We start from the raw sequence: 55,563 nt of genomic DNA, 5'->3' as shown, positions 1-55,563 counted from the left end.
CCGACACAGCATCCCTGCCTTCCTGCGTTCCGCTGTCCCGTCCCTGCCCGCTTTGCGGCTTCTCCAACACGTTTGCGACCGCCCTGAGAGCTTCCGCCATCATTGCGCGGGCCGGCGGCGAGGTGAGCGTTGTCTCAAGGCTCGAGAGCCAAGCCATCGGGTTCAGCAGGCCGCCCTGCGAGCGGGAAACGGAGCGAGATTGCGTGGTCGAGCGCGACCTCGTTGCACCGGAGGTCGAGCGCGCTGCTGTGCGCGATCCTGCGGAGGAACGGCCCTTCGCCGGAATCGCCTGGGACTTCGTCGCGGATCGGGAGCCAGCCATTGCCTTGGGCTGCGCCCGCTTGGAGGCGCCAGTCTCTTTCTTAGTGGCAGACCTGGAGCCGGACTTGGACGCTGATTTCTGCGTCGCCTTCCGGCCTCTGCTGGGTTGTGAAGATTCATCCTTCTTGTTTGTAGCCATGACCATTCCTTCGTCTGCTGAGGCCGCAAGCTGCCTGTGCCGAGGAATAATTTTCCTCACCCATGATAATGACAGCGTGGCCGTTTAGTTCGTACGCATAAGAAGGCGACGATGGGCGATCCTGCCGGACGTGTGCGTGGATTCTGATCACGCATGGGGCTCTCGATAGCGTTCGGGCATCTGCGGGTTGTTTGCAGGATTGGTGTCATGCCGCGAGATCCGCAGGATGGCTGTACCATCCACCACAGGCAGCAAGTCAGCCTCAAGAGCGTCTGCTTCCTGCTTTGAATACACTGCCTCCCCTCCGACGTGGAGGGCGAATGACCGGAGGTGCTTTGCCCTCTTTGCGCGATCTTCGATCGTCGTCTTCGTCCACTCATAGAGTGGATAGCCCGCGATCCCATGGGTCTCGGCTTCCGCCACATAATCTGCAAAGGCGTCGAGCTGGCATTTCATAGTCGCGCTGTGCTTCTCCAGCACGCGGGGCAAGAGTCCGAGCGCTGGGGCGGCGGGGTCACGGCGGGCCACCTCAGCAAGCTCATCAGCCAGATAGATCCGCAATTGGTGCTGCCACTGATCACTCATGCTTCAGCTCCATCGGAAATGTCAGACGAAACCACACCACACAGAATTATAGACAGAATTCTAGCACCGTTCTCCCAACCAGTCTGGGCCTAGTCAGCCTTGGTTAATGCGTGACGTAGGGCAGCGGCCTGTGAAGGTCCGCATAGCGAGCAAATGCAGACGTTCGACCAACTTCCGGAACGTGCCATAAGCGGTCCTTGCCACCTGCTTCGCCAGCGACGGATGCTCTTCAGCGTCCCAAAACCGATGCGCCTGTTTTCAGCCGCGGTAGCGCAGGGCATCGACGAGCAGGGCAAAGGCTGGCGCAGGTTGCCGGCGGCTCGGGTAATAAAGGTGGTAGCCCGCGAACGGCGGACACCAGTCGGCAAGCACCCGGACGAGACGTCCTTCGTCGAGGTATTCCTGGACCCTATCCTCCAGCAGGTATGCCAGGCCGAACCCGGCCAGTGCCGCCTCTAACGCCATGTTCGTGTTGTTGAACACAAGCCGTCCCTCGACCCGCACCTTCAGCTCGCGCCCACCCTTCTCGAACTCCCACGGCAGGAGGCCGCCCGCCGTCTGCATGCGCAGGTTGATGCAGGAATGGTCGACTAGGTCCTGTGGCTTTTTCGGACGTGGCCGCTTCTCGAAGTAGGACGGCGCTCCGACGACCGTCATGCGCAGCTCCGGCCCGATGCGCACCGCGATCATGTCCCGTGCGAGGTTCTCGCCCAGTCGTACGCCCGCATCGTACCGCCCGGCCACGATGTCGGTCAGGCCGTTGTCGACGTCGAGCTCCACCTGGATGTCGGGATAGTCGGGGAGCAGCCGCTCCAGGGCAGGCCAGAGGATCGTCTGGGCCGCATGTTCGCTCGTATTGATGCGAACCGTGCCTGCGGGCTTCTCCCGCAGCTCACCCAGCATGGCCAGCTCGTTGTCGATCATGCCGAAGGCCGGACCGAGGGCGTTCAGCAGGCGGTCGCCGGCTTGGGTCGGTGCCAGACTACGGGTGGTGCGGGTCAACAGCCGGATACCAAGCCGCTCCTCGAGCCGACGGACCGTGTAGCTGAGCGCGGACTGCGAGGTGCCGAGCTTCGCCGCCGCCCGGGTGAAGCTCCGCTCCTCCGCCACGACAAGGAAGGCCATCAGGTCGCCTAGCTCGTCGCGCTGCATTCATGAACTCCAAGTATAAGATCATACAGGTTCTAGCACCTAATCGTATGGGAGCGCACGGCTTAAATCATGGCTTGTCCCCATGAGCGGCCCATCATGCCCAGCCGCCGAGAACGAGATCGTCTCCATGTCCGACATTGCCTACGCTTCCCACGGCACCGTCAGTGGCCCCAAACACTGGCGCACCCTTGTCATCCTCAGCGCTCTGATGGCCTTCGGTGCGCTTGCGACGGACATGTACCTCCCAGCCCTGCCCTCGATGAGCCTGGCCCTGCACGCGGAGCCCGGATCCATCGAGCTGACGATCTCCGGTTACGTGGTCGGGTTCAGCCTGGGCCAGCTCCTGTGGGGGCCTATCGGCGATTGATACGGCCGCCGGCTTCCGGTCGCGTTCGGGCTGGTCCTGTTCATCATCGGCTCGGGCGGCTGCGCCCTGTCCGACACGGCGTGGCAGATGATGGGCTGGCGGGTCGTTCAGGCGCTCGGCGCAAGTGCCGGCCCGGTGCTGGCCCGCGCCATGGTCCGCGACCTCTATGCCCGCGAGCGCTCGGCGCAGATGCTGTCGACGCTGATGACGATCATGGCCATCGCCCCGCTGGTCGCCCCGCTCCTTGGTGCCCAGATCCTGACGCTCTGGTCATGGCAGGGCATCTTCTGGACCGCCGGCGGCTTCGCCCTGCTGGCGCTTGCGGGCCTGCTGACCCTGCCCGAGACGCTTCCGGCCGACCGCCGCAATCCGCAGCCGCTCGGCCAGGCATTGGTCGGCTATCTCGAGCTCGCACGCAGCCCCAGGCTGATCGGCTACGCCCTGGCAGGCGGCTTCTTCTACGGCGGGATCTTCGCCTACATTGCCGGGACGCCGTTCGCCTACATCGACTACTATCACGTGCCGCCCCAGGCATACGGCCTACTGTTCGGGCTTGCCATCATCGGCATCATGGGGGCGAACCTGCTCAACACCCGGCTGGTGACGCGCTTCGGCAGCGACCGGGTCTTCCGGTTCGGGACAGGTCTGGCGGCGCTCGCCGGCATAACCGCTGCGCTCGATGCCCGGTTCGGCTGGGGTGGCCTGATCGGACTGGTTGCGTCGCTTCTCCTCTACACGTCCATGTCCGGGCTGATCGTCGCCAACTCCGTCGCAGGCGCCCTGGCGGCGTTCCCCGACAAGGCTGGGGCGGCCTCGGCCCTTGTCGGCGCCATGCACTACGGAATGGGCGTGCTGGGTGCGGCCCTGATTGGATGGTTCGCCGACGGAACGCCCTGGACCATGGGCTGGATCATCGGGCTGGGCGGCATCGGCACCTTCGTGGCTGCCAGGCTGCTGGTGCGCTCCCCTCACCGGGACGATCACTCCATCACCGGCGGCCGCAGCACGTGAGGCACCAGGCCCGGCATCGCGCATTCATGAATGACCGATATAGGCTCATGCGGATTTATCCATCTAATCGGCAATAGGCGCAGGGGCTAGATTACCACTCATCGGCTTTGTCGCCGGAGTCGTCCACCGACACCCCAGCGAGGGATGAGCAGTTGGCCAACGGCGATCCTCGCTGCATGGGCCGAATTTCGACCCCGGTCCTGCCACGGATTTCAGCGGGGCAATCAACATAACACGCACAAGGGCGGCTGTGCTCCGGCCCAAATCGAACGAGGAGAAGCAGAATGGCTAGGGATGTTGTTGTGGTGATCGGAGCCGGCGGTATCGGGCTTGCGATCGCGCGCCGGCAGGGCTTCGGCAAGACACTGCTGCTCGCCGACTTCAATGAAAAGACGTTGCAGTCCGCGGCGGAGGAGTTGCGCGGCGTTAGCTACTCGGTCGAGACACAGGTCGTCGACGTGTCCTCTCGCCCATCGGTCAAGGCGCTGGCCGAAGCCGCCGCGGCGCTGGGCAACGTGGTCCAGGTCGTCAACACGGCAGGTCTTTCCCCGAACATGGCCCCGGTCGACCGGGTGCTGGAGGTCGACCTGTACGGTTCGGCCGTCGTGTTTGAGGAATTCGAGGCTGTCATCGCGCCCGGCGGCGCAGGGCTGATCATCTCCAGCATGGCGGGCCACATGATGCCGGCGCTGCCCCTGGAGCAGGACCATGCGCTAGCTTACACCCCGGCTGACGAGCTGCTCGACCTGCCGTTCCTGAAAGGGGATGCGATCTCCAACACCCTCGTCGCCTACATGATGGCGAAGCGCGCCAACATGCTTCGGGTGCAGGCCGCGGCGATGGGCTGGGGTGCACGAGGCGCGCGGGTCAACTCGATCAGCCCCGGCATCATCGTAACGCCGCTGGCCCGGCATGAGCTGGAGTCTGAGATCGGCGACATCTACCGTGCCATGGTGGAAGCATCGGCACTCAAGCGGATGGCCCCGCCCGACGAGATCGCAGTCGCAGCGTCGTTCCTGCTCAGTCCGGACGCCGGCTTCATCACCGGCAGTGACCTCCTGATTGACGGCGGCGTCATCGCCGCCATGCGCGCCGGCAAGTTGCCCACCCCGGGCTAAAGCACAGGTGGGGCGTGTGCATTCACGCCCCTCGCACCTGATCCCCTAGACATTGCGGCTTCCATGCCGCCGACCTCACAGGAATTTCTATGCAGTCGCGTCATCTGGGCTCCCTAGCCGTATCCGAAATTGGCTACGGCACAATGAGCTTCGCCTCAATGTACGGCCCATCCCCTGAGCGTTCGGAAGCAATCCGTGTCATTCGCGGTGCCTACGAGCGCGGTGTCACGTTCTTCGACACGGCCGAGGCCTACGGTCCCTTCACCAACGAGGAGTTGGTCGGCGAGGCGCTAGCGCCCTTCCGGGACCAGGTGGTGATCGCCACCAAGTTCGGCTGGAACATCGATCTCGACACGGGTGAGCGGCATCCCGGACTGAACAGCAAGCCCGACCATGTCCGGCGGGCCGTGGACGGGATGCTGAAGCGCCTGAAGGTCGAGACCATCGACCTTCTCTATCAGCACCGGGTCGACCCCGACGTGCCGATCGAGGATGTCGCTGGAACGGTGAAGAGCCTCGTCGAGGCAGGCAAGGTGAAGCATTTCGGCCTGCCCGAGGCAGCCGCAAACACCATCCGCCGCGCGCATGCCGTCCAGCCCGTCACCGCTATCCAGAGCGAGTACTCGCTGTGGACGCGCGATCCTGAGCCGGAGGTACTGCCGCTGTGCGAGGAACTCGGCATCGGCTTCGTGCCGTGGAGCCCGCTCGGTGCTGGCTACCTGACCGGCAAGATCGATGCCTCCACGGAAATCGCCCCAACCGATTTCCGCGCCAACTCTCCCCGCTTCACGGCCGAGGCCCGCGAGGCGAACAAGGGATTGGTGGATTTGCTGGGCCGCATTGCGACGATGAAGGCCGCCACTCCTGCGCAGATCGCGCTGGCCTGGCTCCTCGCCCGCAAGCCCTTCATCGTGCCGATCCCTGGTACCCGTCGGTTGGAGCGGGTTGAGGAAAACGTGGGCGCTGCGCACGTCGCCCTGACCGGCGCCGACCTGGCCGAAATCGAGGCCGAGGCCGCGAGGATCACCGTGGAGGGCGAGCGCCTTCCGGCAGCGGTACTACAGTATTCCTACCGCTGAGCGCCTGACATGAGCGGCATCGCTGTCCCGTCTGCAGCGGGACAGCCTTCGTCCCTACAAGAGCAAGTCCGAACATTGGGACACCACCAGGAGCAAGTATGAAACGAATGCCCATCAATCCGGGTACGAAGCCGCCGCATCCTCGAAGCCGAACCGCCTTCCGGAGGACGCAGGACGGTTCGTTTGCGTGGCTTCCCCGCTGGACAAAGGCTGCGCTGGTTGGCGCAATCATCGCCGCCGGTGCCAATACCGCCAGCGCCAGTACCCACGGTGGCGCGGGTCCCACGGCCCCTCTGCCCAGTGCGGTGGAAGCACCGGCGATAGGGACGCCGATGAGCGCGACCGTGATGCCTCTGCAAGCCAGCGGCTACGTGGAAAGCGAGTACTTCATCCGAGGCCAGGCAAGCCGCTATCGGATCACGGATCCGATGCACGACGCGCAGCAGATCGATTCCGGCAATCCCTACACGACCCGGGTTCTTGTCCGACGGCCCACCGACCTGGCCCGTTTCAACGGCACCGTCGTCGTGGAATGGCTGAACGTCTCGCTGGACCAGGACATCGACTTCGTGTTCGGGGCTACCCGGGAGCTGCTGGTTCGGGACGGTTACGCCTGGATCGGCGTGAGCGCGCAACGCAACGGCCTCGCGGCGATGAAGAGGTGGAACCCAGCGCGATACGACGCGCTCAGCGTTGCCGCCTCCAACGTCGATCCGGCCAACGGCCGTGAGGTCGATCCCGCCGACTCGTCGATCATGGCAGTCGGCGGCGACGTCCTGGCCTGGGACATCTTCTCCCACGTGGGCCGCCTGGCCGCCGCAAGCACGCCCGAGCTATTGGGCGGTCTACGGGTCAAGAGACTCATCGCGGCATCCGAGTCACAGTCCACCCTGAAGGTCTCGACCTACTACAACGCCATCCAACCCTTGCACCGTGTGTACGACGGCTTCCTGTTCTACGACCGCAGCGGGCCCTTGCGCACCGATGTCGATGCCAAGACCATCGCCATCGGCACCGAGATCTTCACCTTTCTTCTCGGCCAGCCGCCTCAGGACGATACCGACCATCAGCGTTGGTGGGAGGTCAACGGAGCATCCCATTTCTCGCTGGACGAGATGCAGAATTACGTCGACCCATTCATCGTGCGTGACGCCACCTTCCGCGGTCCGGACGGCAAGGCACTGGGCGTAACCGATCTTACCATGGGCAAGGGACCGTGCACGCCGGCCTCCCTGTACAGCCGCGTCCCGAACGGCGACATCATGAAGGCGGCATTGAAGTCGCTGAACACATGGATCTCCGGTGGCCCTGCCCCTGCGAACACGGCCCGCTTCGTTGTGGATGACCAGAGCCGGCCTCAATACGTGCGTGATGCCAACGGCGAGATCCTCGGCGGCATCCGGACCGCGGCACGCGATGCCCCGATCGCCACGAACGCCGGCATCGGCAAGGGGCCTGGATTCTGCGGCCCATCCGGACACCACGTCGACTTTACACCAGCCCAGCTTTGCGAGCGCTACGGCAGCCATGACGCCTATGTGGCAAGGGTGCGGGCAATCGTAAACGCGAACGTGCGGGATCGTGTGCTGCTGCCGGAGGAAGCACAGAGGACCGTCGACGAGGCGAAGGCGCTGGATTTCGCCTGCCCCAACTGATCCCAGCCTGAAAATAAGAACCCAATCAAAAGAGGGCAGAGCCCCAGGATGCGCGGCGCGGCCCGTGGGGTCTGCGGCTGGGCCGCCCGCGCAACAATCAGGAGACAATCATGACCAACGTACTGATCCTCGGCGCACATGGGCAGATCGCCCGGGTCGCGACCGACTTGTTCCTCACGGAAACCGACGCTCAACTGACGCTCTACCTGCGCAATGCCAAGCGGCTGAAGAACATGGGCCGCGAGGAGCGTGTGCGGGTGGTCGAAGGCGACGTTCTGGACGTGCGGGCGCTTCAAGCCGCCATGGCTGGGCAGGACGTCGTCTATGCCAACCTGGCGGGTGCCATGGAACAGCAGGCCCGCTGCATTGTGCAGGCGATGGAAGCAACGGGCGTCAGGCGCCTGATCTTCATCAGCTCGATGGGGATCTACGACGAAGTTCCGGGCGAACGCCACGGCAGTATCCTGGACCCGTACCGCAATTCGGCGCGCGTGATCGAGGCTTCCGACCTCGATTACACGATCGTTCGCCCGGCCTGGCTGAACGACCGTAATGAGATCGCCTATGGCATCACCCTCAAGGGCCAGCCGTTCGCGAACCCGAAAGCCTACGTCTCGCGCAAGAGCGTTGCGGACCTCGTCGTGAAGCTCGCGACGACGCGAGGGTTGGAGAGCCGCCAGAGCCTGGGTGTGCACAAAGCCGCGTGATCATCGGAGCGCAGCACGGGAAGCAGCCCCGGGGACCAGCGATGTCCAACTTCACGTTCGATGCCATCGGCACCTCATGGGAGATCGAGACCCCGGTGCCGCTGGGAACGCCCAGGCTGCAACGGATTCTCGAACGGGTCGAGCGGTTCGACGCGACCTACTCACGGTTCCGGCCGGACTCGCTGGTCTCGCGGATCGCGTCGTCACCCAAGGGTGGATGCTTCACGTTCCCGGAGGACGCGATCACGCTGTTCGATCTTTACGATCGACTGCATGCCTCCACCAAGGGTGCCGTTGATCCGCTCGTCGGGCGTGACCTGGAGCTGCTGGGGTACGACCGGGACTATTCGCTGACGCTGGACGTGCCCGGGTTCCGGCGCCATGCGCTGGCGAGACCGATCTGGTCGAAGGACGTGCGACGCGACGGCATATCGCTGGTCACGAGCCGTCCGCTGGTGATCGACGTCGGTGCCACCGGAAAGGGCTACCTCGTCGACATCCTTGCCAGCCTCCTGCGTGAGGAAGGATGCACGAGCTTCGTCATCGACGGCGGCGGGGACCTGCTCCACTCGGGCGGGGATGCCCTCCTGGTCGGGCTGGAGCACCCCTTCGATGCCAGGCTGGCCATCGGCGTGGCACACGTGAGGGACCGGGCCTTGTGCGCCTCTGCCGTGAAACGCCGCGCCTGGGGCGAGGGGTTGCATCACGTGATCGACGGGCGGACAGGAACACCGACCCGTGACGTGGTGGCGACCTGGGCGGTCGCCGGCGATGCCGCCACCGCCGACGGGCTGGCGACGGTCCTCTTCTTCATCCCGGGGGATCAACTCGCTTCCGCTTTCCGGTTCTCCTGGGTCCGGATGTTCGCCGACGGCCGTGCCGAGGCGTCAGCGGACTTCGACGGCGAACTCTTCACCTGAACGAAAGGACAGCAGCATGACGATGGGCAGGATGAGACGGATGGCCATGATCCCGGCGGCCCTGATGCTGGCGGGAGTGTGGAACTCCGAACCGAAGGCGCAAGAGCCCGCGACGGTTCCCCGGGGCGGCACGCCCCCAGCCTCATCCCAGCGGACGCGCTATGCGGACGGCGTCTATACCGCGACCGGGCAATACGGAGACCAACCGTCATTCATCACGGTGAAGGCAACCCTGTCGGACGGCATCATCACTGCGGTGGAGGTCACCCCGCACGCGACGGTTCCCCGTTCGCTCGAACTCCAGCGCCGATTTGCGGAAGCCGTGCCCCAGGTCGTCGTCGGCAAACCGATCGATCAGATCAAGGTCGGCAAGCTCGCAGGGTCCAGCAATACACCCGATGGGTTCAACGCGGCGGTCCAACGGATCAAGGCACAGGCCTCCCGGTAGACGGTCGAGCGCACGGCCCGAATTCATGAATGGCCGATATAGGTCCATGCGGGATTCGTAGGCTAATCGGCCATCCATGTCGCGGTTACCATCGTGGCCGTTCGCTTGGCTGACTCGATCCTGACGAGTGGCAGCACCACTGCGGAAAAGCTCGATGACGCGCCCATCACCCGGAGCCAAACAAGTGCAAGACAGAGACCGACAGGGACAACGAAGCAATGGCTGGCTCAGGCCACAAGCCCGATGTCAGCCGCCGCAAGTTCCTGCTCGCGGCAACGAGTATCGCTGCGGCGCCGATGGTTGCCGGCACCTCCCTTCCGGCGAACGCCCAGCAAGATTCACAAGGAGCCGGCAGCAGCGTTCAGCGCTCCACTTCTACAGCCCTGAGTGATCGCCGCAAGCTCGGACCGCTGGAGGTCTCGAGCCTCGGCCTCGGGGTCCAGAACATGCACCGGACCTACCAGACGACGATTCCCAGCCGACCCGAGATGCTCAACGTCATCCGGACGGCGTTCGACCGCGGCGTGACCTTCTTCGACTGTGCCGAGGCTTACGGCCCGCATGAGTGCGAGCGGATCCTCGGCGAGGCCATCGCGTCATTCCGCGACAAGGTCGTCATCACCTCGAAATTCGGCTGGGATGTCGACCTGGAAACGGGAGAGCGGCGGCCCGGTCTCGTCAGCCGCCCCGAGCGCATCAAGGCAGCCGTCGAAGGCATGCTGCGGCGCCTGCGGACCGATCGCATCGATCTCCTGTACCAGCACCGCGTCGACCCGCAGGTGCCGATCGAGGACGTTGCCGGCGCGATCAAGGATCTGGTGGCGCAAGGCAAGGTATTGCACTGGGGCCTGTCCGAGATGGGTCTCAACACGCTGCGCCGGGCTCATGCGACATTGCCGGTCACCGCCGTCCAGAGCGAGTACTCAATGCTCTGGCGCGGACCGGAGGAGTCGGTCCTTCCGCTGTGCCAGGAACTCGGCATCGGCTTTGTCCCGTGGAGCCCGCTCGGGGTGGGCTTCCTGACCGGGGCCATCGATGCAAGGACCCGGTTTGCGCAAGGTGACATCCGCGGGATAGAGACCCGCTTCTCGCCGGAAAACCTGCCTCACAACCTCGCGCTCGTCGCGCTGTTGAGGAGTTGGGCCGAACGCAAGCAGGCCACCCCGGCGCAGATCGCCCTGGCATGGCTGATGGCGCAGAAGCCATGGGTCGTTCCCATCCCGGGCACGACCCAGATGGCCCACATGCTCGAGAACATCGGCGCGGCCTCAGTGCAGTTCACGCCATCCGAGCTCACCGAACTGAACCAAGCCGTCGCCGCGATCCAGGTCCGGGGCGCACGTCTTCCCGACGCAGTGCTGGTCTTCTCGGGCGTAGAAGCGCCTCCGAAGACCTGATCGACCCCAGACATTGCAGCCACTCCGTGGAGAGGCGTGCCGGAGACGCCGCGCCCCTTTAACTTGCCCCGATACCAACCGATCCGAGGTCCTTGTGAAGCCCCTGAGAAAACGCCTTTCGTGGATTGTCCTGGCCTCTGCCGCCATCATGCTCGTTGGCTGGCAGGCCATCGCCGAGAGCAATCGCGTGACGTTTCCGAGCCTTGAGAAGCTGGTGCACTACACGACCGTCCGGCGCGGCAACGTGACGGAGCACATCATGACCACGCCGGAAGCCATCGAGGCGGTCAAGAACGGGCAACCTGTCCCGTCGGGGACGCACTTCGTACTCGTTGATTACCGCGAGGGTGAGGTCTTCCGCTATTTCGTCATGGAAAAAGGTGCTGGCTGGGGCGGAGAATACGACGAGCGCCGCCGCACCGGCAACTGGCAGTTCCAGTGGTTCAAGCCCGACCGGACCATCAACATGAGCGAGAACACCGCCCGCTGCCAGTCCTGCCACCAGAGCCAGTCAGGAAGCGAGTACCTGTTCACGGGATACCGCATTCCACGGTTCAACGGGACACCGATCGAATGAACGCGGGAGGCGGATCATGAGCTCCATGTTCCTGATGCGGCTGGCGTTCGACCTGATCGCCGCCGGCCTGCTGCTGTTCGGTCTGGCCTACTGGTGGCTGGGCAACACGGCTCACGAATTGGCTGGCACCGGCATGTTCCTGCTCGTCATCGTGCACAACGTCTTCAATCGGCGCTGGTACGGCAGGATCCCTACGGAGAAGCGTCACGGGCGCAGGCTGTTCAACATCGGGATCACGTTTGCTCTGGGCACTGCGATGCTGGCGCTGCTCGTGACCAGCGTCCTGATCTCCAACACGCTATCGGGCTTCATGTCGGCCTATGGCGGCTTCACCGTCCGGCAGATTCATATACTTGCCGGCCACTGGGTGCTCGTCATCGTCTCCATACATCTGGGCCTGCGCTGGCCAATGATCATGGGCCTGGCGCGCAACCTGTTCGGCATCTCGAAGGCGAGCAGCGTGCGGACCCTCGCACTCCGGGTGGCTACCGTGATCATTGCGATCCATGGTGGCTGGAGTTCCTCCGTGCTGGGCCTCGGCACCAAGCTCGCCATGCAGGTCACACTCGACTGGTGGAACTTCGAGGAGTCCGTTTTGGGTTTCTTCGTCCACTGCATCGCGATCGCTGGACTCATCATGTCCCTGACCTACTACGGGATGAAATGGCTCCGGCGCCGGAGGAACATGACCTCATCGATCGGGCGCAGGACGGAGATCCAGCGACGGCTGGAGACAGCCACGCATTCCGACCGTTCGGTAGTGGTCAACGATCAATAGGCTATCGGGTAAAACGCACATGGGCATACTCGCTTTGCCGTCCGCCACCATGGCGCTCTCCCTGTTCCTATTGTCGACCTGCTCGGAGGCCAAAGCGACCGAGGCCGCGTTGGCGCATGACAGGCGCGATGGGAGCAAAGAGCAGCCGACGGGCGGAGCCAAGGCGGTTCTCCTGTCCGCCAACAGCAGCATCCGGGACATCCTGAACCATCCGGCGTTCTCGGGGTTCGGTCGGCGGATACTGCCGTGGGACGACCGTCCCTGCGACGAGAACATGTCGCTGGCCGACATTGGCTCGCTGCTGCCGTACCACACGCACGTCCGTCCCGAGACCGTAGTGGGATCGTTGAACCGCATGATCGACGACGTGGGCAAGGGCAGGACCGTCTTCTACGACTTCTACCCCGAGGCGCAGAAGCGGGCTGATCCGACGAAGGAGCATACCGGATTGTTCTTCTTCCGCGGAAAGCCAGGAGCACCCTTCGCGGTGGTTTCGCCCGGGGGCGGGTTCTCCTATGTCGGATCTGTCCACGAAGGCTTCCCGTACGCCGCCGAGATCAGCGACTAGGGATACAATGCTTTCGTCCTGAAGTACCGGGTCGGACAAGGCGGAGCCGTCGCCGCCCAGGATTTGGCTGCCACGATCTCGTATATCTTCGAGCATGCCGACAAGCTCGAGGTTGGAACGCATGGATATTCCCTGTGGGGCAGCTCCGCAGGTGCAAGGATGGCAGCATCGATCGGATCGCACGGGGTCGCCCGTTTCGGTGGCAGGAACCTACCAAAGCCGTCCGCTGTCGTGATGGCCTACACGGCCCACTCTGACTTCTCATCCGAAGAACCCCCGACCTTCGTGGCCGTCGGTGGTCGGGATGGGATCGCACCCCCGTCCACGATGGAGCCGCGGGTTGCGGAGCTGCGCAAGGCCGGCACGGAAGTGGAGTACCGGAAGTACGAGAACCTCGGTCACGGCTTCGGATCCGGCAACGGCACCAACGCGGAAGGGTGGGTCACCGACGCCGTGCGTTTCTGGGCCAGATTTTCCCGGAAGTGGGACCCGCAGCCGGTCTCGAAAACTTTGAGATCCAACTCCGGGAACAACCAGATTATCGAGTCGTGAATACGAGATCAACGGAGAGAAATCTTATGACAAACGTAATCGTCGTCATCGGGGCCGGATCGATCGGTCAGGCCATCGCGCGTCGGGTCAGCGCAGGCAAGCATGTCCTGCTAGCCAATCTGCGCCAGGACAACGCCGATGCGGCCGCCAAAACCCTGAGCGAGGCCGGCTTTACGGTGAGCACGGCCACCGTGGACGTGTCATCGCGCGGTTCGGTTCACGCCCTCGTCGAGGCCGCCACGGCCCTCGGTGACGTCTCCGGCATCATCCATGCCGCCGGCGTATCCCCGACCCAGGCCTCGCCGGAAACCATCCTCAAGGTCGACCTCTACGGCACCGCGCTCGTGCTGGAGGAATTCGGCAACGTCATCGCGCCCGGGGGTGCCGGCGTCGTCATCGCGTCCCAGTCAGGGCACCGCCTGCCGCCGCTTCCAACCGAGCAGAACGCGGCCCTCGCAACGACTCCGGTCGAGGACCTGCTCAAGCTGCCGATGCTTCAGCCCGATCAGGTGAAGGATCCGCTTCACGCCTACCAGCTTTCGAAGCGGGGCAATTCATTGCGGGTGATGGCCGAGGCCGTTCGTTGGGGCAAGCGCGGTGCGCGGGTCAACACGATCAGCCCCGGGATCATCATCACGCCGCTCGCGAAGGATGAACTGGAGGGACCGCGTGGGCTGGGCTACCGCCGCATGATCGAGTTGTCCGCGGCCGGACGGGCTGGCACGCCGGACGAGGTCGGCACCGTCGGCGCACTCCTCATGGGGCCGGACGGCGCGTTCATCACCGGCAGCGACTTCCTCATGGATGGCGGCGTGACGGCTGCCTACTGGTTCGGCGAACTCGCCCCGAAGTGAGAGGCGTCGAACCAATCCAGCCCGAGGCATGGCATTCATGAATGTCCAATATAGGCGCATGCGGGTTTCGACGGCTAATCGCTCGTGACCTCAGGGACTAGATCAATACCTGTCCACCCGATCGGACGTCGCGAGGTGATGTCCGACCCGTCATCGAAGGAGAGGGACGATGGAGATCAAGCGAAGCGGCTCGCAGCCGTCCGGCAAGGGGCCGGCGGAATGGTTCACCGGAGCGGTCCGGGTCGATCCGCTGTTCAGCCCACCTGACCCTGCCCGGGTTGCCGGGGCCCATGTCACCTTTGAGCCCGGCGCCCGCACGGCTTGGCACACGCACCCGCTCGGCCAGACCCTCATTGTCACCTCAGGCCTTGGTTGGGTGCAACGCGAGGGCGGCCCGGTCGAGGAGATCCGGCCTGGCGATGTGGTGTGGTTCGGGCCGGGCGAGAAGCACTGGCACGGCGCTTCGCCGACCACGGCCATGAGCCACATCGCCATCCAGGAGAAGCTCAACGGCTCGACCGTCGATTGGATGGAACACGTCAGCGACGAGCAATACCAAGCCCGTTGATCACCCTGGCATTTCTGATAGGCGAACAAGCAATGCAAAAGCGTAAACTCGGCAACAGCGGCCTGGAAGTCTCGGCCATCGGCCTCGGCTGCATGGGCCTGAACTTCAGCTATGGCCACTCCCTGGGCAAGGAGGATGCTATCGCCCTCATCCGAGCGGCGGTCGAGCGCGGCGTTACCTTCTTCGACACCGCCGAGATCTACGGTCCCTTCACGAACGAGGAGATCGTCGGCGAGGCGCTTGCCCCCATGCGCGATCAAGTTGTGATCGCGACGAAGTTCGGCTTCCACATCGACCCTGAGACCAACAAGCAATCCGGTCTCAATAGCCGTCCGGAACAGATCCGCAAGGTGGCGGAAGCCTCGCTCAAGCGGCTCAAGTACGATGTCATCGACCTGTTCTACCAGCACCGCGTCGACCCGAATGTCCCGATCGAGGACGTGGCCGGAACCGTCAGGGACCTGATCCAGGAAGGCAAGGTCAAACTTTTCGGCCTGTCGGAACCGAGCGCGCCGACTGTCCGCCGTGCGCATGCGGTGCAGCCCATCTCGGCACTCCAGAACGAGTACTCGCTCTGGACCCGCGGACCGGAGACGAACGGCATCCTCCAGGCGTGCGAGGAACTCGGCATCGGTCTCGTTCCCTACAGCCCGCTCGGCAAGGGCTTCCTGACGGGCGCGATATCGAAGGACACCCCGATCAGCGAGAATGACTTCCGCAGGATCCTGCCGCGGTTCACGCCGGAGGCCATAGAGACGAACCAAGCGTTGGTCGACCTCCTGAAGCGCATTGCGGGCGAGAAGAACGCAACGCCGGCGCAGATCGCGCTCGCCTGGCTGCTTGCCCAGAAGCCCTGGATCGTGCCAATCCCCGGCACTACCAAGCTTCATCGCCTCGAGGAGAACCTCGGTGCCGCTGCCGTCGTGTTGACTGCCGCCGACCTCGCCGAGATCGAAAGCGCCGCGGCTGCGATCCAGATCGAGGGCGAGCGCTACCCCGAGCAGTTGATGAAGACAACAGGTCTCTAAGCCGAAGCGCTTCGCTCAACGGTGGTTGCCCGGGAACGGTCGGCCATCGAACCATTCGACATGCCAATCCAGACCATTGGAACCGACATCATGGCCAGCTTTCGCTACAAGACCTTCGGTTACGCCGCACCATCCGCTGGCGCCCGTCTCCAGCCATACTCCTTCGAACGTCGAGAACTGCGTCCCAACGATGTGGCGATGGAGATCCTTTACTCCGGCGTCTGCCACTCCGACCTGCACTGGGCGCGCAACGATTGGGGCTGGTCGAACTATCCGGTCGTGCCGGGCCACGAGATCGTGGGCCGCGTGATCGAGGTTGGCCCCGAAGTGACCCGCTACAAGGTCGGCGACTACGTGGCGGTGGGCTGCATGGTCGACAGTTGCCAGCACTGCGACCAGTGCCGAGGAGGCGAGGAGCAGCTCTGCCGCGCGGGCAACACCGGGACCTATGGCGGCTTCGACCGCATTACGCAGGAGATGACCCACGGTGGGTATTCCAAGCACATCGTAGTCCGTCAGGAGTTCGTCCTGCGTGTGCCGGACGGCTTGGACCTCTCCCGGGCGGCCCCGCTGCTGTGCGCCGGCATCACGACCTACTCGCCCCTGCGCACCTGGAACGTGGGGCCGGGCAGCCGCGTCGGCGTGATCGGCCTCGGTGGCCTTGGCCACATGGCGGTCAAGCTCGCAGCCGGGCTCGGTGCCCAGGTGACCGTCATGAGCCGTACTCCCGACAAGCAGGCCGATGCGCTGGCGCTCGGGGCTGAACAGCTTCTCGTCTCGACAGATCCGGAAGCAATGGCTGAAGCCGCGAACGGCTTCGATCTCATCATCGACACAGTGCCAAGCAAGCACGATCTCAACCCATATCTGCCGCTGCTCGACGTGGACGGCACACTGGTGATCGTGGGCCAGGTCGGCCCGCTCGATGAGATGTCTTCCGTTCCCCTCCTGCTGGGGCGGCGGCGCGTGGCCGGGTCGCCCATCGGCGGCATCCGGGAGACGCAGGAGCTGCTCGACTTCTGCGCGCGCAAGAACATCCTGCCCGAGACCGAGACGATCCGCATGGACGAGATCAACGAGGCCTTCGAGCGAATGGAGCGGTCGGACGTGCGCTACCGCTTTGTGATCGACATGGCGTCACTCGCGGCCTGACCAGCAGAGTTGCCGACGCGCTGGTAATCCCGGGAGCAGCATGCGCGTCGGCCTTCCACAGTACCTCGAGCGAAAGCACGGCGAAGGAGAACTCATGTTCCAAGGCATCAAGGACAAAGCCGATGGCCTCGGCCGCGAGAAGAAAGGCTTGACCCGAAGGAAGCTGCTCAGAGCCGCGTCATTTGTCGCGCTTGCCAGGTGCGCGCCCGCGCTGCTGGGCCACTCGAATAGGGTGTTGGCGCAGGGCGGGCGACAAGCGAACGAGACCTACACCAACAGCATCGGCATGGAATTCGTGCCGATCCCCGCCGGCAGGTTTCTGATGGGCTCTCCCGACAGCGATCCCGAAGCGCGCGCATTCGAAAAGCCACAGCATGAGGTGACCATCAGCAGGCCCTTCCACCTGGGACGCTATGAGGTGACCCAAGCCCAGTGGGAAGCGGTGATGGGCTCGAACCCCTATACGCTCGATCGCTCGAACCCATACTATAATCCGCCCGGCATGGCCGAACGGATCACGAGACCCGACCATCCGGCCACGGTGTCCTGGAACGACGCGCAGGAATTCATCGCCCGGCTGAACCGACTGGAGGGCGGGAACCGTTACCGCCTGCCGACTGAAGCCGAATGGGAATATGCCGCACGCGCCGGTACGACAACGGCGTATTCCTTCGGCGACAACGATGCCGACCTGGGCCGCCACGCTTGGTTTGGGGAGGACTTTGCCACCGGCGGCACCCATCCCGTGGGGCAGAAGGCGCCCAATCCCTGGGGCCTCCACGACATCCACGGCAATGCCTGGGAATGGGTGCAGGACTGGTTCGACGCAGCCTACTACGCCAGAAGCCCCTCGGTCGATCCCACTGGGCCACGTCAGGGGAGCAAGCACGTCGTGCGCGGCGGAAGCTGGCACGCCACGGCGACAAGCTGGCGGACGGCCTTCCGGCGTGACTACGATCCCGACTACCGTGGCATCAGCATCGGGTTCAGGCTGCTGAGGACGGCGGAATAGGCAAAGCCACTTAATCGACGATACCAGGTCCTCGCCGAAACACGCTGCGGGACGTACATTCGTGCGGCTTTCTAATGGATGCCTACGTGGCTGCTCGCGCCCAAACGGCAAGGTCCCGACTGATGAAGCGAACGGACGATATCTCGCTCTGGCTGGCGAACGAGGCGCCGCATGACACCGTCAAGGAGCTATTCGCCGGCTTCTGCCAGAAGATCGTCCGGTCCGGGATCCCCGTCTGGCGCGCCTCGCTGGGCCTGGAGGTACTGCACCCGGAGGTGAGCGGCTGGCAGCATGTCTGGACGGACGAGAACCAGTTGGTGCGTGCGGCCGACCGTGCCACGGCAGCGACCTCAGAGTCGTATCTGAACAGTCCCACTCGTTTCGTCGACGAAACCGCGCAGCCATTCCGCCGCCGGCTCGTGGCACCTTGCCTTGACATGCCGCTCCTCGAGGAACTGCGCCTGACCGGCGCGTCCGATTACGTGATGTACCCATTGGCCTTCCTGGACCAGACCCGGACAGCCGTGGTCTCGTTCGCGACCCGGGAGGCACAGGGCTTCGACGCGGCATCCCTGGAGAGGCTTGAGATGGCTGCAAGGCTACTCAGCCCGTATCTGGAGCGGCATGTCCTGCGCCGCATCGCCGTCGACCTGCTCGACACCTACGTCGGCCCCCGCACCGGACAGCGCATCATCGAGGGCCGGGTGGACCGCGGCGCCGTCGAGATGATCGAGGCGGCGATCTGGTTCGCCGACCTGCGGGGCTTCACGCTCCTGTCTGAGCAATCACCCATCCCCGAGGTGCTGGCCCACCTGAACGCCTGGTTCGGCACTATCGGGGAGGTGGTGGAGGCCCACGGCGGCGAGGTGCTGAAGTTCATCGGCGATGCCGTGCTGGCGATCTTCCCGACATCGGCCGGGCACGACCGCGTGGCAGCCTGCCGGATGGCACTGGCGGCGGCGCAGGAGTTCGGCCGGCGGACAGACGCCGAGAACGACCTGCGCCGATCGGCGGGTACGGCAGCCTTGGTCCATGGACTGGCGCTGCATGTGGGCGAGGTGGCCTATGGCAATGTCGGAGCCCCGCATCGGCTGGATTTCACGGTCATCGGCCCGGCCGTGAACCGGGCCAGCCGGCTCCTGGACCTGGCCAAGCGGCTCGACCAGCAAGTGCTCGTCTCCCATGCGCTTGCGCGGGAGGTCAGCCAGCCTCTCGTGGATTTGGGGCGCCATCAGTTGCGAGACGTCGAGAGGCCACAGCGGGTCTTTACCTTGCCCAAGTGAGGCGGTGTCCCCTCGCACTGATTGGTAGGCTGAGCCATCTCCATCCGCTCAGGACCGGACGACCTATGCCGATGTTCACTCGCCCCTGGAAGGTCTCCTCCGGGTCAGAGTGTAGCGTTGAGCGAACTATATGAAAGTCCGCTACACCCCAGTCTTGCAGAAATTCGGCTAAGGTCAGCCCCGTGCCAGAAGCGGCCGTACGCCAGATTCCTCTATCGCAACTCTACTTCGTGACCGTGCATGCTCATTTTAAGGTGAGCACCTTTTTCTGTTGTCATAGCGTCAATTCCTCGACCGCGCGTCCTGGTAACGGAGTGCATTGACGACGGCAGTGAATGCAGGTGTCGGCTGGCGACGGCTCGGATAATACAAGTGGTAGCCCGAGAAGGGCTTACAATAATTTTCGAGCAGGGCCGTCAGCCGGCCTTTGTCCAAGTCATCCTTGATCCGGCTTTCCGGGACATAGGCCAGACCGTGCCCGGCGAGCGCCGCCGTGACGATCATACCGACGCTGTTGAACATGAGCTGGCCCTCGACGCGAACGTTCAGCTCTCTGCCGCTCTTCTCAAACTCCCAGGCATACAGGCCGCCATAGGTCGGCAGGCGGAGGTTGATGCAGTTGTGGCTGGTGAGGTCCTGAGGGGTCTGCGGCGCTCCATGGGTTTCCAGATAGCTCGGGGCGCCCACGACGATCATGCGCATATCCGGTCCTATAGGGACGGCAATCATATCCTTGGCGATGACCTCTCCGATCCGGACCCCGGCATCATACTGTTCCGCGACAATGTCGGTGAGGCCGTAATCGACGACGATCTCGACCTTAATGTCGGGAAACTTCGGAAGGAACTTGTCCAGAGCAGGCCAGAGAACATCCTCTGCGGCATGCTGATCGGCGGTGATCCTGACCGTCCCGGAGGGTTTTTCTTTCAGGCCACTCAAGGCGGCTATCCCGGCATCGATCCCGTCGAAATGCGGCCCGACCGAGTGCAGCAGAAGTTCCCCGGCCTCAGTCGGCGAAACGCCTCGCGTGTTCCTGGTCAGCAGACGGATGCCAAGACGCTCCTCCAAACCCCTCAAGGTCTGGCTGAGCGCCGACTGTGACACCCCTATCTTGGCGGCCGCGCGGGTGAAGCTGCGCTCCCGCGCCACGATCAGAAAGGCAGAGATGTCCTGGATGTTGTTACGCGCCACGGTATTAGCCTTGCTTATAACCTTACGCGCCCAATAGCAGCTAACCGTGGAACTAACCACATTCTATGTTCGCTTCATCAGATCACGAAAGGAACTGTCATGAAGAAGCGTACACTCGGCACTGGCCTCGAAGTCTCCGCTATCGGTCTGGGCTGCATGGGTCTCACCTTTGGCTACGGCCCTGCAACCGACACCTCGGAGGCCATCGCCCTCATCCGCGCTGCCTACGAGAAGGGCATCACATTCTTCGATTCTGCGGAAGCCTATGGCGCTGCCAACGAAGAGATGGTCGGCGAAGCCGTCCAGCCATTCCGCGACCAGGTTGTCATTGCCACCAAGTTTGGCTTCAAGAACGGCAGCCCGAAGGACGGCCTCGACAGTAGTCCGGCCCGCATCCGTCTTGTGGCAGAGGAAACCCTCAAGCGCCTCCGCACGGACGTCATCGATCTGTTCTATCAGCATCGTGTCGATCCTGCCGTGCCGATTGAGGATGTTGCCGGAACCGTCAAGGACCTGATCGCCGAAGGCAAGGTCAAGCACTTCGGCATGTCGGAAGCTGGCGTCGAAATGATCAGCCGCGCCCACTCCGTCCAGCCTGTGACTGCCCTCCAGAGCGAATATTCGCTTTGGACCCGTGAGCCCGAAGAGGCGATCATTCCGCTTCTGGAAAAGCTGGGCATTGGCTTCGTGCCGTTCTCGCCACTCGGCAAAGGCTTCCTGACGGGCGCGATCAATGATGGCACGTCTTTCGCCGAGGGCGACATCCGCAACACGCTTCCGCGCTTCGAGGCCGAGGCCCGTACTGCCAACCAGGCCCTGGTTAACGTGATCGGTGAGATTGCCGACGGTCGCAAAGCTACCCGCGCCCAGGTCGCCATCGCATGGCTCCTGGCCCAGAAGCCATGGATTGTCCCGATCCCCGGCACCACAAAGCTCCATCGTCTGGAAGAGAATGCTGGAGCAGACGACGTCGAGCTGACGGCCGCCGACCTCTCCAAGATCAAGGAAGCCCTGTCCAGGATCGAGGTCGTGGGCTCACGCTATAACGCCGCCCAGCAGGCGACGATCAACCGTTAAACGGTTCACGCTCCATCAAACCTGGCATCGAAACCGCGCCGCACAATGGCTGGCGCGGTAACGGCTCCGCACGCCATCAAGGAAGACCACCATGGAAATGCAACTACTGAAGGGCCGCGTCGCCCTCGTCACGGGAGGAAGCACCGGGCTTGGGTTCGGTGCGGCGAAGAAGCTGATCGAGGAGGGTGCGTTCGTCTACATCACGGGTCGCCGTCAGGCGGAGCTGGACCGCGCTATTGGCGAACTCGGTTCTGCCGCTACCGCGATCCAAGCCGATGCCAGTAACAAGGCGGACATGTTGCGGGTTGCCGGGACCATCAAGTCGGCGCATGGCCAGCTCGATATCCTGTTCGCCAACGCGGGCGGCGGTTATGCAACCCCGTTGGAAGAACTGACCGAAGAACAGATCGACCGCGAATTGAGCGTCAACATCAAGGGTGTGGTCCTGACGGTCCAGAGCCTGCTCCCGGTTCTGCGCGACGGCGCGTCGGTCGTCCTCAATGCCTCGATCACGGCCGACATGGGCCTGCCGGGTTTTGCTGTCTATGCCTCGACCAAGGCGGCCGTACGTTCACTCGCCCGGAGCTGGACCACCGATCTCAAGCATCGCAGGATTCGCGTCAACACGATCAGTCCCGGCGTGGTGCCGACCGAGGGCTATAGCCACGTCCAGAAGCTCAGCGACGATGATATCGCCAGCTACGCCACCCGCGTTGCAACGGAAATCCCGGCCGGTCGTGTCGGTACCGCCGAGGACATCGCCGATGCCCTGGTCTTCCTGGCCTCCGACTCCAGCAAGTACATCACCGGGATCGACCTTGTTGTCGATGGCGGCATGACGCGCGTCTATGCAGGGAGGAACTGATCATGGATGCGAGAAAATCCTTGGAGCGACATATCATCTGCGAGCTTCGCTGCGAGACGGCCAACCGTGACAGGGTCCGGGAACTGATCATGATGTTCGTTGCGCCCGCTCGGCTGGAGGACGGCTGCATCTACTACGACCTCCACCAGAGGATCGATGATCCCAATACGTTCTACATCCTCGACGGATGGACGAGCCAGGATGCCGTGGATGCCCATGCCGCCAATCCGCATGTTGCCGAGGTGATGAAAGAGCTCGGTCCTCTTCTGACCTTTGGCCCCTCGATCACCCTAAGCGCCCGCGTCAGCGATTGATCCACCGCCCGAAGCCCTCACACCGACAGGTACAGCAATGACATCGACCAATCCCCTCGTCACCTTGAACAACGGCGTTCAGATGCCGGCACTCGGGCTCGATGACGATTGCTGCCTTTGTGCTAGATCTCAGGCATCCCAATAGCTGCCATTCGGCTGGACGGCGTTGTCATCGCGATCTCATCCCGCTGCGGCTGGAGCAATCGTCCGCTCCGAACTCATCGGCGCGTGGACGGGCGAACGATCCTGCGGCAGCGAGCGTCGCAGGTTGATGCGGGTCAGTTCGGACGGGCGGCCGAGCCTCAACGCGAAGCCCGGCCAGAGCCCCGTGCCGTTGTTCACGTAGAGCGTCATGCCGCCGACGGTGTAGCGGCCCGAGACGAAGCCATTGTTGGCGGGCGCGACCAATCGGTCCAGCCCGAGGATCATGCCGCCGTGGGTCCGTCTGATCGGCTGCGAGACGCTTGAGGGTGGCATGGTGTGGTTGAGGCACAGGGTCGAAGAAGCGTCGGCGCCAACCACATGAACCAAGCCCCAACGCTTCAGAACAGCGTCACGCCGGTCGTCTCCGCAAGCTTGGCCATGAGCTCGTCCTGGAAGCTGGGATCCGACGCTTGCGCGGCTGGCTCCTGCCGCTTGCGGTGATACCAGTAGCCGCCACTGACATTGGCCGCAGGATCATCGCTTGTGGCGAGCCAAGTCTGGGTGCGATGGCCTTCTTCGAGATCGTCCGGCGCTCCGGCACCGCCCATGCGGGTCGGAACCCAGCCCGGGTCGACCGCATGGCTCAGAACTTCCGGCCAGAGGCGCGCCACGGCAAGGGCGAGGGCTGCGACGTAGAGCTTGCTTTCAGAATAGGCGCGGGTTGTGTCCCAGCGCCGTTCGGTCCAATCGATATCGTTCAACGGTCCTGTGCCGCCACGATGCATGCCGCTGCTCAGGTAGATCAACCGGCGGGGGCGTTCGATCAGGGCCGTGAGCATGTACGGGGCGAGCGTGTTGACGGCAAGGACACTCGCGTGCCCTTCAGGGGTCGGTGACCGGTTCGGCACGGTGTAGATGCCGGCATTGTGGATGACCGCATCCATCCGGCCGATGGCATTGACCTGATCCGCGACCGCACGGGTCTCGGCCGCACTGCCGAGGTCGCCGACAACGATACCAGCCGAGCGTGGCGAGAGGTCCGCGAGCGTTGCCGCACGATGCTGCGAGCGGGCATGGAGAACGACCCGATGCTCCTGCCAAATCAGAGCCTGCGCCGCCGCGCGGCCAAGCCCATCAGTGCTGCCGGTGATGAAGATGAAAGCCATGCCAGTCCTCTCAATCCGCTGAAGCTGTAGACCTAGGGCGCTGAAGGGCGAACCGCAGCTATCACCTCATCGGCAGCCCGCACTCCGCTCTGATAAGCCCCGTGAGCGGTTGAGAAGTCGTAGGGGTGCGTTGCCTCGCCGGAGAAGAACAGCCGGCCGTCGAATGGGCGAGCCAAGATGTCCCGGACTACCGACTTTCCCGGAAGGGCATAGCTGTAGCCTCCCCCGATGCTCTCCATCCGGCTCCAGGTCGAGGCAGCCAGGGGCCGGAGGCTGCGTCGGATGCCCGAGCCGAACAGCGCCGCAAGCTCATCGATGGCATAGGCGAAGCCAGCGGCAGGTCCGTCCTCTGCCAGCACCTCGGCGCCCTCTCCGCCGAAGAAACCTTCGACTACGGGACGGCCGAAGGGTTGGATGTAGTAGGAGCCCGTGCGTGGGTTGCGCGGGTCGCCGATGACATGGGTTTCAGTCTCGCAGGGATGGTCACCAACGATTTCCAGGAACAGCTTTTCGTTGCGGCCGAGCGGCAGGCTGGCGGCGGCATGGCGCCACTCATCGAGCTCTGGCGGCAATCCGATGGCCCCACCAACGATCACGGCGGTCGAGATGGTGAGGATGGCTGCCCGAGCGTTGATGCTGCCGGCTCGCGTTGCGATGCTCACCCCAGCCGCCTCAAGGTTGATGGTCCCGACCGGAGTCGCAAGGCGAAGCGCAACGGCAGACGGAAGGGTTGCCGCGATGAGGGTGCCATATCCGTCCGGCACTCTCCAGTTGTGCCTTGTTGAAGCAGTGTCATAGGCGAGATAATCAGCGATCGAGAGCTGCTCGAGGCTGGCGCCGCTGATGTAGCCGCTCATCGCCTGAAGATAGCCGTTCCACATCCCGCCAGGATCCAGCGCATCGGCGGCACAGTCGCTTTGGGGGCGGTCCCGCATCAAGCGTCGATGCCATGTGGCATAGGCCTCGTCCGCTGCATCCTGATCCTCCGGTGAGAAGCCCAGGTCGCGATACTGCTGGCCCCAGGCTGGCCTGCGGCGCTCGATGGCGAAGCCGGATGCCTCGGCGATGCCGACCCAAGGATTGCGATCGGCCGAATGGAGCCAGCCGCAGCCGAGATCGAGCGCATGCCCGGCCACGTTGACCGTGTGGGCACGGTCCCCGATCCGCTGCGAGGCTTCCAGCAGCAAGGTGGAAACGCCCTTGGTTGCGAGCCGCCGCGCTGCGGCAATGCCTGCCGCCCCGCCGCCAATGATGACGACGTCCCAATCAGTGCTCATATAACCTGCCCATTCGATAAGATCGTGCTCCGGTACTCCAGCTCGACTTGAGCGTCTACGGAGAGGTCGAGCAGAGGACTGCCTCAGTCAACTTCTGCCATCACTTGTGCCGTGACGCCCTCACCCTTCCGCCAATCAGTGAGGATGCCTTTGGTTTAGCCGCTGTAGCGCAGTGTATCTACCAGCAAGGCAAACGCCGGCCAGGCCGATTGCGATTAGGGCCTGTTAGAGTGGAGCAAATCGAGCGTGGCGGCGAGGCAGGGGATACAGATGAAGGTATCTTGACGCTCAGAAGATCAAGTGTAGGCGAGGAGCCGACCGGCGATGATCACGCCCGTCCATGCGATCAGTGACACCGCTGCTCCGACGCGGGCGGCGACCGGGGCTACGGCGGCATCCGTCCACTCATCGACGCGGCGGTAAATGCCGTAGTGGAACACCGGTACGTTGAGGCCGGCGAGGATCAGCAGGCAGAACTTCCACGGTGCAGCTCCGGCACCAGCGACCACGGTGGCCTGCGCACTGAGCAGTGCGATACCCGTGGTAACGGCGATGGCGAAGCCGATGTGTGAGACGGGCAGCAGATAGCGCGCGGCTGTGGTTGCAGACACGACGCGGTGTCCGACTCCCAGCAGTCGGAGGTCGAAGGTGAAAGCCGGGCCGACAAGAAGAGCGATCCCAAGGATGTGGATGGCCTCGAGCACCGGATAGAGGTATTGGCCACTTCGCACCGTCTCGCCGAGCGTAGAGCCCTGCAACAGCATCAGCAACGAGTCGAGCAAATCCAGCATACTCCATTCAATCCCACCCGGTGCGATGGCGCAGGTGGAGGGCCCACCCGCACTTACCGCGACGATGGTGGCCCCGAACCCCGTCCACAACATTGAATTCCCAGAGTCTTGCACTGCGGCTTCCACCTGATGGCCGGGGTGGTGCTCGCAGCCGTCGAGGAAGCCTACTTCGGCAGCGGCGCTCGTACCGGGAGCGTGTTGCCGAGCACCTGGTTTACCGGCACGTCGCCATCCCCGTACCAAAACACGACCGGACGAAACAGGATGTCATTCGTCCGATTGATGTAGCCGACTGCCTTGAAGCGCTCCCCGATCTTCAGCGCACGGCCCAAGCCCCACCTGCCCGACCAGGCTGGCGGCGCGATGATGACCTCCAGTTCCTTGTGGGGGCCCTTGTACGAGAGAGCGGCATTGACCCGGACACTGTCCTCTGGATCTTGCAACTGCTCTGGAATCGTCAGTTCGGGAGTGTCGGCAGGCAGGTTGCTGTCCAGGGTTACGTCGAACTGCGAGTGCGGGTTACCCCAGACACCATCCGATGAGACTGTTCCCGCGATGTAGACGAGGCGATCGGTTTCGAAGCCGGGCCACCCGTGATGCGCGGCAGCAGGGAGCACCGGAACCAGGACTGTTCCCAGCGCGACCGCAGCAGCAGCGCCCGCAGTGGCCAGCAGTCGTAGTCCCCGGATGCCCCTGGGTGGGTGCAAGGTTATGCTCTTCATTCGCTACTTCCTTCCATAGCTATACCGGCCGCCTTCTGGTGGGCGCGAATGTTGGCGCCGTCCAGGAACCCCATACCCAGCTTGATGCCACGCTCCTGAACCAACGCCAGCAGCCACTCCCAGACGCCAAGCCGCGCCCAGCGGATGAAGGTTTGTGCCGCCATCCACCAATGGCCGAACTCCGCCGGCAAAGATCGCCACTTCGCCCCGCTCTGGTGCCGCCAGAGGATCGCCTCAATGGTCCGTCGAAGGCGCGGGCGGAGTCTGAACCAAACGGCCCAGGCTTCACCGCGTCGCTTACGCGGAGAGGTGCTGATTGAAGAACGACTGGAGCTTGTCGAACGGAATCATGTCGACCCGGTCGTACAGATCCGTGTGGTTGGCACCCGAGATGATGAGGAGCTCCTTCGGCTCCGCCGCAGCCGCGTAGGCGGTCTCGCTGAAGTAACGCGAATGAGCCTTTTCGCCATGGATCAGCAGGACCGGGCGCGGCGCTATTTCCTTGATGTAGGTTAGGAGCGGCATGTTCATGAACGACAGCGGCGTGGTCTGCGTCCAGGAGTTGCCTGAGTTGACGGCGCGCGCATGATACCCGCGCGGTGTCCTGTAATAGTCGTGGTAGTCGACCATGAACTGCGCCTCGCCGCCTTTCAGCTCGTTGTATGGCGGCTGGTAAGCCGGGGTTCCCTTTTCCGCATCGCTCCAACGCTGCCGGCTCAGTTGCTCGAGCGCTTTCGTGCGCTGTTCGAGGGTCACGCTATCGTTGTAGCCCTTGGACATGACCCGCGTCATGTCATACATGGTGCTGGCCGCAACGGCCCTGACGCGCTTGTCCACGGCGACGGCACTCAATGCCATGCCGCCCCAGCCGCAAACGCCGATGACGCCGATCCGCTCGCGATCGACGGATGGGTGCAGGCCGAGAAAGTCCACCGCTGCGCTGAAATCCTCGGTATTGATGTCGGGCGAGGCGACATTGCGAGGTTCGCCGCCGCTTTCCCCGGTATAGGACGGATCAAACGCCAGCGCGACGAATCCACGCTCCGCCATGGTCTGCGCATAGAGACCCGACGACTGTTCCTTCACCGCGCCGAACGGACCGCTGATGGCGAGCGCCGCCAGCCTCCTGCCGGCACGGTTCTTCGGCTGGTAGAGATCGGCCGACAGCGTGATGCCGTAGCGGTTTCTGAAAGTGACCTTCTGGTGATCGACTTTCTCGCTTCGCGGGAAAACCTTGTCCCATTCGCCTGAAATACTCTGAGCCTTCGCGTTGGAAGCATTGAGAAGTGAGCCGGCACCGAGCGCGGCGACGCCAGCGCCAGTCAGCTTCAAGAGGTCACGCCGGCCAAGGCCAGGGGTCTGGGCCGCGATATTCTCGGGACTGTTCTGCTTGTTCATGCCAGTATCTCTGCTCTTTCCTGCTCAGGCCGATGCCTGGCTCCGGTTAAACAGTAGCAAGTGGGAAAGCGGAGGATTAGCCGAGCTGCGGCGCATGCCGTTATGAGCTCAGCTCATCAATCTTGCGGCAATTCGAAGGATTCGCCTTGCTTGTCTCAGCCCCGATGGCGAAGAGCCTCGACTACCAGGTTGAAGGCCGGGGAGGACTGTCGACGGCTCGGGTAGTACAGGTGGTACCCCGTCCACGACGGGCACCAGTCCTCAAGGACCCGCTCGAGGCGGCCGGAGGCGATGTGCGGCAGCGCGATGTCCTCTGGGACGTGAGCGAGTCCGAATCCATCCGCCGCGGCGTTGAGGACCTGGAAGATGCCGTTGAACACGAGCTGTCCCTCGACCCGGACGGCCAGTTCCTGTCCATCTCGCTCGAACTCCCAGGCATAAAGACCGCCATAGGTGGGCAGGCGCAGGTTGATGCAGGTATGGCCGAGGAGGTCCTGAGGGGTCATGGGCCGTGGTCTGCTGGCGAAGTATGAGGGTGCTCCGATCACCGCGAAGCGGATATCGGGGCTGATGCGCACCGCGATCATGTCCTTGGCAACCTGCTCGCCGAGACGTACGCCCGCGTCGAACCGCTGCTCGACAATGTTCGTCAAGGCTTGATCAAGGGCGATCTCAACCTTGATGTCAGGGTAGTCCGGAAGGAACGTTTTAAGCTTCGGCCAGAGGATCGTCTCGGTGGGATGGTCTCCTGCGGTGATCCTGATCGTGCCGGCAGGCTTCTCACGAAACTCGCTCAATCCGTCCAGCTCGGCCTCGATCTCGGCCAACCTGGGGCCTGCTGTCCGGAGCAGGCGCTCCCCTGCCTGAGTGGGCGCCACACTGCGGGTGGTCCGGGTCAGAAGCCGCACGCCCAACCGCTCCTCAAGCCCGCGCACGGTGTGGCTCAGAGCTGATTGGGAGACTCCGAGCTGTGCGGCAGCCTTCGTGAAGCTCCGCTCCCGCGCAACAGCCAGGAAGGCAATCAGGTCATTGATGTTCTCGCGCGCCATTCATGAGTTCCACTCATAGGTTCATGCAGGTCTTAGCACCTAATCGATCCAATGAGGACCGCCTATCTTCCGGTCTCCAATCGGTATCGCGAGACATTGATGACAGTCGGAACCGCCTCTCCCTGTGACATAATCCGTGACCGCTCGCCGGCATGGGGTGCAGTCCTCGCCATGTCGCTGTGCTGCATGGTGCTCGTTGCCTCCGAGTTCATGCCGGTCAGCCTGCTGACCCCGATCGCCTCCGACCTTCACATGACGGAAGGCCAAGCCGGGCAGGCCATCTCCGTCTCGGGCCTCTTCGCCGTTCTCACGAGCCTGTCCATCTCAGGCCTAACGTCCCGATGGGATAGGCGCAGCGTCCTGCTCGTGTTGGCCCTGTCGCTGATCGTCTCCGGAGCGGTCGTGGCCCTTGCGCCGAACTACACGATCCTCATGGCCGGGCGGGCGGTGCTCGGCATCGCCATCGGCGGCTTCTGGTCGATGTCGACCGCAGCGGTCATGCGCCTGGTGCCGGAAGACAGCGTGCCTCGCGCCCTGGCGATACTGCAAGGCGGAACTGCATTATCATCCGTCGTCGCGGCGCCGCTGGGCAGCTTTCTCGGCGGGTACATCGGATGGCGCGGAGCCTTCTTCTGCGTGGTGCCCCTGGCCGCCGTCGCGCTGGTCTGGCTGCTTGCAAAGCTGCCCTCGATGCACGCCGGGCGGCCGACCGGCTCAGGGAACGTATTCAGGCTTCTCCGCCGGCCCGTGGTGGCCTCCGGCATGGTGGCGATCACGCTGTTCTTCATGGGGCAGTTTGCGCTGTTCACCTACCTGCGGCCGTTCCTCGAGACGGTGACCCATGTCGATGTTCCGACCCTGTCGCTCATCCTGCTGCTTCTCGGTGTCACCGGCCTCGTCGGGACCACCCTCATCGGACCTTTCCTGAAGAACGGGATGTACTTCGTGATGATCGCCATCCCGCTTGCGATGGCGGTGATTGCCGTGGCCCTGATCGCCTTCGGCCACTGGCTTGCCGGAACGGCCTTCCTGCTCGGGGCGTGGGGCTTGCTTGGCACTCCGGCCCCGGTGGCGTGGAACACCTGGCTGAGCCGCACCTTGCCGAACGACGCCGAGGCCGGCGGCGGGCTGATGGTCGCCGCCATCCAACTGGCAATCACCCTGGGCGCGACCATCGGTGGCTCCCTGTTCGACATGAGCGGCTACCAGAGCACCTTCGGTGCGAGCGCAGCCATGCTGGCTGCTGCGGGTCTCATGGCGTTCGTGACGAAGCGCTTGGGGTCGATCGAGCGTCCATGACCCCATCGACCGCCCGAATGAACCCCTGATCCCACCACCGCACAGGAAAGGACCGTCGCCCCATGAAACTTCTGGCCGCCACACTCGCGTCCCTCGCACTGATAACCCCTGCCCATGCCCAAGGAAGCACCCCCATGTCCACCTCCCTTGACGGCACCTCGGCTCTCTCGATGGCCGAGATCCAATCCGTCTCCCCGGGCCTCGGCCGGTACGCCAGGGAGGACGTCGCCGACGGTCTGTGGCAGCGTCCGCAACTCTCCCGTCGCGACCGCAGCCTCGTCACCGTGGCGATCCTGATCGCCCGCCACCAGACGCTGGACCTGCCGCACTACGTCAACCTTGCCCTCGACAGCGGCGTGACACCGAGCGAACTCTCCGAGACCATCACGCACCTCGCCTTCTACTCGGGCTGGTCGAATGCCATGGCGGCGGTTGCCGTCACCAAGGACATTTTCGCCCAGCGCCGGATTGGGCCGGATCAGTTGCCGGCCGCATCGCCGCAGCTCCTGCCGTCGAACGAGCAGGCGGAGGCCGCCCGGGTCGCGAGCGTACAACGCCTTCTCGGAACCGCCGCTCCTGGTCTCGACCAGTACACTACCGATCCGCTCTTCAAGGATGTCTGGCTGCGCCCCGACCTGTCGCCGCGTGACCGCAGCCTCGTGACCATCACGTCCCTGATGGCGAATGGGCAGGTGGCCCAGCTCGCCGGTCACGCAGATCGCATTTTATGCGGGCTGGCCCAATGCCTTCTCGGCCGGCCCGGTCGCCGCAGAGGTCTTCAAGAGCCGGTCCAAGTGACGGCCCCTGACCACTCATCCTGCATCCTGAAAGGATTCAACGTGAAGAACACACTCATCGCAGCCACCATGACCGCGGCCGCACTCGTCGGTGCCTCGGCTAATGCCCAGGAGATCCAGGTCTTCCCGAGCGGCTCCTCGCCGTCGGTGATTGCCGATCCGAAGAACTTCTCGGGCCAAGTGGTTGTGGATCTGCTCACGCCGCCTTCCGTCGAGACCCCGGCCTCGTCGGGTCTGGTGACCTTCGCCCCGCGCGCGCGTACCGCCTGGCACTCCCATCCGGCCGGCCAGATGCTCATCGTCACGGCAGGCAAGGGCTGGGTCCAGCGAGAGGGCCAGTCTCGCCAGGAGATCACGTCCGGTGACGCCGTGTGGATCCCGGCCGGGATCAAGCACTGGCATGGTGCGACTGACACCAACGGCATGAGCCATGTCGCGATCACCTACATCCAAAACGGCAAGAACGCCGACTGGATGGAATTGGTCACCGACCAGGAATACGGCGCCCGATAGCGCCCCGTTCGACCGGGGTTGGCGCTCTCGACTGAGCCCCTTCCCCGGGGCCGCCTATTCCGAAACCCTGACCTAACAGATTTAAGTAACAAAGGTATGCTTCCATGACTGTAAAGGCCTTTGGCGCCCATGCCGGGGACAAGCCGCTCGAGCCGATGGACATCAACCGTCGGTCCGTTGGTCCACACGATGTCGGCATCGAGATCGCCTTCTGTGGCGTGTGCCACTCGGACATCCATCAGGTGCGCTCTGAATGGGCCGGCACCCTATATCCTTGCGTGCCGGGCCACGAGATCGTCGGCAGGGTGTCTTCGGTCGGCGCGCATGTGTCGGGCCACAAGGTCGGCGATCTGGTCGGCGTGGGGTGCATCGTCGATAGCTGCAAGCGCTGCGACGATTGCAGCGACGGGTTGGAAAACTACTGCGACCACATGGTCGGCACTTACAACGGCCCCACGCCCGATGCGCCGGGTCACACGCTGGGCGGCTACTCGCAGCAGATCGTGGTGCACGAGCGCTACGTCCTGCGCGTCAGCCACCCCGAGGGGCAACTGGCTGCCGTCGCGCCGCTTCTGTGCGCCGGGATCACCACTTACTCACCCCTGAAACACTGGAACGTGGGTCCCGGCCACAAGGTGGGCGTGGTCGGCATCGGCGGCTTGGGCCACATGGGCATCAAGCTCGCGCACGCGATGGGCGCGCACGTGGTGGCGTTCACCACCTCCGAGTCGAAGCGCGAGGCCGCTACGGCGTTGGGCGCGCATGAGGTCGTCGTCTCCCGCAACGCGGACGAGATGGCAGCGCACGCCAAGAGCCTCGACTTCATCCTCAACACGGTGGCAGCACCGCATGACCTCGATGCCTTCTTCGCGCTGCTCAAGCGCGACGGCACCATGACGCTGGTGGGTGCGCCGGCGACGCCGCACCCGTCTCCGGAGGTGTTCAGCCTGATCATGAAGCGCCGCAGCCTGGCCGGCTCGATGATCGGAGGCATCCCCGAGACGCAGGAGATGATGGATTTTTGTGCCAAGCACGGGATCGTTGCCGACATTGAGCTGATCCGGGCGGATGGGATCAACGAAGCCTATGAGCGGATGCTCAAGGGCGACGTGAAGTATCGCTTCGTGATCGACAGCGCATCTTTGGCTGCCTGACCTCAGCCGGATGGAGCCGGTTGGCCTGGCCAGGACCGATGCCGTTGCCATCCCGGCCGCCTGACAGCCAAGATCATGAAACCGTCACCGGCCCGGGAGCATCCCTTGCTTCCGGGCCGATGCCCGTGAAGACCCCTCGTCCTGCTGGTCAGGATTCCCCACCCCATCGATAGGAGGATCTGAGTGTTTCACCTCGCGACCTTGTCCCTCGGCCTGATCGTCGCCTTCCGGTTCCTGGGACGGCTGCCCATCGCCGGAGTTGCGAGGTACACGGTCGCCGCCGTGGTGCTGCTCGTGTCGGTCCACCACCTCCTGAGCCGGATTGCGTTCGGGACGATGTTCTCGCCGGAAGTCCCAAGACCCGTCATGATCGTGGTCAACTGGCTGTTCGTGTCGATCCTCCTGCTGGCGCTGTTCCAGATCGCGCTCGAGATCTACACGCTTGTCCGCCGGCTCATCGAGCGACGACGGATCAAGCCTCCCGTGTGGATGTTCGCGCTCGTCGGCATCATGGCCCTTGCGGCGTCGGCGTTCGGTGTCGCGCAGGCCCTGCGGCTTCCCATGCCCAAGACGGTTGAGATCGCCATCAAGGGCCTTCCGCGGGAACTCGACGGGTTCCGCATCCTGCAACTCACCGACCTGCACATCTCACGGCTGTTCCAGGCACCCTGGGTGACCGCGATGGTCGAGGCCGCCAACCGCCAGGATGCGGACCTGATCGTGATTTCGGGTGACCTGATCGACGGCACGCTCGCCGCCCGCCGCGCGGATGTCGAACCCCTGAAGGACCTTCGCTCGCGCAACGGCGTGTATGTCATCCCGGGAAACCATGAGTACTACTTCGGCTATCCCGGCTGGATGGAGAGGTTCTCAGAACTCGGCCTGCGTCCGCTCGCCAACAGCCATACCGTGATCGGGAGGGCAGACGCACGGTTCGTACTGGCCGGGGTAACCGACCTGGCCGCCGGGGCCACGGGCTTTCCCCGCCCCGACATCGCCAAGGCGATCGAGGGCGCCCCTGCCGGGTCACCGGTGATCCTCCTCAACCATCAACCACGGGAAGCTGGGCTCGCGGCACGGGCCGGAGTCGCCTTGCAGCTTTCCGGACACACGCACGGCGGCATGATCATGGGTCTCGACCGCATCGTCGCAAGAGCCAACAACGGTTTCGTGTCCGGCCTCTACGCCGTGGAAGGCATGCCCCTCTACGTCAACAATGGCACAGCCCTGTGGATCGGGTTCGCCGTCCGCCTGGGCGTGCCGTCCGAGCTGACCACCATCGTCCTGCGCGCTGCCTGATGCCTTCTTCTCCTCCACATGGTCGGGGCTCCCGGACTATACGTCATCATGAAAAGATGCTGACGGATTGCAGAGGTCGCAATCCGAGGGTGATGGCCGCTTGCGTACGGGTCCACCAGGGGCTTACGGTCCCAGGATCAAGCCTTGAAGCCGTGCTGTCGTCGTTTCCGCTCGCACCGTGCAAGGCCCTTGTCCAAATGCTATCAGGGTCAGACCCGGAGCTTCTGGGATCATCAGGGCGAGCATATGTCTGACTTGGCGAACCGGATTGCCGGCTTTGTGTCCGGTGCCTTGAAGGGGCTTCGATCGCTTCGGTCCCTCGGTTACGCCCAGGGTCGTCTTCAGGCGAGCATTCAACAGGCCGAGCTCGAAGGCCTCCGGTTCGCCTTCTACGCTCGGCTGAGCGCGATCATCGTCGTTTCCGTCTGGCTGGTCTGGCTCGTCCCATGGCCACGGGACCTCTATTACGGGGCCTACGCCCTCGGGTTCTTCCTCCTCGGCTACATTCCGTACCGCCTGCGGCACCATCCTCATAGCGAGACGATCAAGCTTGGCTTCATCATCCTCGACGTGGCCTTGGTGACGGCCGCGATCCTGGTCCCGCCGCCAGCCAGTCTCGGCAACGACTGGCCGATCCAGACCCGCCTGCGCGGGCAGGAATTTCTCTACGTTCTCCTTCTCCTGGGAGAGGCCGCTCTCACCTACTCCCCGAGGAGGGTGCTCTGGACGGGCGTGTCCACCCTCGTCATCTGGTCGATCGGCGTCTTCACGATCTACTCCCAGCCGGACACACTGCGGTTCAACGATGCGGCGGCGGAGGGAGCACTCACGTCAGCCGCGGCCCTGGATATCTCCTTCAAGCCTACCTTTGTCGGTCTGACGGCGTGGTATACCCAGCTTGTGGCAACCTCCCTGTTCACCCTGCTCATCACCCTCGCGGTCTGGCGCAGCCGACGGACCTTGTTGAACCAGGTCGAGGCCGAGGTCGTGCGGGCAGACCTCGCGCGCTACGTCTCCCCGGACGTGGCCGAGGCCCTTGCCAGCCGCGGCGGGACTGCGTTCGGAGATCCGGCGACACGAACGGTGGCCGTCCTGTTCGCGGACATCGTCGGCTTCACGAAGATCACGGAGCCTCTCTCACCCGAGCGGACGTTTGCCCTGCTGCGCAGTTTCCATGAGCGGAGCTGCGCCATCGTCTTCAGGCATGGCGGCACCCTCGACAAGTACCTGGGCGACGGCTTCATGGCCACCTTCGGCTCCATCGGCCTGCAACCGGACGCGCCGGCCCGCGCGCTCGCGTGTGCCTTTGAACTTCAGCAGGAGATCGAGCGCTGGAGCCGGAAGAGGTCCACTCGCGGCGCCAATCCGCTGCGTGTCTCGATCGGAGTCCATTGTGGACTGGTGACGGTAGGCAATCTCGGCGGCAGGGAGCGCATCGAATTTACCGTCGTGGGCGACGTCGTGAATGTGGCGAGCAGGCTCGAGGAGGTGACGCGCGAGATTGGCGGCTCGATCATCGCCTCGGAGGATTGCATCCGCGCCACAGGAGATCCGGAGTGGCTCACGAGGTTCCAGTCCTCCCGCCAGGTTCAGCTCCGCGGCAGGCAGCAAGGCCTCCTCGTCCACATCGCCACGTGACAGATGCCGTAGAGTGTAGCCTGTGCCGGCTTGCGCCAGGGTGTCGCGTTCACCCATGAGGGCTGCGGCACCATCTCCCCGCCATCGCCATGTTGCGGAGATTTGAGATGGCAGTTCGCATCCCCCAGAGCTTGTCGACTGGCCTTCAGCCGGAGACGGGCTGGAGCGTGCTCGATTACGAGCTGCGGGAGCAGAAAGCGCATACGCTTGGCGCCTTGAGCGGCCAAGTTGAGCAGGCTCTGGCCACTTTGCGGGTCTTCGATGCCGAAGCGCACCAACCTGACCGGGAGCATCGTCGCTGTGCCTTGCTGGACAATGCGGCGGACCTCGTCTGGGCCTTCATGATCCAGCGGGAGCTATGCGGCCTCCGGAACTGGGAAGCTGTGGTGAAGGACTACAGCATCCCGCGTGAGGTGCTGAACCGGGTCGGGCAGGTCAGGCGCAGGGCTGACTAGCCGCACGGGGATCCAGCCCCCTCCCACGCGTGGCTTGAGCCGCCTCGTTCAAAAGCTCGGGCTTAGAATGTCTCCTTAGGGTCAAACTGTAACGTTGGGGGGACCGAATGAATGTCCGCTCGTCGCGCCTTTGCAGAAATTTAGTGTACTTCCGCCTCGTGCCACAAGGCGACCTTCCGGGCTCAAACCATACTTCGCGCTGAACCATCAACGGCCCACAGGTGGATGGAATTTCGCGGGCGGCTGCTTATGAAATTGGCAGATCCAAATATCAGTGGCGGCTGAATTCGAGGGAGAGCGCCGTTCCTTGCGAGGAGGACCAGTCCAGCTTGGCGTCAAGCTGGCGTGCGAACGCCTCGATCAGCTTCATTCCAGTGCCGGAGCCGGGGCGTGCGGGACGAGGTTCCGCGGTCAGCCCCTTGCCATTGTCGGACATACGAACCCTGATCCCGTTCTCCTCCAGCACTTCGATACTCACGGAAATGACACCTCCCTGTCCGTCGAAGGCATATTTCAGGCTGTTGGTGACGAACTCGTTCAGGATGAGGCCGAGCGGCACCGCAATCTCAGGGCCGAGGTCCACTTCCTCGATGGCAAAGTCCAGCCGCACCTTGCCGAACTGGCCTTCGTCCAGATGGCACAGGCTCTCGACGAGCTGCATTACATACGGACGCAGTCGGAGAAGATCGGTCGTGCCGGCGACATAGAGCAGTTCATTGACGAGGCGAAGCACTTCGATCCGTTCCCCGACCGTAGTCAATTCCCGGCGTGCCTCCTCCGAACTGACGTCCTTGGCCCGCAGCCTCACGAGGCTGGTGATGATGCTGATATGATTCTTGACCCGATGTTGCAGCTCCTTGAGCAGGTGCTGGTTGGCTTCAAGAGCGTCCTTCAAGCTGTGGCTCTTGTGCAATCGATCAATCACCGGCCCAAGGATGGTGGCGTAGGTTCGCAGAAACGCAATGTCCTCCTCCCCGAACTCGCGGGGTTTGCGGCTGTCCACCTGGAGCAGTCCGTAGGGCTTTCCGCCGGGCAGGAAGATCGGCACGTTCACGATGGCAACGGCCCCGTGTTCTTTCAGGAAGTCCGGGAATTCGAAGCGGTCCTCCTTGCTGATATCCTGCGTGACGACCGGCTTGCCGGCCTTGATCGAGTAGGTCTCGGAGGACCGCTCGTTCATGGGCAGACGCAACTTTCCGACAAGTCCCGGCTTCCAGCCGATCCCCGCCCGCATGAACAGGCACTGGCCGTTCTGCTCGATTTCCAGAACTTTCGCGAGGTCCGTCCCAAGCGCATCGCCGACGAGGCGGCAGGCTTCCGTCAGGATCTGGTCGAGATCCTCGTTGCGCAGGGCGAAGTCACCGAAGTCGGCGAGCGCCTTCTGTCGCTTAACCATCTGTTCGAGATCTGGCATGGCGCCCCTCTTGATTCAGCCTTGTGATCTAACTTTGCCGTTCAGAGGCATGTTCCGGGTCATTCGCAGACGCCATTTGTGGAGCCCTGCCCGAGTTGTGACACCCTGGCACTATCTTGCCGCGAAGTTGAAGCATATAAAGAGTTTCAGTAGCCGCTTCGTATGCGGCAGGCTTTGGCTTGACGCCACGCAGCCCTGAGCGCCCCAGCACTCCTGACTGAGTGCAGAGAGAAAATGGGCGCGTTTCATGAACACAACCGGGAGCAAACCTCCGGTCATCCTCGTCGTCGAGGATGAAACACTGCTACGAATGCTTGCAGGGGACATCCTGACCGAAGACGCCGGATACAGGGTCATTGAAGCCGTCAATGCGGACGAGGCCTTGATCATGCTCGAAAGCCGGCACGACGTGCGCCTGGTCTTCACAGATGTCAACATGCCGGGCGCGCTGAATGGCTTCGCCCTGGCTCGCATCGTGGACATGCGGTTTCCGGGGATCAAGGTCATTGTCACGTCAGGACTTGCCCGACCCGGTGTCGGAGACCTGCCGAAGGGCAAGCGGTTCCTGCCCAAGCCCTATGCGCCTTCTGCCCTGATCACCCTGGTGCAGGAGATGATAGGCAAGGCGGCCGGGCCTGTCGTGGTCCCGCTCGATCCTGTCACTGTTGAGCACGGTTCTCCGGTGCTCCCGACCGCCATCAAGGTCGGTCAGATGCATAGCGGCATCGGCGCCGCAGGCGGCCTCGCACAGCCGCTTCCCGAGCCGGAAGAATAAACCTTTGTGTCAGGTGCTGCCTTAGGGCAAACGCCTGATCAGGATCCCTTGGCGACGCGCTGACTGATCCAATCCTGGGCCATGTCCAGGTTGGAGAAGATCGGGTGGCTTGTTCCATCAATCCGGCCAAAGCCTGCTTCCAGGTACCACTGGCCTGGAGCCACCTCGTTCTCATCCGAGAGGCGAACCAGCACCGCCACCAGTCTCTGCTCCTCATCGAGGACCATCATGCCTTCCTCGTCGAAGCCTGTCGCAACGCGGATGGGCTGGAGGGTGAAACTCATGCGGCGGCCTGATGGCTCTCCAGGTGAAGGTAGGTTGGCTCGAAGTCACCGGCCTTCTTCAACCTTTCCCAGCCAGGAATGTTCAACCGGTTGCCTTTCAGCTCAATGAGACCATCGGCCCGCAGGCTTGCAGAACCGGTTGACATGCACCGTCGTGACGCCAAGCGCATCGCCGATCTCTGTCTGGGTGATCGGCCAGTCACAGCTATAGCCGTTGACAAGCCCCACCGCCCTCAGGCGCACGGCCTCCCAGATCTGCGGGGTGGCCATTGGCACGACCAAAAGCCGCGTGAACCCGGCGCGGCACGGTCTGGCTCAACTGCTTGGGGTGACCGACTCGGAGGATATCGGAGCCGACCGCGTCATGAAAGCTCCCCTCCCCCAGGGTTGAGCCCGGCAGCCGATGCGTGACACTGGGGTGGCATCTTTGACAGAATAGCCTTGCAACGGACCCGACAAGCTTCCCGTTGAGCATGGTATCAATGAACGAGCCTGGGCCGTGGGCAATTACCCCGGGCGGCAAACCGGAGTACATGGAATTGGAGCCTGACCTAGAAGCCACCAACACCGATCAGGGAAGAGCCGAAGAGCGGGTGAACGCCTTCCAGCGGAGCGGCGGCCCGTTCGTGGCTGCGGTCGAGGCCACCCGTATGCCGATGGTCGTGACCGATCCTACGGTCGACGACAATCCCATTATCTATGTGAACCAATCCTTCATCGACCTGTTCGGGTACTCCCGCGAGGAGGTTCTGGGCCAGAACTACTTCTTTCTAACAGGTACCAACACCGATCCTGAGGTGGAACGCCACATCCGGGCCGCCATGAAAGCGGACGAGCCTCTCAACCTTGAGGTCCAGCTTCGGTCCAAGAGCGGCCGTGAGGTCTGGGCGGCCCAGTTCGTCAGCCCTGTTCACGATGACCAGGGCCACGTGATCCAGCACTTCGCGTCGTTCTGGGACATCACCCGCCGCGTCAGGGCCGAGCGCCGCACCCAGCGCCTGAACGAGGTTCTGGAGAGCCGGGTCAAGGAACGGACGCGGGAGCTTCAGAACGAACTTGATCGCAGACATGCCCTGGAGAGCGTCCTGACGGAGAGCATCCGGGAGAAGGACAGGCTTCTGGGTCAGAGGAGCGTGTTGCTGCACGAGGTGAACCACCGGGCCAAGAACAGCATCGCCCTGGCAATCTCGATGCTGCGCCTTCAGGTGGCACGCCAGGGTAATCACGAAGTCTCACAGGCGTTGGAGAATGCCATCCAGCGCCTGGATCATCTCGCGCGCATTCACGAGCTTCTCTATCGGCAGGACAGCAATGACGTGCAGTCGGTGGACATGGCAGGCTACCTGACGGAGCTGTGCCGGAACTTCAGTCATCTCCAGAGCCCAGAGGACCATCGCATCGAACTCATGGGCGATGCCGATGACATCACGCTGGACGTTGATCGCGCCATTAACGTGGCCCTTATTGCAGGCGAGGCGATCACCAACGCTCTTAAGCACGCCTTCCCCGACAAGCGGCGAGGCGCCGTCCGGGTTGGACTGCACCACGAAGGAGATGACGTGCTTCTCTCCATCGAGGACAACGGAGTGGGTCTTCCCGCGCAGCCCCGAGTGGGATCCATGGGCATGCGCTTGATCGAAGGCATGGCTCGCAGCCTCAATGGCACTCTCACGATCGAAGGCAACCAAGGAACGCAGATTGCCGTGCGGTTCCCGGCTACCCTTGGATCGTAGACCCGATTGTTTGCAATGCCCGTCACGCGCTCCCCGGCGAGGCGGAATACGCCGTATTCAGGCTGTGATCCTCTCCGGCGCCTTCCGTGCAAGGAGCCATTCAGGTCCCGCTCAGGTGACGATCATCTCCGTGAGAACGGCCTCGATCCCTGCGTGGCGAGGAGATTTTTAACCTGTACCGGCAGCGGGCCTCCTGCCCTACCGTGATCCCGCCAGCGGTAAGCCATCAGGCAGGAGCGGGGCATCGACCGTGCAAGTGACTCCACTGGGAGCGAACTCGATGCGAACGTCGCCGTCGAGATCGAGCGCCAAGCTCCGCTCGATGAGGCGCGTCCCGAAGCCCCGCCGCGTCGGCACCTGTACCGGAGGGCCGCCGCTCTCCTCCCACCGCAAGTGCAGGCACGGCGGAACGTTCGTGCCGTCGAGTGTCCATTGGATACCCACCTCGCCGGACTCGTTCGAGAGGGCGCCATACTTCACCGCATTGGTGGCCAGCTCCTGCAAGGCCATGGCGAGAGCCAAGGCCACCCGGGGCGGCAGCCGTACGTCCGGCCCCTCGAGGTGAAGCCGGTCCTCGCGGGCGTTGCCGTAGGGAGCGACCGCCTCCGCCACGATCGCGCGCAGACCGGCTCCCTCCCAGTTCTCGCGGGTGAGCACGTCATGGGCGCGTGAGAGCGCGAACAGGCGTCCCTCGAAGGCGGCTTGGGCCTCGTCCAGCGTTCCCGCATTTCGCAGCGTCTGCCCAACGATGGATTGCACGGTGGCGAGTGTGTTCTTCACCCGATGGTTCAACTCGTTGATCAGAAGCCGCTGGTGCTCCTCCCATTGCTTGGTCTCGGTAATGTCCCGCGAGACGGACAGGAGCTTGTCGACCGCGCCGTTCGGGTTGCTGATCGGAGTCACAGCTACGTCCCACCAGCGGGGCCTCCCCTTCATCGTCGGCGTCTGCCCCTGGAACCGGGCGTTGCCGCCAGCCAGGGCTGTTTGTACGGCCTCGCAGGCTTTCGCGTGATCCGGCCCGGACCAGAAGCCGCGCCAGTCGCAGCCTTCAATGGCGCCGAAGTCGTCCACTTCCATGACGTGCAGGCCGCCCGGGCTCATGAACCGGAGACGGGCGTCCGCGTCGAGCACCTTGATGCAGTCGGTCGAGCTCTCGAGGATGCGACGGGTGAACTCCTCACTTGCCTGAAGCGCGGCCTCCGCCTGTCTGCGCTCGGTGAGGTCCAGCATAGCGCCGATCATCCGGATGGCGCGCCCATGCCTGTCCCGGATCACGTAGCCTCGGTCAAAGACATAGGCCTCCGATCCGTCCGCGCGCAGGAAGCGGTACTCAGCACTCCAGTGCTCCCGGTCACCGTCAATCACGGCATGGATGTCGTTCACCACGCGCTCACGGTCGTCCTGATGGATGTGCCCCTTCCACCAGGAGCCATCCGTCTCGGTCTCCGCATAGCCAAAGAGCGCGGCAAGGGCCTCGTTCCAGCGGATGCGGCCGGCACCGAGATCCCAATCCCAGATCACATCGTTGGTGGCCTTGGCCGCAAGCCGGTAGCGCTCCTCGGTCCCCTGCAACGCCACCTCGCCTCTGCCTCGCTCGAGGGCAACTCCGAGCAGGTTGGCGAAGCCCTGCATGAACGCGAGGTCGGCCTGGGTGAACCGCCCCTCCGTCGGGCTGTCCACCTCCAGGGCACCGTAGCGATAGGCTCCAGTTATGATCGGCACATTGATGGCGCGCCGGATACCATGGTCTACGAGGATCTCCGGGGTGCGAAAGCGGCCCTCGCCCTCGAGGTGACTGGAGATCATGGGCTGGCCCGTGCGAAAGGCGTATCCGGTGGGGCTTTGCAGGTCAGCACCTGTCCGGGCGCCGACCACGCTTGGCTTCCAGCCGACTCCTGCCCGGATGATGAACCGATCTTCGTGCGGCAGGTATTCCATGATCTTGCAGAACCGGGTGTGCATCCCCTCAGCGCAAAGCCGGGTTGCCTCTTGGAGCAAGCTCTCGAAATCCCGCATCTCAAGCGCGAGCCGGCCGAACCCGGCCAGCAGTTCCTGCTGGCGAAGGCGGTAGGCCAGCTCCTCGGCCAAGGTTCCTCCCTGCTCCGGGGAGCGCCCCGTGGAGGTCTTCCGCTGGGCATGGCCCATATTTGTTATCCGGCTGTAATCGCGATCGGATGTAACGCGCGAGGCCACCAATGGTCCCACGACGGCAGCTTCTCTTTCGCAGAGGCCTTTAGACGGCAACGAGCCAGGGTCTGCTCCAGCGTTCACGCCACGGGGAGGCCGTGCGCCAGACGGCGAGCCCTGTTTACTCACCGCAGCCGCCTTGGCGTCCCTCAGGGCTTACGTTCCGCAGGCCAGTGCGATTGCATCACCCAACGCCTGCTGGACGAACGGCTTTTGCAGCGCTGGCCGGTCGGCATAGGCCTCCTTGAGGCCGCTGCTGCCGTAACCGGTCGCGAATACGAACGGTATTCCCCGCTGCGCGAGAACGTCGGCCACCGGATAAGTGAGCACGCCACCGAGGCTCAGGTCGAGGATGGCCACATCGATGGCTCCGGTCTTGGCGGCCGCGAGTGCCTCGTCGAGGCGCGACGCCACTGTCACCAGCTCATGGCCGAGATCGTCAAGCATGTCCTCGACCAACATCGCGATCATGGCCTCATCCTCGACAAGCAGAACGCGGCGCCGTGATCCAGATGCACGTGGATTCTCGGGCATGGCGTCGTTCCTCGTTCGGTGTGGCACCGGGAGGCGGATTACTCGCAAGCTTCGCCAATAGATGTCAATGCGAGGCACACTTGCTTTCTGGGGAGCTGATCCGCCTTGCTATTGCTCCTCCCTCAGTGGCTCTGCCTCCGGCAACCGGGTTTAGGGCAAAAAGTGCCCGATATTCGCGCATTGGCATGCGATACTAGGCCTGATAGCTAAGTGACATATATCGACACCCTCCCTGGCCAGAACCCTGCGGACTAGCATGCCAGCCCGAAACACCCTTCATGTCTCCGTCACCCCTGAACTCGCCGCCTTTGTTGACGAGCAGATCGCCTCCGGTGATTACAGGACTGCCAGCGAGGTAGTCAGGGCAGGCCTGCGTCTGCTGGCGGACCAGGAGCGTCGGAAAGAGCGCAGGCATGCCCATCCTCCTCAGGGCAAGCGCGATGCACGGTAGTCTTGACCTCACCACTCCTGTGTTTCTCCTCGATGGGGGCGACATGGGCCAATGCGTGCGGGCGTATGACTGGGCCTCGTCACCACTTGGAGCCCCCAAGGCTTGGCCCCAGAGCCTTTGCACGCTCGTGGGCGTCATGCTTGGCTCCAGCCAGCCAATGTTCATCGCCTGGGGACCTGATCTCACTCTCCTCTACAACGACTGCTATGCCGAAATCTTGGGGCTCAAGCACCCGCAGGCGCTAGGGCAGCCCTTCCTCGACGTCTGGTCGGAGATCCGAGACGACCTCGTTCCTCTCGTGGACCGCGCCCTGGCCGGTAAGCCCGTCCATATGGACGACATCACGCTGATGATGGAGCGGAAAGGATACAAGGAGGAGGCGCACTTCGCATTTTCCTATACACCCGTCCGTGATGACACGGGCGAGGTCACGGGCATCTTCTCTCCCTGTGTCGAGACCACCGGTCAGGTGCTGGCCGGGCGCAAGCTTGCGGCCGAGAGCGAGCGGCAACGGCGGCTTTTCCAACAGGCCCCGGGGTTCATCACGATCCTGAGCGGACCCGATCACCAGTTCGAATTCGTCAACGATGCCTATGCCCGCCTCTTCGGCCAGCGCGAGTTCCTCGGCAGAACCGCCCGTGAGGTGTTCCCGGACCTTGCGGGGCAAGGCTTCTACGAACTCCTGGATCAGGTCTACACCTCGGGCGAGCGCTTCATCGCCCACCGCATCCCCATTCAGTTGCGGCACAACCCTGATCAGCCATCAACCGAGCATATCCTCGACTTCATCTACGAACCGATCTGCGATGAGGCTGGCGCGGTCATCGGCATCTTCGTCGAAGGCCATGACGTCACAGCCCAAGTTCGGTCCGAGCAGGCCATCCAAGTGGGCAACGAGCGCATTCGGTTCCAGGCCCGCCTTCTCGATGCTGTCGACCAGGCGGTGATCGCCACCGACCTCGAGGGCAAGGTCATATTTTGGAACCGCTATGCCGAGCAGCTATACGGCTGGCCAGCCGACGAGGCGCTCGGGCGGCATGTTCTTGAGCTCACGTCAGGGTCTGACCCTGCCAAGGCCCAGCAGACCATGGCGCACCTGATCCAAGGGGGTGGATGGTCGGGCGAGTTCACTGGACGTCGCCGCGACGGCTCTACCTTCCCAGGGCACGTGACCGATGCTCCTGTCTATAATGAGCAGGGCCAACTCATCGGGATTGTCGGCATCTCCTACGACATGTCGGACCGAAAGCGTGCCGAGATGGCCCTGCGTGACAGCGAGGCTCGCCTTCGGATTGCCCAGGAAGCCGGCGGTATCGGCACCTATGAGTGGAACCTGGCCACTGGGGAACTCTGGGTCTCAGAGGTCATGCGGCGCCTGTGGGGCCTGCCCGCGGAAGGTCCGGTACCTCTTCGCATGGCCGTTGAGGTCATCCACCCGGAGGACCGGCACCTCGTACTGTCCCAGACGGACAAGCCGCTGGAGGAAGCAGTCAGCTACGTTGAGTACCGCATCGTTCGACCCGATACGGGCGAGATCCGCTGGATGGCTCGCCGGGGCGAGATCATCCGAGACGCGTCAGGCAAGCCGTCGCGAGTGATCGGTGCCTTCTACGACATCACCGAGCGGGTTCAGGCGGAGACAGCCCTGCGGGAGAGCGAGACCCGGCTCTCCACGCTGATGGACCACTTGCCGCTAGGTGTTGGGATCTTCGATCCGCAAGGCCGCGTGTTGGTCGGCAACCCGGTGCTCCGGCGTTTTGTGAGCGAGGCCATCCCGTCCGTGTCTGATCCTGAGGGGAGATGGCGCGCCTATGCTGCTGACGGACAGCCTCTGGGCCGCTCCGCGTATCCCGGCGCGCGAGCCCTGCGTGGCGAGACCGTGCTGCCGGGGGTCGAGTTTCTCCACCGGCGGGATAATGGAACCGAAGAGTGGGTTCGTGTGGGCGCAATCCCGCTTCGGGACGGCGCGGGTGAGGTCACGGGAGCTGTGACCCTGCTCCAGGACATCACCGAGGCCAAGCTGGCCGAAGTGGCTCTGCGGGCGAGCGAGGCGCATTTCCGGCACATGGCCGACAGCGCGCCGGCCCTGATCTGGATGACCGACCAGACCGGGCACCTCACCTTCGCCAACAAGCACTTCGGCCATATGTTCTGGCGTCCCGTCTCCGACATGCTCGGAGTCGGCTGGAAGCAGGTCGTCCATCCTGATGACGTACAGGCTTTCAAGATGGCTTTTCTCGAAGCATTCCGCGCCAGGCAGCCCTTCAAGGCGGAGGTGCGTATCCTGGACAAGGACGGTCAGGTGCGGTGGATCCGAACCGAGGGCGTGGCGCGTTTCGACGATACAGAACAGTTCCTCGGCTACACGGCGTGCGGGATCGACATCACGGACGTGAGGGTGGCCGAACAGCACCACAGGCTCCTCATCAATGAGCTGAACCACCGGGTGAAGAACACCCTGGCGACCGTGCAGTCCATTGCCAGTCAGACCCTGCGCAATGCCCCGACCACCGAGGCGGCCCGGGAGGCTTTCGAGAGCCGGATCTTCGCGCTGTCGCGCACCCATGACGTGCTCACCCGCGAGAACTGGGAGGGGGCGGAGATCCGCGAGATCGTGGCTCAGGCGCTTGAGCCCTATAAGGCTTATGGCGAGAGGCGCCTGCACTGGAGCGGACCCAAGGTTCGGTTGTCTCCCCAGATAGCGCTGGCGCTGGCCATGGCGCTTCAGGAGCTTGCGACCAACGCGGTCAAGTATGGAGCGCTCTCGAATGCTGAGGGTAAGTTGGACGTTTGCTGGTCCATCGACCGGCAGGTCACTCCGCCGCGTCTTCATCTGATCTGGGAGGAGAGCGGCGGTCCTCCCGTTCAGGTGCCCACCCGCCGCGGGTTCGGAACCCGGCTCATTGAGCGGAGCCTCGCCCAGGATCTCAGCGGTGAGGCGCGCATTCGGTTCGAGCCGACGGGTGTCGTGTGTACCATCGATGCGCCCTTTGTGTAGCATCCCTCGATAGACGGGTTCGCACAATTGGGATGAGCGAACGTACCCGCACCCCGCCCGGGTCCGCCGACGGCACGGTATGGTGTAGTGGTCGTTAGGGGTTCCTGTCAGAACATGTTACGGAAAGGCTTGCCGTCTGGGGAAACGCTCCCTGACCGGTCCCTTGGCGCTTTGACGGTCGTCCCGCCCGGACACTTCAGCCAGCGCCAGGATTGCTCTCATGCCAGAACATTCCCAAAGTCCTTGCCGTGTTCTCCTTGTGGAGGACGACGCTATCGTCGCGATGAGCCTACAGGACGATATGGAGGAGGCTGACTACACTGTCGCAGGACCGTTTGACACCGGTGCGGGTGCAATGGTCTGGCTTGAGAATGAAACGCCGGATCTTGCTATCCTTGATACCCGCCTAAAGGATGGCACCTGTAAGGCTCAGGCGGAGGAACTCGCGCGGCGCGGCGTAGGCTTCTCTGGTCCAGCCATTGGCAGGACAAACAGGAGCTTCGAGAGTTTATGGACGCTGTCTGGGTGAAGAAGCCTTCCACCCATATGGCCCTTCTTGGGGCGCTCATGAGCCTAAAGCTAGATCAAGCAAGCGCTTCAGGGAGAGGCACGATAGTATTGCGGGGTTCGATCTCAGCTATCTGGAACTCCCGGAATAACCGTCAAGCTACAATGTAGCCGCGTTTCGCTGGCCGTATGCGGTGGCGATCACTTGGGCGAAATCTTTCCGGATGTGGAACTGCTCAAACGCAAGCCACCAAAGCTGGCCGCCATGGCACTGGCAACAAGATCGCCCGAATTGCCTAGAAGCTAATGGCGACAGCAGCGGAGCGCACAGCCGGCCGAGGCTCGGCTTGCGGAACATCTCCGTTGGGATTGGGTTCTCATGGGCCTGCCGCTCAGGTGCGACGGGCTGTCTCAGGCTCCATAACCCCGGAGGAATTCCATAAACATCGGCTTGCTGCGTGTCTCCACCCTCGCCCTGGCGCTTCTCGCTGCCAGTCCCAGCCTCGTCCTCGCTCAAGGAACCACAGCCCCGGGCGGTGGAGTTAATACCACGCAGAACGATGATGGCACCGACTGCGGCTGGATCGGCCTGCTCGGGTTGGCCGGCCTCCTGGGGCGGCGCAATCGGAACACGACCGACACGACCACGACCCGTCGTTGATCAGGGCGGCGGGGCTAGGCCCCGCCTGTCCGGCGGAAGGATCGTCCGCGCGGCAGTCTGCTGAACGCACCAAACAGGGTCCTAGCTGCCACCTTGGAATCTCGCTCACCGGGACGGATTACCTACCGCAAAGAGGAGGTTCCGATGGCGCAGAACACCACTGTCGTGTGGGCACAATTCCCGTCCCACGAGGCCGCCGAGGCGATCAAGGGTCGTTTGACGGACAACGGCTTTGCCCGCAACAGCATTGAGATCTACCGGAACACCGACGGCTCCTGTGACCTGGCCATCCATACGAGCGGGAGGAACCTGGAACATGTGGAGAGCCTGCTGCATGCATCGGGGCCGGTGTACGCCTTCCGGCAGTTGAGATCGGGCGCCCTCAGGACGGCCGCTACCCACCCTCTGGTCATCGGCGGCAGCATCGCGCTCGCGGGTTTCGTTCTCTACAGCCTTCTTCCGCGCAACCGCGGCGCGACCGTTTCCTCGCTGCGGGAACTGCCGCGTACGCTGCGGCGGATGCCTGATGCCGCCGCGGAGGCCGCCAGGAAGGTCCCGGAGGCAGCCAGAGGGCTGGCCGATGCCGTGACGAACGCCATCGGCGACCGGGACTCCGATGCGGGCGCGGACAAGCAGCACTGATCGACGACCAGCCATCTCTCAAGCTGCATCCGTTCCGGGTGCCGCCCCACCACGAACCTAACGGCATGCTTCGCGTTGGCCCATTCTGAGGCTCGGCAGGAGATCGTCGTATGGAGGAGTTCATGGGCTTGGCGGACCGGGTACTTGGTCTCGGGCTGGAGAGCCGGGACATTGACCTTCTCCGAATGTGCCTGCGGGCTGTCATCGTGTACGTGGTCACGGTGGCCATCGTCCGGCTCGGCAAGAAGCGCTTCATGGGCCGCACCACCGCCTTTGACGTGATCCTCGGAATCATGCTGGGCTCCATCGTCAGCCGCGCCATCACCGGCAATGCGCCTTTCTTCCCTGCACTTGTGGCATCCGCCGTGCTGATGGCCATGCATTGGCTGTTCTCGGGCATTGCCCTGCACTGGCACGGCTTCGGACGAGCGATCAAGGGCAAGCCCGAACTCCTGGTGCGGGATGGCAAGGTGGACCAGGAGATGATGCGCCGGGTCCACATGACCGAGCACGACCTGTGGGAGGACCTGCGCGGCAAGAGCGTATCCGATCTCAAGCAGGTGGACGAGGCTCGCCTGGAGCGCAGCGGGAACCTGAGCGTCATCAAGGCCAAGCCGGAACCGAAGATCCTGGAGGTCAGGGTGGCCGAGGGCGTGCAGACCGTGCGCATCGAGCTCACAGGCTAATCTGTCCTACTCCTCCAGCCCCACCTGTGAAGGGCGCCACTTTCGGCTTGACCGGGAACTGTAACAGGCGCATCTGCCTTTTCCATTCGCACCCTGCTTTGCCAGGTTGCGGACCCACAGGAACCCTGAACCCCATGCCAAGCGACAGTCCCAGTCGATTGACCACGCCGTTGCCGGCCTGCGCGCACGCCTGATCGCTTGATCGGCTCACCCGCGACCGGCCTGCGACGGCTGGTCGGAACCGAGGTGAGCCATGACCCTTCTGAACCTGTGCCAACTCCGCACCCGTGTGCGCACCGAGCACGTGTCTTCCGGCGACTCCGGCGTGACGCTGATGCTGGTCCTCCTGCTCGGGCTCGTGTTCGCGCCCGTCGTCGGCTTGCATGCTGCGATCGTGGCCTTTGGCCCGCCGGCCGCGGCGGCATCCCCTGACAACCTCGTCCACCACACCACGCCGCCGAAGCCCACGCGCGGCTAGCCGTTCCTGCCTGAGGATCACCGATGATGAACTTTCACGGCCTGCGCCAGGGCCGTCTCGCGCGCCTAGCGCAGGATGGCACGACACCTCCTGCGCCATCCGACGTGCTATGGATCGACCTCTACGATCCCACGCACGCGGAGGAGATGGCCGTCGAGGCGCTGCTCGGGCTCCAGGTGCCGACCCGACAGGAGATGGCGGAGATCGAGGAATCAGCCCGCCTCTACCAGGAGCACGGCGCCCTGGTGATGACGGCCGTGATCATCAACGGCGTGGCCGAGGGCCGGCCCTCCCGCACTCAGGTCACCTTCGTGCTGACAAAGACCCACTTGGTCTCGGTGCGCTATGCTGACCCGGTGCCCTTCCGCACGTTCATGGCCAAGTGCCAGCGCCAGCCTGAAGCCCACACCACCAGCGACAGCCTTCTGGCCTCGCTCCTGGAGAGCATCGTCGAGCGCGCCGCCGACGTGCTCGAGATGGTGGCCGCCGACCTAAACGAGGTCTCGACCCGGCTCTTCATCGAGGATCACGGCCTGAAGCGGCGCAAGGCCAAGCGGGTCGAGGACGAGCTCCAGGTGCTGATCAAGCGGCTCGGGCGGAAGAACATGACAGTGGCAATCCTGCGGGAGAGCCTGCTGTCGATGTCGCGGCTCATTCCTTACGTGCGGCAGGGGGCAGAGGAGTGGCTGACCAACGGCAGCCCGGCCCGGCTGAAGCAGGTCGAGCGGGACCTGCGCTCGCTCTCGGCCTACGAGGGGCAGTTGTCGTCCGAGATCGTGTACCTGCATGAGGCGACGCTCGGCCTGATCAACCTCGACCAGAACCGCATCATTAAGGTGTTCTCGATTGCCGCCGTGCTGTTCCTGCCGCCAACCCTGGTGGGCACGATCTACGGCATGAACTTCGAGCACATGCCAGAGCTGGCCTGGGGCTACGGCTATGTCTTTGCCTTGGCACTGATGGTCCTGTCGGCGGTGGTGCCCTATCATTGGTTCAAGTGGAGGGGCTGGCTCTAGCCCTCACCCTCCGGCTGATCGCCAGGAGGGCTGCCATGCTCTACCCCGTCCGCGCGTTGCTGCTTGTTGTCCTTGGCTGGGCCGCAGCCTTCATCCCCACGATCCCTGCAAGTGCTGAGACGGAGGTGGATCTCGCGCTGGTGCTGGCGGTCGACGTCTCCCTCTCGATGGAGCCGGACGAGCAGAAACTCCAGCGGGAGGGCTTCGTCGACGCATTCCGCTCCCCCGAGGTGCACGAGGCCATCGGCCGGGGCATGCTGGGGCGCATTGCGGTGACGTACGTGGAATGGGCTGGATCCGGGTACCAGGAGGTGGTGGTCCCCTGGACCGTGATCGAGCACCCGGCCGACGGCCATGCCTTTGCGGCCCGCTTGGCTGGGAGCTCGATCCAGCGCTTCGGCTACACGTCGATCTCGGGCGCCATCGACTTCAGCCTCAGGCAGCTTCGTGTGAGCGGGGTCACGCCCGTGAGGCAGGTGATCGACATCTCAGGGGACGGCGCGAACAACCAGGGCCGCATCGTGACCGCGGCACGGGACGAGGCGGTTGCGCAGGGGATCACCATCAACGGGCTGCCGCTCATGCTGAAGCGGCCTGACGGCATGTGGGACATCGACAACCTGGACCTGTACTTCCGCGACTGCGTGATCGGCGGGCCGGGAGCCTTCATGATCCCGGTACGGGAGAGGCACCAGTTTGCCCAAGCCATCAAGACGAAGGTGGTCCGCGAGATCGCCGACTGGCGCCAGACCCAGCCTCTTGTTCAGCCAGCCCAAGCGGAGGAACGGGCCAACTGCCTGGCCGGGGAACTCCGGCGTCAGCAGCGCTCGGGGAGTTGACCATCGTCCTGAACTGCCGAGCGGTCGGGAACGGCGCACCCCGACCGACTGGCCTTTTCACCACGCTTACGGCGGCGGTATATGCATCATCTCTTCGATATGCTGCACGAGAGTGGCCCCTATGTAGGGCTTCGGCACAAAGTGCCCGTGGCCCGGTATCTCGTCGGGCTGCGGTCGGGCATAGCCGGAGGGAATTAGCAGCAGGACATGCGGCCAGAGCCGATGAACCTACTCGGGATGGTTGCCAGAAGGCCTAACGCAAGATTAGAACCCATGAATTTCTCGCATTCTTTGCGTTGAGAGGGGCAACGTCCGCTTGGGGTCAGGATCCGAGATTCCCTGCGTTTTCAGAACGTCCGGTTCGATGAGGATTGCTGCCTTCAAACTTAGGTTTCAGGCGTACTAATAGAAGGCGTTCCGGGTTTACGGGTGCAATTTCGCGAAGGATTCTCCGATTATCTACTATGGCGCAGGAAACGGTGTGCCCGCTTCCGCGGAAAGCGTTCCGGCTTTGATCCGCTCCGCGACCATGCCTTGCAAGCGCCAGAGATTCCGGTCACGGATCCCAAGCTCCTCAAGATGCGCCACCGTGTTGTGGAGATACTCCGCACAGGAGCCCCAATGGCCACAGGCCTTCGCCAGGATATCCGCCACCTGCCCCGGCGGCAGCTTGCCCATGTAGAAGCGGGACGGCCGATTCATCACGAAGGCAATGGCGTGCAGGGATCCCTGATCCGTCTCCACGGTGATCCAGCGTGGGATGTTGTTGGGCGGCTTCACAGTGATCTCGCGCCGGACCAGCTTGTGCAGTTGCCCTTCCAGATCGTCCGGCGGCAGCCTGAATGCGACGCCCTGGCACTGGCCACCACGGTCAAGCGACATCATCAGACCGGGCTGTTCCCTTGTGCCTCGGAACCGCTCGATCCGGAAGCAGAATGAACGGTGCCACCCCCGGGCTGTGCCCCGTCGCGCCTCCAGATAGTCCAACTCTGGCTTCCAGATCAGGGAGCCGTAGGCGAACAGCCACATGCTGGGGCCGCCGGGATGCGAGGCGACGAGATCCTGCACGAGGGCGTCGTAGTCTTCGTCGGTGTGGTAGGTCCATGTCGGGTCCGGGCCGGGATCCTCCAGATCGCGATGGACTTGAGCCACGTGCTCCGGCGTGAGCGCCATTCGACGAGTTCGCATCAGATCACCCCGCTGGAAATGGCTGCCACCGGTCGAGGGTACTTGCGGGTGGAGGGGCTGTCCCCCACGGGAAGACTGCCTCCCTCATTCGCAGGAGTCTCCTCATGAAGCGCCTGCACGGCCCAAGGTTAGGAAGTGGGTACTATGGTGCTATCCAGGTGCCGACCCATGACCCAGCCGTCTGCCGGAAGAAACAGCGCTGATGTCCTTCCGGGGAAAGGTCGAGCCACTCCAAACGTTGGAGTTCGACCGTCACCACACAGAAATTGCGGAAGGCCTGCTCAGTCCCGTCGCAGTGTTCCACTGTGCCGCTCACTGCGCGCGGTGAAGCGATTTCGGTCCCGGGGGCGTCCGGGGTCTGGAACAGCGCGAGCGTGTGAGGCCGGCACCTGTCCCAGATGGACTTCTTGTCCTCCGGCTGGTCGAGAATGACCGCCCGGCCCTCCAGCCTGACCTGGATCCCTGCTTGCGGATCGTAGCCTACGAGCGAGACCCGCGGTTCGCGCCGGATCTCGGCGATCTTCGGCGACCGGAGATCGGTCACGAAGGAAACGGTGGACCGCACCTCATCCGCCTGTCGCAGGACGACGGTGCGAACCCTCGGAGCGCCATCCATGCCAATGGTGGCCAACTGCATCGTCGTGAAGGGGGACCGCGACTGTGTCGCGGCCCCCAGGCTCTGCCAAAGTTCCTGATGGACGCTCGCGGTCATGGGAATCCCCCCTCTGCGGAACCCGCCTGCCAGTACCGTGCAGGTACAACTGGATCCTACTTCCTCATCGGGTCATACTGCCCGCGTCACGCCCCCGTCGACGCGAATGTTCTGTCCCGTGATGTAGCCCGCCTCCTCCGAGGCCAGGAACGCAATGGTCGCGGCGACTTCCTCGCTGGTGACGTAGCGCTTCATCGGCACACCGTCGCGGCGCTCCTCGGTGGCCGGCAGGCTATCGATCCAGCCCGGCAGCACGTTGTTCATCCGGACGTTGTCCGCCGCATACTGGTCGGCGAAGATCTTCGTGAAGGATGCCAAGCCAGCTCGGGCGACGGCGGAGGTCGGGAACATGGCACTCGGCTCGAAGGCCCAGGCGGTCGAGATGTTGATGATGGAGCCCGCTTTCTGCTGCACCATGATCGGGGCCACGAGGCGTGTCGGGCGGACCACGTTGAGGAAGTAGATGTCGATGCCCTTATGCCACTGCTCGTCGGTAATCTCGGGAATGGGCGCACGAGGACCGTGACCCGCGCTGTTGACCAGCACGTCGATCCGGCCCCACCTCTCCATGGCTTGATCTACGAGCCGCTTCAGGTCGTCGTTGGACTGGTTGGAACCCGTCACGCCGAGTCCGCCGAGCTCCTGGGCCAAGGCCTCACCCTTGCCGGAGGAGGACAGAACCGCGACCTTGAACCCGTCGGCCGCAAGCCTGCGGGCTGCGGCTGCGCCCATGCCGCCCGCGGTGATGAGTGATACTTTTTCTACTGACATTCCGCTCTCCATTTTCCGTTGGGGCAGCGGATCCAGCTACCTTCATGCTGCTACCTAACGGTGATATCAGGGACGAGCCGTCCGCACGAACCAGTTTTGCTCGCATCTTACAGTAGAAAATCTATCGCATGGCAGACAGCATCCGGCGCCTTCCCTCCCTCAACGCCCTTCGTGTATTCGAGGTCGTCACGCGGCACCTGAACTTCCGGCTTGCCGCCGAGGAACTCGGCGTCACCCAAGGCGCAGTCGCCCAGCAGGTGCGGGGCCTGGAGGCGGAGCTTGGGCTGAAGCTCTTTGAGCGGCATCCCCGCACCCTGGCCCTCACAGAGGCCGGCCGAAGCTATGTCGCCAACATCCGCCGCGCCTTCGAGCTGATCTCTGAAGCCACCGAGATGCTCAGACCGGAGCCACAGCACCTGACGATCAGCGTCACGCCGACCTTTGCTTCGAAATGGCTGATCCCGCGCCTCCCCGACCTCACCGCGTCCCATCCCAACATCGATCTCAGGATCGTGGCGAGCGACCGGATCTTCAACTTCCAGACCGATGCCGTGGACCTGGCTGTCCGCTACGGCCGGCCGCCCTTCGGGCCGGGGCTGAACGCTGATCTCCTCTTCGAGCAGGTGGTGGTGGCCGTCGGGAGCCCGCTCCTGATCGAGAAGCTGGGACGACTGGAAGAAGGCATAGATCTCATGCGCTACCCCCTCCTCCACGACGCCCATAATTTCTGGCCGCAGTTCCTCGACCGGGCGTTCCCGCAAGGCGCACTGGCTCCTACCAAGAACATCCGCTTCAACCAGACATCGCTGGCCATCGAGGCGGCAATCGCCGGTCAGGGATTGGCGCTTACAAGCCTCTTCTTCGTCGAGGACGATCTCGCCTCTGGACGCCTTGTCCGCCTGTTCGCCACGGAACTGCGGGTCGGATCGGATTTCTACATCGTTTCTCCCCGCAAGCCGCGACATGCCGGATCCGTGGCCGCGGTCAGGGCATGGCTTGCGCTCGCGGCTGGACAAGGTACTTGTGCAACGGCTCCCACCCGATAGCGAAATGCTGGCCTGTGACGATCGTTGGGCCCGCGTCGGTGGAAGTTCCGGGACGGGTCACTTAAGGAAATCGCGCGTACCTTGGGAATGTCTGCTGCTTCCCGCTCTTACGGACATTCCGCCTACTTCAGCCTTTTGCCAAGGGGCGTCATTCGCCAGAATTCGGTCTGGGAGCAGATACTTGCTTCGCCGCGGGACGCCACTCCATCGTTGGCGTCCCG

At 63.6% G+C, this 55,563-nt stretch carries 57 protein-coding genes and 4 pseudogenes (1 of these 61 only partly in view); 41 read left to right on the top strand and 20 right to left on the bottom strand.

From position 1 onward, the window contains the following. The 3 genes from JKG68_RS17055 to JKG68_RS17045 form a co-directional block, all read right to left on the bottom strand. A protein-coding gene (locus JKG68_RS17055) for a hypothetical protein (protein WP_202061908.1) crosses the window boundary here: on the bottom strand, positions 1-322 show its 5' portion. The gene continues 191 nt to the left of window position 1, outside the view; 322 of the gene's 513 nt are visible here — the first part of the coding sequence; the start codon lies at positions 320-322; its stop codon lies off the left edge, out of view. A 285-nt stretch (positions 323-607) separates the two neighbouring features. Then, a complete protein-coding gene (locus JKG68_RS17050) occupies positions 608-1,045 on the bottom strand; it encodes a hypothetical protein (RefSeq protein WP_202061906.1) in 438 nt (145 codons plus the stop codon). A gap of 258 nt (positions 1,046-1,303) precedes the next feature. Further along, positions 1,304-2,197 (bottom strand): LysR family transcriptional regulator, encoded by an 894-nt coding sequence (locus JKG68_RS17045; protein ID WP_202061904.1) that lies wholly within the window; start codon positions 2,195-2,197, stop codon positions 1,304-1,306. Positions 2,198-2,279: 82 nt separating this feature from the next. Here JKG68_RS17045 and JKG68_RS33515 point away from each other — a divergent pair, with 82 nt between their 5' ends. From JKG68_RS33515 to JKG68_RS34545, 19 genes and pseudogenes are all read left to right on the top strand, one after another. Next, positions 2,280-2,564, top strand: coding sequence for a hypothetical protein (locus JKG68_RS33515; RefSeq protein ID WP_246515524.1), 285 nt, complete (start codon positions 2,280-2,282; stop codon positions 2,562-2,564). Positions 2,565-2,576: 12 nt separating this feature from the next. Continuing rightward, a pseudogene (locus tag JKG68_RS17040) lies at positions 2,577-3,575 on the top strand (multidrug effflux MFS transporter); the annotation flags it as partial. Positions 3,576-3,859: 284 nt separating this feature from the next. Next, positions 3,860-4,693, top strand: coding sequence for an SDR family oxidoreductase (locus JKG68_RS17035; protein WP_202061894.1), 834 nt, complete (start codon positions 3,860-3,862; stop codon positions 4,691-4,693). A gap of 89 nt (positions 4,694-4,782) precedes the next feature. Next, a complete protein-coding gene (locus tag JKG68_RS17030) occupies positions 4,783-5,772 on the top strand; it encodes an aldo/keto reductase (protein ID WP_202061893.1) in 990 nt (329 codons plus the stop codon). 98 nt (positions 5,773-5,870) lie between these two features. After that, on the top strand, positions 5,871-7,427 hold the full coding sequence (locus JKG68_RS17025; RefSeq protein WP_202061891.1) for an alpha/beta hydrolase domain-containing protein: 1,557 nt from the start codon (positions 5,871-5,873) through the stop codon (positions 7,425-7,427). A 110-nt stretch (positions 7,428-7,537) separates the two neighbouring features. Next, positions 7,538-8,134, top strand: a complete 597-nt coding sequence (locus tag JKG68_RS17020) for an NAD(P)H-binding protein (RefSeq protein ID WP_202061889.1) — start codon at positions 7,538-7,540, stop codon at positions 8,132-8,134. 41 nt (positions 8,135-8,175) lie between these two features. Beyond that, positions 8,176-9,054: an FAD:protein FMN transferase gene (locus JKG68_RS17015; protein ID WP_202061887.1), complete on the top strand. Its 879-nt coding sequence runs from the start codon at positions 8,176-8,178 to the stop codon at positions 9,052-9,054. A 40-nt stretch (positions 9,055-9,094) separates the two neighbouring features. Beyond that, positions 9,095-9,502: an FMN-binding protein gene (locus JKG68_RS17010; protein WP_202061880.1), complete on the top strand. Its 408-nt coding sequence runs from the start codon at positions 9,095-9,097 to the stop codon at positions 9,500-9,502. A 218-nt stretch (positions 9,503-9,720) separates the two neighbouring features. Further along, a complete protein-coding gene (locus JKG68_RS17005) occupies positions 9,721-10,899 on the top strand; it encodes an aldo/keto reductase (protein WP_202061878.1) in 1,179 nt (392 codons plus the stop codon). 94 nt (positions 10,900-10,993) lie between these two features. Beyond that, positions 10,994-11,476, top strand: coding sequence for a cytochrome P460 family protein (locus JKG68_RS17000; protein ID WP_202061871.1), 483 nt, complete (start codon positions 10,994-10,996; stop codon positions 11,474-11,476). A 16-nt stretch (positions 11,477-11,492) separates the two neighbouring features. Next, entirely contained in the window at positions 11,493-12,254 is a 762-nt protein-coding gene (locus JKG68_RS16995) for a DUF4405 domain-containing protein (RefSeq protein WP_202061866.1), read from the top strand. A 19-nt stretch (positions 12,255-12,273) separates the two neighbouring features. After that, on the top strand, positions 12,274-12,822 hold the full coding sequence (locus JKG68_RS33510; RefSeq protein WP_246515523.1) for a hypothetical protein: 549 nt from the start codon (positions 12,274-12,276) through the stop codon (positions 12,820-12,822). A gap of 159 nt (positions 12,823-12,981) precedes the next feature. Further along, the gene (locus JKG68_RS33505; RefSeq protein ID WP_246515522.1) at positions 12,982-13,374 is read left to right on the top strand and encodes an alpha/beta hydrolase; all 393 of its coding nucleotides are present in this window, start codon (positions 12,982-12,984) and stop codon (positions 13,372-13,374) included. A 26-nt stretch (positions 13,375-13,400) separates the two neighbouring features. Then, positions 13,401-14,228 carry an SDR family oxidoreductase gene (locus JKG68_RS16985; protein WP_202061864.1) on the top strand — a complete coding sequence of 276 codons (828 nt, stop codon included), beginning with the start codon at positions 13,401-13,403 and terminating at the stop codon, positions 14,226-14,228. Positions 14,229-14,397: 169 nt separating this feature from the next. Then, positions 14,398-14,796, top strand: coding sequence for a (R)-mandelonitrile lyase (locus JKG68_RS16980; protein WP_202061862.1), 399 nt, complete (start codon positions 14,398-14,400; stop codon positions 14,794-14,796). 32 nt (positions 14,797-14,828) lie between these two features. After that, a complete protein-coding gene (locus tag JKG68_RS16975) occupies positions 14,829-15,824 on the top strand; it encodes an aldo/keto reductase (RefSeq protein ID WP_202061860.1) in 996 nt (331 codons plus the stop codon). Positions 15,825-15,914: 90 nt separating this feature from the next. Next, complete coding sequence (locus tag JKG68_RS16970; RefSeq protein ID WP_202061852.1) at positions 15,915-16,976, top strand: NAD(P)-dependent alcohol dehydrogenase; 1,062 nt, start codon at positions 15,915-15,917, stop codon at positions 16,974-16,976. Positions 16,977-17,070: 94 nt separating this feature from the next. Further along, positions 17,071-17,988 carry a formylglycine-generating enzyme family protein gene (locus tag JKG68_RS16965; RefSeq protein ID WP_202061850.1) on the top strand — a complete coding sequence of 306 codons (918 nt, stop codon included), beginning with the start codon at positions 17,071-17,073 and terminating at the stop codon, positions 17,986-17,988. 86 nt (positions 17,989-18,074) lie between these two features. Beyond that, positions 18,075-19,271 (top strand): adenylate/guanylate cyclase domain-containing protein, encoded by a 1,197-nt coding sequence (locus JKG68_RS34545; protein ID WP_210346360.1) that lies wholly within the window; start codon positions 18,075-18,077, stop codon positions 19,269-19,271. Between the two features lie 282 nt (positions 19,272-19,553). Here the strand turns inward: JKG68_RS34545 and JKG68_RS16955 are convergent, their stop codons facing one another. Next, positions 19,554-20,462 (bottom strand): LysR family transcriptional regulator, encoded by a 909-nt coding sequence (locus tag JKG68_RS16955; RefSeq protein WP_202061841.1) that lies wholly within the window; start codon positions 20,460-20,462, stop codon positions 19,554-19,556. A gap of 99 nt (positions 20,463-20,561) precedes the next feature. On the opposite strand from JKG68_RS16955, the gene JKG68_RS16950 reads away from it, so the two are divergent. From JKG68_RS16950 to JKG68_RS16940, 3 genes are all read left to right on the top strand, one after another. Further along, on the top strand, positions 20,562-21,539 hold the full coding sequence (locus tag JKG68_RS16950; RefSeq protein WP_202061839.1) for an aldo/keto reductase: 978 nt from the start codon (positions 20,562-20,564) through the stop codon (positions 21,537-21,539). 91 nt (positions 21,540-21,630) lie between these two features. Beyond that, complete coding sequence (locus JKG68_RS16945) at positions 21,631-22,404, top strand: SDR family oxidoreductase (protein ID WP_202061837.1); 774 nt, start codon at positions 21,631-21,633, stop codon at positions 22,402-22,404. 2 nt (positions 22,405-22,406) lie between these two features. Beyond that, positions 22,407-22,718, top strand: coding sequence for a putative quinol monooxygenase (locus JKG68_RS16940; RefSeq protein ID WP_202061835.1), 312 nt, complete (start codon positions 22,407-22,409; stop codon positions 22,716-22,718). A 180-nt stretch (positions 22,719-22,898) separates the two neighbouring features. On the opposite strand, the pseudogene JKG68_RS16935 reads toward JKG68_RS16940, so the two are convergent. The 8 genes and pseudogenes from JKG68_RS16935 to JKG68_RS16900 form a co-directional block, all read right to left on the bottom strand. After that, a pseudogene (locus tag JKG68_RS16935) lies at positions 22,899-23,159 on the bottom strand (metallophosphoesterase); the annotation flags it as partial. A gap of 101 nt (positions 23,160-23,260) precedes the next feature. After that, on the bottom strand, positions 23,261-24,028 hold the full coding sequence (locus tag JKG68_RS16930) for an SDR family NAD(P)-dependent oxidoreductase (protein ID WP_202061833.1): 768 nt from the start codon (positions 24,026-24,028) through the stop codon (positions 23,261-23,263). 32 nt (positions 24,029-24,060) lie between these two features. Then, on the bottom strand, positions 24,061-25,305 hold the full coding sequence (locus tag JKG68_RS16925; protein WP_202061825.1) for a flavin monoamine oxidase family protein: 1,245 nt from the start codon (positions 25,303-25,305) through the stop codon (positions 24,061-24,063). 296 nt (positions 25,306-25,601) lie between these two features. Further along, complete coding sequence (locus tag JKG68_RS16920) at positions 25,602-26,096, bottom strand: hypothetical protein (protein ID WP_202061818.1); 495 nt, start codon at positions 26,094-26,096, stop codon at positions 25,602-25,604. A gap of 164 nt (positions 26,097-26,260) precedes the next feature. After that, positions 26,261-26,818, bottom strand: a complete 558-nt coding sequence (locus JKG68_RS16915; RefSeq protein WP_202061816.1) for a hypothetical protein — start codon at positions 26,816-26,818, stop codon at positions 26,261-26,263. 2 nt (positions 26,819-26,820) lie between these two features. Further along, positions 26,821-27,069 (bottom strand): annotated as a pseudogene (locus tag JKG68_RS16910) (transposase); the annotation flags it as partial. 46 nt (positions 27,070-27,115) lie between these two features. Beyond that, positions 27,116-28,216 (bottom strand): alpha/beta hydrolase, encoded by a 1,101-nt coding sequence (locus JKG68_RS16905; RefSeq protein ID WP_202061814.1) that lies wholly within the window; start codon positions 28,214-28,216, stop codon positions 27,116-27,118. A 155-nt stretch (positions 28,217-28,371) separates the two neighbouring features. After that, positions 28,372-29,265 carry a LysR family transcriptional regulator gene (locus tag JKG68_RS16900; RefSeq protein WP_202061812.1) on the bottom strand — a complete coding sequence of 298 codons (894 nt, stop codon included), beginning with the start codon at positions 29,263-29,265 and terminating at the stop codon, positions 28,372-28,374. Positions 29,266-29,364: 99 nt separating this feature from the next. On the opposite strand from JKG68_RS16900, the gene JKG68_RS16895 reads away from it, so the two are divergent. The 7 genes and pseudogenes from JKG68_RS16895 to JKG68_RS16865 all read left to right on the top strand — a co-directional run bounded on the left by JKG68_RS16895 (position 29,365) and on the right by JKG68_RS16865 (position 36,420). After that, positions 29,365-30,564: an MFS transporter gene (locus tag JKG68_RS16895; protein ID WP_202061807.1), complete on the top strand. Its 1,200-nt coding sequence runs from the start codon at positions 29,365-29,367 to the stop codon at positions 30,562-30,564. Between the two features lie 62 nt (positions 30,565-30,626). Continuing rightward, positions 30,627-31,362: pseudogene (locus JKG68_RS16890) on the top strand (carboxymuconolactone decarboxylase family protein). Positions 31,363-31,430: 68 nt separating this feature from the next. Then, a complete protein-coding gene (locus JKG68_RS34270) occupies positions 31,431-31,874 on the top strand; it encodes a (R)-mandelonitrile lyase (protein WP_210346362.1) in 444 nt (147 codons plus the stop codon). A 104-nt stretch (positions 31,875-31,978) separates the two neighbouring features. Further along, positions 31,979-33,028, top strand: a complete 1,050-nt coding sequence (locus JKG68_RS16880) for an NAD(P)-dependent alcohol dehydrogenase (protein ID WP_202061803.1) — start codon at positions 31,979-31,981, stop codon at positions 33,026-33,028. Positions 33,029-33,211: 183 nt separating this feature from the next. After that, positions 33,212-34,327: a metallophosphoesterase gene (locus JKG68_RS16875; protein WP_202061801.1), complete on the top strand. Its 1,116-nt coding sequence runs from the start codon at positions 33,212-33,214 to the stop codon at positions 34,325-34,327. A gap of 246 nt (positions 34,328-34,573) precedes the next feature. Beyond that, positions 34,574-35,965: an adenylate/guanylate cyclase domain-containing protein gene (locus JKG68_RS16870; RefSeq protein WP_202061799.1), complete on the top strand. Its 1,392-nt coding sequence runs from the start codon at positions 34,574-34,576 to the stop codon at positions 35,963-35,965. A 107-nt stretch (positions 35,966-36,072) separates the two neighbouring features. Then, the gene (locus JKG68_RS16865) at positions 36,073-36,420 is read left to right on the top strand and encodes a DUF6665 family protein (protein ID WP_202061797.1); all 348 of its coding nucleotides are present in this window, start codon (positions 36,073-36,075) and stop codon (positions 36,418-36,420) included. A 271-nt stretch (positions 36,421-36,691) separates the two neighbouring features. On the opposite strand, the gene JKG68_RS16860 is transcribed toward JKG68_RS16865, so the two are convergent. Then, positions 36,692-37,834 (bottom strand): sensor histidine kinase, encoded by a 1,143-nt coding sequence (locus JKG68_RS16860; protein ID WP_202061795.1) that lies wholly within the window; start codon positions 37,832-37,834, stop codon positions 36,692-36,694. A 247-nt stretch (positions 37,835-38,081) separates the two neighbouring features. Here JKG68_RS16860 and JKG68_RS16855 point away from each other — a divergent pair, with 247 nt between their 5' ends. Continuing rightward, complete coding sequence (locus JKG68_RS16855; RefSeq protein ID WP_202061793.1) at positions 38,082-38,609, top strand: response regulator; 528 nt, start codon at positions 38,082-38,084, stop codon at positions 38,607-38,609. Between the two features lie 38 nt (positions 38,610-38,647). On the opposite strand, the gene JKG68_RS16850 is transcribed toward JKG68_RS16855, so the two are convergent. Both JKG68_RS16850 and JKG68_RS16845 read right to left on the bottom strand, forming a co-directional pair. Further along, on the bottom strand, positions 38,648-38,893 hold the full coding sequence (locus JKG68_RS16850) for a hypothetical protein (RefSeq protein ID WP_202061786.1): 246 nt from the start codon (positions 38,891-38,893) through the stop codon (positions 38,648-38,650). A gap of 102 nt (positions 38,894-38,995) precedes the next feature. Continuing rightward, positions 38,996-39,163 carry a helix-turn-helix domain-containing protein gene (locus JKG68_RS16845; protein WP_202061784.1) on the bottom strand — a complete coding sequence of 56 codons (168 nt, stop codon included), beginning with the start codon at positions 39,161-39,163 and terminating at the stop codon, positions 38,996-38,998. A 263-nt stretch (positions 39,164-39,426) separates the two neighbouring features. Here JKG68_RS16845 and JKG68_RS16840 point away from each other — a divergent pair, with 263 nt between their 5' ends. Beyond that, on the top strand, positions 39,427-40,626 hold the full coding sequence (locus JKG68_RS16840) for a PAS domain-containing protein (protein WP_202061782.1): 1,200 nt from the start codon (positions 39,427-39,429) through the stop codon (positions 40,624-40,626). 198 nt (positions 40,627-40,824) lie between these two features. Here the strand turns inward: JKG68_RS16840 and JKG68_RS33490 are convergent, their stop codons facing one another. Both JKG68_RS33490 and JKG68_RS16830 read right to left on the bottom strand, forming a co-directional pair. Then, positions 40,825-42,771, bottom strand: coding sequence for an HWE histidine kinase domain-containing protein (locus JKG68_RS33490; RefSeq protein WP_246515520.1), 1,947 nt, complete (start codon positions 42,769-42,771; stop codon positions 40,825-40,827). A gap of 198 nt (positions 42,772-42,969) precedes the next feature. Continuing rightward, positions 42,970-43,347 carry a response regulator gene (locus tag JKG68_RS16830; protein ID WP_202061776.1) on the bottom strand — a complete coding sequence of 126 codons (378 nt, stop codon included), beginning with the start codon at positions 43,345-43,347 and terminating at the stop codon, positions 42,970-42,972. 256 nt (positions 43,348-43,603) lie between these two features. On the opposite strand from JKG68_RS16830, the gene JKG68_RS16825 reads away from it, so the two are divergent. The 9 genes from JKG68_RS16825 to JKG68_RS16785 all read left to right on the top strand — a co-directional run bounded on the left by JKG68_RS16825 (position 43,604) and on the right by JKG68_RS16785 (position 51,625). Further along, positions 43,604-43,798, top strand: coding sequence for a type II toxin-antitoxin system ParD family antitoxin (locus JKG68_RS16825; RefSeq protein WP_202061774.1), 195 nt, complete (start codon positions 43,604-43,606; stop codon positions 43,796-43,798). Continuing rightward, complete coding sequence (locus tag JKG68_RS16820) at positions 43,761-46,796, top strand: PAS domain S-box protein (protein ID WP_202061772.1); 3,036 nt, start codon at positions 43,761-43,763, stop codon at positions 46,794-46,796. The genes JKG68_RS16825 and JKG68_RS16820 overlap by 38 nt, the downstream gene beginning before the upstream one ends. A 220-nt stretch (positions 46,797-47,016) precedes the next feature. Next, complete coding sequence (locus JKG68_RS16815) at positions 47,017-47,325, top strand: response regulator (protein WP_202061770.1); 309 nt, start codon at positions 47,017-47,019, stop codon at positions 47,323-47,325. 429 nt (positions 47,326-47,754) lie between these two features. Further along, positions 47,755-47,964, top strand: coding sequence for a WGxxGxxG family protein (locus tag JKG68_RS16810; protein ID WP_210346359.1), 210 nt, complete (start codon positions 47,755-47,757; stop codon positions 47,962-47,964). Between the two features lie 144 nt (positions 47,965-48,108). Beyond that, positions 48,109-48,606, top strand: a complete 498-nt coding sequence (locus JKG68_RS16805; protein WP_202061759.1) for a hypothetical protein — start codon at positions 48,109-48,111, stop codon at positions 48,604-48,606. A 110-nt stretch (positions 48,607-48,716) separates the two neighbouring features. Continuing rightward, the gene (locus JKG68_RS16800; RefSeq protein WP_202061757.1) at positions 48,717-49,292 is read left to right on the top strand and encodes a DUF421 domain-containing protein; all 576 of its coding nucleotides are present in this window, start codon (positions 48,717-48,719) and stop codon (positions 49,290-49,292) included. A gap of 253 nt (positions 49,293-49,545) precedes the next feature. Beyond that, positions 49,546-49,770, top strand: a complete 225-nt coding sequence (locus JKG68_RS16795) for a hypothetical protein (RefSeq protein WP_202061755.1) — start codon at positions 49,546-49,548, stop codon at positions 49,768-49,770. 23 nt (positions 49,771-49,793) lie between these two features. Beyond that, positions 49,794-50,786 carry a magnesium transporter CorA family protein gene (locus JKG68_RS16790; RefSeq protein ID WP_202061754.1) on the top strand — a complete coding sequence of 331 codons (993 nt, stop codon included), beginning with the start codon at positions 49,794-49,796 and terminating at the stop codon, positions 50,784-50,786. A 35-nt stretch (positions 50,787-50,821) separates the two neighbouring features. Next, complete coding sequence (locus tag JKG68_RS16785; protein ID WP_202061752.1) at positions 50,822-51,625, top strand: DUF1194 domain-containing protein; 804 nt, start codon at positions 50,822-50,824, stop codon at positions 51,623-51,625. Positions 51,626-52,087: 462 nt separating this feature from the next. On the opposite strand, the gene JKG68_RS16780 is transcribed toward JKG68_RS16785, so the two are convergent. From JKG68_RS16780 to JKG68_RS16770, 3 genes are all read right to left on the bottom strand, one after another. After that, on the bottom strand, positions 52,088-52,813 hold the full coding sequence (locus JKG68_RS16780; protein WP_202061751.1) for a gamma-glutamylcyclotransferase: 726 nt from the start codon (positions 52,811-52,813) through the stop codon (positions 52,088-52,090). A gap of 142 nt (positions 52,814-52,955) precedes the next feature. Continuing rightward, positions 52,956-53,525, bottom strand: a complete 570-nt coding sequence (locus JKG68_RS16775; RefSeq protein WP_202061744.1) for a pyridoxamine 5'-phosphate oxidase family protein — start codon at positions 53,523-53,525, stop codon at positions 52,956-52,958. 72 nt (positions 53,526-53,597) lie between these two features. Continuing rightward, a complete protein-coding gene (locus JKG68_RS16770; RefSeq protein ID WP_202061737.1) occupies positions 53,598-54,296 on the bottom strand; it encodes an SDR family oxidoreductase in 699 nt (232 codons plus the stop codon). A 128-nt stretch (positions 54,297-54,424) separates the two neighbouring features. Here JKG68_RS16770 and gcvA point away from each other — a divergent pair, with 128 nt between their 5' ends. Beyond that, positions 54,425-55,342: a transcriptional regulator GcvA gene (gcvA, locus tag JKG68_RS16765; RefSeq protein ID WP_202061735.1), complete on the top strand. Its 918-nt coding sequence runs from the start codon at positions 54,425-54,427 to the stop codon at positions 55,340-55,342. The last annotated feature ends 221 nt before the right edge of the window (positions 55,343-55,563 follow it).

The sequence above is a fragment of the Microvirga aerilata genome (assembly GCF_016743775.1).
Taxonomy (GTDB): Bacteria; Pseudomonadota; Alphaproteobacteria; order Rhizobiales; family Beijerinckiaceae; genus Microvirga; species Microvirga aerilata.
Note: the sequence above shows the minus strand (reverse complement) of the source record. Positions and strands in the feature narration are given on the sequence as shown.

Coding starts and splice junctions, on each gene's coding strand:
- JKG68_RS17050 (WP_202061906.1), bottom strand. CDS start 1,045: ATGAGTGATCAGTGGCAGCACCAATTGCGGATCTATCTGGCTGATGAG.
- JKG68_RS17045 (WP_202061904.1), bottom strand. CDS start 2,197: ATGCAGCGCGACGAGCTAGGCGACCTGATGGCCTTCCTTGTCGTGGCG.
- JKG68_RS33515 (WP_246515524.1), top strand. CDS start 2,280: ATGAGCGGCCCATCATGCCCAGCCGCCGAGAACGAGATCGTCTCCATG.
- JKG68_RS17035 (WP_202061894.1), top strand. CDS start 3,860: ATGGCTAGGGATGTTGTTGTGGTGATCGGAGCCGGCGGTATCGGGCTT.
- JKG68_RS17030 (WP_202061893.1), top strand. CDS start 4,783: ATGCAGTCGCGTCATCTGGGCTCCCTAGCCGTATCCGAAATTGGCTAC.
- JKG68_RS17025 (WP_202061891.1), top strand. CDS start 5,871: ATGAAACGAATGCCCATCAATCCGGGTACGAAGCCGCCGCATCCTCGA.
- JKG68_RS17020 (WP_202061889.1), top strand. CDS start 7,538: ATGACCAACGTACTGATCCTCGGCGCACATGGGCAGATCGCCCGGGTC.
- JKG68_RS17015 (WP_202061887.1), top strand. CDS start 8,176: ATGTCCAACTTCACGTTCGATGCCATCGGCACCTCATGGGAGATCGAG.
- JKG68_RS17010 (WP_202061880.1), top strand. CDS start 9,095: ATGGCCATGATCCCGGCGGCCCTGATGCTGGCGGGAGTGTGGAACTCC.
- JKG68_RS17005 (WP_202061878.1), top strand. CDS start 9,721: ATGGCTGGCTCAGGCCACAAGCCCGATGTCAGCCGCCGCAAGTTCCTG.
- JKG68_RS16995 (WP_202061866.1), top strand. CDS start 11,493: ATGAGCTCCATGTTCCTGATGCGGCTGGCGTTCGACCTGATCGCCGCC.
- JKG68_RS33510 (WP_246515523.1), top strand. CDS start 12,274: ATGGGCATACTCGCTTTGCCGTCCGCCACCATGGCGCTCTCCCTGTTC.
- JKG68_RS33505 (WP_246515522.1), top strand. CDS start 12,982: ATGGCAGCATCGATCGGATCGCACGGGGTCGCCCGTTTCGGTGGCAGG.
- JKG68_RS16985 (WP_202061864.1), top strand. CDS start 13,401: ATGACAAACGTAATCGTCGTCATCGGGGCCGGATCGATCGGTCAGGCC.
- JKG68_RS16980 (WP_202061862.1), top strand. CDS start 14,398: ATGGAGATCAAGCGAAGCGGCTCGCAGCCGTCCGGCAAGGGGCCGGCG.
- JKG68_RS16975 (WP_202061860.1), top strand. CDS start 14,829: ATGCAAAAGCGTAAACTCGGCAACAGCGGCCTGGAAGTCTCGGCCATC.
- JKG68_RS16970 (WP_202061852.1), top strand. CDS start 15,915: ATGGCCAGCTTTCGCTACAAGACCTTCGGTTACGCCGCACCATCCGCT.
- JKG68_RS16965 (WP_202061850.1), top strand. CDS start 17,071: ATGTTCCAAGGCATCAAGGACAAAGCCGATGGCCTCGGCCGCGAGAAG.
- JKG68_RS16950 (WP_202061839.1), top strand. CDS start 20,562: ATGAAGAAGCGTACACTCGGCACTGGCCTCGAAGTCTCCGCTATCGGT.
- JKG68_RS16945 (WP_202061837.1), top strand. CDS start 21,631: ATGGAAATGCAACTACTGAAGGGCCGCGTCGCCCTCGTCACGGGAGGA.
- JKG68_RS16940 (WP_202061835.1), top strand. CDS start 22,407: ATGGATGCGAGAAAATCCTTGGAGCGACATATCATCTGCGAGCTTCGC.
- JKG68_RS16930 (WP_202061833.1), bottom strand. CDS start 24,028: ATGGCTTTCATCTTCATCACCGGCAGCACTGATGGGCTTGGCCGCGCG.
- JKG68_RS16925 (WP_202061825.1), bottom strand. CDS start 25,305: ATGAGCACTGATTGGGACGTCGTCATCATTGGCGGCGGGGCGGCAGGC.
- JKG68_RS16920 (WP_202061818.1), bottom strand. CDS start 26,096: ATGCTGGATTTGCTCGACTCGTTGCTGATGCTGTTGCAGGGCTCTACG.
- JKG68_RS16915 (WP_202061816.1), bottom strand. CDS start 26,818: ATGAAGAGCATAACCTTGCACCCACCCAGGGGCATCCGGGGACTACGA.
- JKG68_RS16905 (WP_202061814.1), bottom strand. CDS start 28,216: ATGAACAAGCAGAACAGTCCCGAGAATATCGCGGCCCAGACCCCTGGC.
- JKG68_RS16900 (WP_202061812.1), bottom strand. CDS start 29,265: ATGGCGCGCGAGAACATCAATGACCTGATTGCCTTCCTGGCTGTTGCG.
- JKG68_RS16895 (WP_202061807.1), top strand. CDS start 29,365: ATGACAGTCGGAACCGCCTCTCCCTGTGACATAATCCGTGACCGCTCG.
- JKG68_RS34270 (WP_210346362.1), top strand. CDS start 31,431: ATGACCGCGGCCGCACTCGTCGGTGCCTCGGCTAATGCCCAGGAGATC.
- JKG68_RS16880 (WP_202061803.1), top strand. CDS start 31,979: ATGACTGTAAAGGCCTTTGGCGCCCATGCCGGGGACAAGCCGCTCGAG.
- JKG68_RS16870 (WP_202061799.1), top strand. CDS start 34,574: ATGTCTGACTTGGCGAACCGGATTGCCGGCTTTGTGTCCGGTGCCTTG.
- JKG68_RS16865 (WP_202061797.1), top strand. CDS start 36,073: ATGGCAGTTCGCATCCCCCAGAGCTTGTCGACTGGCCTTCAGCCGGAG.
- JKG68_RS16860 (WP_202061795.1), bottom strand. CDS start 37,834: ATGCCAGATCTCGAACAGATGGTTAAGCGACAGAAGGCGCTCGCCGAC.
- JKG68_RS16855 (WP_202061793.1), top strand. CDS start 38,082: ATGAACACAACCGGGAGCAAACCTCCGGTCATCCTCGTCGTCGAGGAT.
- JKG68_RS16850 (WP_202061786.1), bottom strand. CDS start 38,893: ATGAGTTTCACCCTCCAGCCCATCCGCGTTGCGACAGGCTTCGACGAG.
- JKG68_RS16845 (WP_202061784.1), bottom strand. CDS start 39,163: ATGGCCACCCCGCAGATCTGGGAGGCCGTGCGCCTGAGGGCGGTGGGG.
- JKG68_RS16840 (WP_202061782.1), top strand. CDS start 39,427: ATGGAATTGGAGCCTGACCTAGAAGCCACCAACACCGATCAGGGAAGA.
- JKG68_RS33490 (WP_246515520.1), bottom strand. CDS start 42,771: ATGGGCCATGCCCAGCGGAAGACCTCCACGGGGCGCTCCCCGGAGCAG.
- JKG68_RS16830 (WP_202061776.1), bottom strand. CDS start 43,347: ATGCCCGAGAATCCACGTGCATCTGGATCACGGCGCCGCGTTCTGCTT.
- JKG68_RS16825 (WP_202061774.1), top strand. CDS start 43,604: ATGCCAGCCCGAAACACCCTTCATGTCTCCGTCACCCCTGAACTCGCC.
- JKG68_RS16820 (WP_202061772.1), top strand. CDS start 43,761: ATGCCCATCCTCCTCAGGGCAAGCGCGATGCACGGTAGTCTTGACCTC.
- JKG68_RS16815 (WP_202061770.1), top strand. CDS start 47,017: ATGCCAGAACATTCCCAAAGTCCTTGCCGTGTTCTCCTTGTGGAGGAC.
- JKG68_RS16805 (WP_202061759.1), top strand. CDS start 48,109: ATGGCGCAGAACACCACTGTCGTGTGGGCACAATTCCCGTCCCACGAG.
- JKG68_RS16800 (WP_202061757.1), top strand. CDS start 48,717: ATGGAGGAGTTCATGGGCTTGGCGGACCGGGTACTTGGTCTCGGGCTG.
- JKG68_RS16795 (WP_202061755.1), top strand. CDS start 49,546: ATGACCCTTCTGAACCTGTGCCAACTCCGCACCCGTGTGCGCACCGAG.
- JKG68_RS16790 (WP_202061754.1), top strand. CDS start 49,794: ATGATGAACTTTCACGGCCTGCGCCAGGGCCGTCTCGCGCGCCTAGCG.
- JKG68_RS16785 (WP_202061752.1), top strand. CDS start 50,822: ATGCTCTACCCCGTCCGCGCGTTGCTGCTTGTTGTCCTTGGCTGGGCC.
- JKG68_RS16780 (WP_202061751.1), bottom strand. CDS start 52,813: ATGCGAACTCGTCGAATGGCGCTCACGCCGGAGCACGTGGCTCAAGTC.
- JKG68_RS16775 (WP_202061744.1), bottom strand. CDS start 53,525: ATGACCGCGAGCGTCCATCAGGAACTTTGGCAGAGCCTGGGGGCCGCG.
- JKG68_RS16770 (WP_202061737.1), bottom strand. CDS start 54,296: ATGTCAGTAGAAAAAGTATCACTCATCACCGCGGGCGGCATGGGCGCA.
- gcvA (WP_202061735.1), top strand. CDS start 54,425: ATGGCAGACAGCATCCGGCGCCTTCCCTCCCTCAACGCCCTTCGTGTA.